The 40,493-nt window shown below is 63.1% G+C and carries 42 protein-coding genes; 20 read left to right on the forward strand and 22 right to left on the reverse strand.

From position 1 onward, the window contains the following. Positions 1 to 117: 117 nt before the first annotated feature. The 3 genes from O7A61_RS13760 (at position 118) to O7A61_RS13770 (ending at position 1,486) form a co-directional block, all read left to right on the forward strand. Positions 118 to 783, forward strand: a complete 666-nt coding sequence (locus O7A61_RS13760) for a class I SAM-dependent methyltransferase (protein WP_337130266.1) — start codon at positions 118 to 120, stop codon at positions 781 to 783. An 89-nt stretch (positions 784 to 872) separates the two neighbouring features. Continuing rightward, complete coding sequence (locus O7A61_RS13765) at positions 873 to 1,169, forward strand: type II toxin-antitoxin system RelE/ParE family toxin (protein ID WP_337104985.1); 297 nt, start codon at positions 873 to 875, stop codon at positions 1,167 to 1,169. Between the two features lie 8 nt (positions 1,170 to 1,177). Continuing rightward, entirely contained in the window at positions 1,178 to 1,486 is a 309-nt protein-coding gene (locus O7A61_RS13770) for a HigA family addiction module antitoxin (protein ID WP_337130267.1), read from the forward strand. Between the two features lie 28 nt (positions 1,487 to 1,514). On the opposite strand, the gene O7A61_RS13775 is transcribed toward O7A61_RS13770, so the two are convergent. Beyond that, complete coding sequence (locus O7A61_RS13775; RefSeq protein WP_337130268.1) at positions 1,515 to 2,894, reverse strand: serine hydrolase domain-containing protein; 1,380 nt, start codon at positions 2,892 to 2,894, stop codon at positions 1,515 to 1,517. A 287-nt stretch (positions 2,895 to 3,181) separates the two neighbouring features. Between O7A61_RS13775 and O7A61_RS13780 the strand changes: the two genes are divergently transcribed. Continuing rightward, on the forward strand, positions 3,182 to 3,982 hold the full coding sequence (locus tag O7A61_RS13780; protein ID WP_337130269.1) for a glycoside hydrolase family 25 protein: 801 nt from the start codon (positions 3,182 to 3,184) through the stop codon (positions 3,980 to 3,982). A gap of 341 nt (positions 3,983 to 4,323) precedes the next feature. Continuing rightward, positions 4,324 to 5,502 carry a lytic murein transglycosylase gene (locus O7A61_RS13785; RefSeq protein WP_337130270.1) on the forward strand — a complete coding sequence of 393 codons (1,179 nt, stop codon included), beginning with the start codon at positions 4,324 to 4,326 and terminating at the stop codon, positions 5,500 to 5,502. Positions 5,503 to 5,553: 51 nt separating this feature from the next. Here O7A61_RS13785 and O7A61_RS13790 read toward each other — a convergent pair whose 3' ends face one another. Further along, positions 5,554 to 6,468, reverse strand: coding sequence for a LysR family transcriptional regulator (locus tag O7A61_RS13790; RefSeq protein WP_337130271.1), 915 nt, complete (start codon positions 6,466 to 6,468; stop codon positions 5,554 to 5,556). Between the two features lie 121 nt (positions 6,469 to 6,589). Between O7A61_RS13790 and O7A61_RS13795 the strand changes: the two genes are divergently transcribed. Then, on the forward strand, positions 6,590 to 7,321 hold the full coding sequence (locus tag O7A61_RS13795; protein WP_337130272.1) for an SDR family oxidoreductase: 732 nt from the start codon (positions 6,590 to 6,592) through the stop codon (positions 7,319 to 7,321). On the opposite strand, the gene O7A61_RS13800 is transcribed toward O7A61_RS13795, so the two are convergent. Then, positions 7,318 to 8,538, reverse strand: coding sequence for an alanine racemase (locus O7A61_RS13800; RefSeq protein WP_337130273.1), 1,221 nt, complete (start codon positions 8,536 to 8,538; stop codon positions 7,318 to 7,320). The genes O7A61_RS13795 and O7A61_RS13800 overlap by 4 nt on opposite strands. A 312-nt stretch (positions 8,539 to 8,850) precedes the next feature. On the opposite strand from O7A61_RS13800, the gene O7A61_RS13805 reads away from it, so the two are divergent. Beyond that, positions 8,851 to 9,768, forward strand: coding sequence for a DMT family transporter (locus O7A61_RS13805; protein WP_337130274.1), 918 nt, complete (start codon positions 8,851 to 8,853; stop codon positions 9,766 to 9,768). Positions 9,769 to 10,208: 440 nt separating this feature from the next. Here the strand turns inward: O7A61_RS13805 and metF are convergent, their stop codons facing one another. Together metF and O7A61_RS13815 are read right to left on the reverse strand one after the other, a co-directional pair. Continuing rightward, on the reverse strand, positions 10,209 to 11,126 hold the full coding sequence (gene metF / locus O7A61_RS13810) for a methylenetetrahydrofolate reductase [NAD(P)H] (protein WP_337130275.1): 918 nt from the start codon (positions 11,124 to 11,126) through the stop codon (positions 10,209 to 10,211). After that, complete coding sequence (locus O7A61_RS13815) at positions 11,126 to 12,148, reverse strand: ArsR/SmtB family transcription factor (protein ID WP_337130276.1); 1,023 nt, start codon at positions 12,146 to 12,148, stop codon at positions 11,126 to 11,128. Before O7A61_RS13815 ends, metF begins: the two co-directional genes overlap by 1 nt. 188 nt (positions 12,149 to 12,336) lie before the next feature. Between O7A61_RS13815 and tsaA the strand changes: the two genes are divergently transcribed. The 4 genes from tsaA to O7A61_RS13835 all read left to right on the forward strand — a co-directional run bounded on the left by tsaA (position 12,337) and on the right by O7A61_RS13835 (position 15,260). Continuing rightward, positions 12,337 to 12,861 carry a tRNA (N6-threonylcarbamoyladenosine(37)-N6)-methyltransferase TrmO gene (gene tsaA, locus O7A61_RS13820; RefSeq protein ID WP_337130277.1) on the forward strand — a complete coding sequence of 175 codons (525 nt, stop codon included), beginning with the start codon at positions 12,337 to 12,339 and terminating at the stop codon, positions 12,859 to 12,861. Beyond that, a complete protein-coding gene (locus O7A61_RS13825; RefSeq protein ID WP_337130278.1) occupies positions 12,858 to 13,172 on the forward strand; it encodes a DUF2293 domain-containing protein in 315 nt (104 codons plus the stop codon). The genes tsaA and O7A61_RS13825 overlap by 4 nt, the downstream gene beginning before the upstream one ends. A 137-nt stretch (positions 13,173 to 13,309) precedes the next feature. Next, the gene (locus O7A61_RS13830) at positions 13,310 to 14,266 is read left to right on the forward strand and encodes a D-amino acid aminotransferase (RefSeq protein WP_337130279.1); all 957 of its coding nucleotides are present in this window, start codon (positions 13,310 to 13,312) and stop codon (positions 14,264 to 14,266) included. Positions 14,267 to 14,420: 154 nt separating this feature from the next. Beyond that, positions 14,421 to 15,260: an SDR family oxidoreductase gene (locus O7A61_RS13835; protein ID WP_337130280.1), complete on the forward strand. Its 840-nt coding sequence runs from the start codon at positions 14,421 to 14,423 to the stop codon at positions 15,258 to 15,260. Between the two features lie 73 nt (positions 15,261 to 15,333). Here the strand turns inward: O7A61_RS13835 and O7A61_RS13840 are convergent, their stop codons facing one another. Together O7A61_RS13840 and O7A61_RS13845 are read right to left on the reverse strand one after the other, a co-directional pair. Next, positions 15,334 to 15,951: an MOSC domain-containing protein gene (locus tag O7A61_RS13840; RefSeq protein ID WP_337130281.1), complete on the reverse strand. Its 618-nt coding sequence runs from the start codon at positions 15,949 to 15,951 to the stop codon at positions 15,334 to 15,336. 4 nt (positions 15,952 to 15,955) lie between these two features. Continuing rightward, positions 15,956 to 16,618, reverse strand: a complete 663-nt coding sequence (locus O7A61_RS13845) for a TetR/AcrR family transcriptional regulator (protein WP_337130282.1) — start codon at positions 16,616 to 16,618, stop codon at positions 15,956 to 15,958. A gap of 97 nt (positions 16,619 to 16,715) precedes the next feature. Here O7A61_RS13845 and O7A61_RS13850 point away from each other — a divergent pair, with 97 nt between their 5' ends. The 3 genes from O7A61_RS13850 (at position 16,716) to O7A61_RS13860 (ending at position 18,249) form a co-directional block, all read left to right on the forward strand. Then, complete coding sequence (locus O7A61_RS13850) at positions 16,716 to 17,138, forward strand: hypothetical protein (protein WP_337130283.1); 423 nt, start codon at positions 16,716 to 16,718, stop codon at positions 17,136 to 17,138. 11 nt (positions 17,139 to 17,149) lie between these two features. Then, positions 17,150 to 17,566, forward strand: coding sequence for a glyoxalase/bleomycin resistance/extradiol dioxygenase family protein (locus tag O7A61_RS13855; RefSeq protein ID WP_337130299.1), 417 nt, complete (start codon positions 17,150 to 17,152; stop codon positions 17,564 to 17,566). A 116-nt stretch (positions 17,567 to 17,682) separates the two neighbouring features. Beyond that, on the forward strand, positions 17,683 to 18,249 hold the full coding sequence (locus O7A61_RS13860) for a methyltransferase family protein (protein ID WP_337130284.1): 567 nt from the start codon (positions 17,683 to 17,685) through the stop codon (positions 18,247 to 18,249). Between the two features lie 11 nt (positions 18,250 to 18,260). Here O7A61_RS13860 and O7A61_RS13865 read toward each other — a convergent pair whose 3' ends face one another. From O7A61_RS13865 to ettA, 3 genes are all read right to left on the reverse strand, one after another. Continuing rightward, a complete protein-coding gene (locus O7A61_RS13865) occupies positions 18,261 to 19,382 on the reverse strand; it encodes a beta-ketoacyl-ACP synthase III (protein WP_337130285.1) in 1,122 nt (373 codons plus the stop codon). A 118-nt stretch (positions 19,383 to 19,500) separates the two neighbouring features. Next, on the reverse strand, positions 19,501 to 20,271 hold the full coding sequence (tam, locus tag O7A61_RS13870) for a trans-aconitate 2-methyltransferase (protein ID WP_337130286.1): 771 nt from the start codon (positions 20,269 to 20,271) through the stop codon (positions 19,501 to 19,503). Positions 20,272 to 20,316: 45 nt separating this feature from the next. After that, the gene (gene ettA, locus O7A61_RS13875; protein ID WP_027141609.1) at positions 20,317 to 21,966 is read right to left on the reverse strand and encodes an energy-dependent translational throttle protein EttA; all 1,650 of its coding nucleotides are present in this window, start codon (positions 21,964 to 21,966) and stop codon (positions 20,317 to 20,319) included. A 252-nt stretch (positions 21,967 to 22,218) separates the two neighbouring features. On the opposite strand from ettA, the gene O7A61_RS13880 reads away from it, so the two are divergent. Then, positions 22,219 to 23,505 carry a GGDEF domain-containing protein gene (locus O7A61_RS13880; protein WP_337130300.1) on the forward strand — a complete coding sequence of 429 codons (1,287 nt, stop codon included), beginning with the start codon at positions 22,219 to 22,221 and terminating at the stop codon, positions 23,503 to 23,505. Between the two features lie 49 nt (positions 23,506 to 23,554). Here the strand turns inward: O7A61_RS13880 and O7A61_RS13885 are convergent, their stop codons facing one another. Further along, a complete protein-coding gene (locus tag O7A61_RS13885; protein ID WP_337130287.1) occupies positions 23,555 to 24,550 on the reverse strand; it encodes a ribonuclease T2 family protein in 996 nt (331 codons plus the stop codon). Positions 24,551 to 24,737: 187 nt separating this feature from the next. Here O7A61_RS13885 and O7A61_RS13890 point away from each other — a divergent pair, with 187 nt between their 5' ends. The 3 genes from O7A61_RS13890 (at position 24,738) to O7A61_RS13900 (ending at position 28,588) form a co-directional block, all read left to right on the forward strand. Next, on the forward strand, positions 24,738 to 25,670 hold the full coding sequence (locus O7A61_RS13890) for an alpha/beta hydrolase (RefSeq protein ID WP_337130288.1): 933 nt from the start codon (positions 24,738 to 24,740) through the stop codon (positions 25,668 to 25,670). 99 nt (positions 25,671 to 25,769) lie between these two features. Next, on the forward strand, positions 25,770 to 26,942 hold the full coding sequence (locus tag O7A61_RS13895) for a CaiB/BaiF CoA transferase family protein (RefSeq protein ID WP_337130289.1): 1,173 nt from the start codon (positions 25,770 to 25,772) through the stop codon (positions 26,940 to 26,942). Next, positions 26,939 to 28,588: a thiamine pyrophosphate-binding protein gene (locus O7A61_RS13900; RefSeq protein WP_337130290.1), complete on the forward strand. Its 1,650-nt coding sequence runs from the start codon at positions 26,939 to 26,941 to the stop codon at positions 28,586 to 28,588. Before O7A61_RS13895 ends, O7A61_RS13900 begins: the two co-directional genes overlap by 4 nt. A 44-nt stretch (positions 28,589 to 28,632) precedes the next feature. On the opposite strand, the gene O7A61_RS13905 is transcribed toward O7A61_RS13900, so the two are convergent. The 6 genes from O7A61_RS13905 to O7A61_RS13930 form a co-directional block, all read right to left on the reverse strand. After that, positions 28,633 to 29,076: a CHRD domain-containing protein gene (locus tag O7A61_RS13905; RefSeq protein WP_140502367.1), complete on the reverse strand. Its 444-nt coding sequence runs from the start codon at positions 29,074 to 29,076 to the stop codon at positions 28,633 to 28,635. A gap of 192 nt (positions 29,077 to 29,268) precedes the next feature. Continuing rightward, complete coding sequence (locus O7A61_RS13910; RefSeq protein ID WP_140502365.1) at positions 29,269 to 30,240, reverse strand: ABC transporter substrate-binding protein; 972 nt, start codon at positions 30,238 to 30,240, stop codon at positions 29,269 to 29,271. Between the two features lie 40 nt (positions 30,241 to 30,280). Continuing rightward, the gene (locus O7A61_RS13915; RefSeq protein ID WP_337130291.1) at positions 30,281 to 31,435 is read right to left on the reverse strand and encodes an ABC transporter permease; all 1,155 of its coding nucleotides are present in this window, start codon (positions 31,433 to 31,435) and stop codon (positions 30,281 to 30,283) included. Beyond that, a complete protein-coding gene (locus O7A61_RS13920) occupies positions 31,432 to 32,310 on the reverse strand; it encodes an ABC transporter permease (protein WP_337130292.1) in 879 nt (292 codons plus the stop codon). Before O7A61_RS13920 ends, O7A61_RS13915 begins: the two co-directional genes overlap by 4 nt. Further along, positions 32,311 to 32,847: an endonuclease domain-containing protein gene (locus O7A61_RS13925; RefSeq protein WP_442921068.1), complete on the reverse strand. Its 537-nt coding sequence runs from the start codon at positions 32,845 to 32,847 to the stop codon at positions 32,311 to 32,313. Continuing rightward, the gene (locus O7A61_RS13930; RefSeq protein WP_337130293.1) at positions 32,837 to 33,628 is read right to left on the reverse strand and encodes an ABC transporter ATP-binding protein; all 792 of its coding nucleotides are present in this window, start codon (positions 33,626 to 33,628) and stop codon (positions 32,837 to 32,839) included. The genes O7A61_RS13925 and O7A61_RS13930 overlap by 11 nt, the downstream gene beginning before the upstream one ends. A 132-nt stretch (positions 33,629 to 33,760) precedes the next feature. Between O7A61_RS13930 and O7A61_RS13935 the strand changes: the two genes are divergently transcribed. Then, complete coding sequence (locus O7A61_RS13935; protein WP_015317160.1) at positions 33,761 to 34,165, forward strand: cupin domain-containing protein; 405 nt, start codon at positions 33,761 to 33,763, stop codon at positions 34,163 to 34,165. Positions 34,166 to 34,191: 26 nt separating this feature from the next. On the opposite strand, the gene O7A61_RS13940 is transcribed toward O7A61_RS13935, so the two are convergent. The 4 genes from O7A61_RS13940 to O7A61_RS13955 form a co-directional block, all read right to left on the reverse strand. After that, entirely contained in the window at positions 34,192 to 34,569 is a 378-nt protein-coding gene (locus tag O7A61_RS13940; protein ID WP_027141598.1) for a hypothetical protein, read from the reverse strand. 2 nt (positions 34,570 to 34,571) lie between these two features. Further along, the gene (gene hydA / locus O7A61_RS13945; protein ID WP_337130294.1) at positions 34,572 to 36,023 is read right to left on the reverse strand and encodes a dihydropyrimidinase; all 1,452 of its coding nucleotides are present in this window, start codon (positions 36,021 to 36,023) and stop codon (positions 34,572 to 34,574) included. Positions 36,024 to 36,086: 63 nt separating this feature from the next. Further along, the gene (locus O7A61_RS13950; RefSeq protein ID WP_337130295.1) at positions 36,087 to 37,337 is read right to left on the reverse strand and encodes a Zn-dependent hydrolase; all 1,251 of its coding nucleotides are present in this window, start codon (positions 37,335 to 37,337) and stop codon (positions 36,087 to 36,089) included. Between the two features lie 71 nt (positions 37,338 to 37,408). Next, entirely contained in the window at positions 37,409 to 38,737 is a 1,329-nt protein-coding gene (locus O7A61_RS13955; RefSeq protein ID WP_337130296.1) for an aspartate aminotransferase family protein, read from the reverse strand. A gap of 208 nt (positions 38,738 to 38,945) precedes the next feature. On the opposite strand from O7A61_RS13955, the gene O7A61_RS13960 reads away from it, so the two are divergent. Then, the gene (locus O7A61_RS13960; RefSeq protein WP_337130297.1) at positions 38,946 to 39,599 is read left to right on the forward strand and encodes a TetR family transcriptional regulator C-terminal domain-containing protein; all 654 of its coding nucleotides are present in this window, start codon (positions 38,946 to 38,948) and stop codon (positions 39,597 to 39,599) included. Between the two features lie 134 nt (positions 39,600 to 39,733). On the opposite strand, the gene O7A61_RS13965 is transcribed toward O7A61_RS13960, so the two are convergent. After that, positions 39,734 to 40,493: helix-turn-helix transcriptional regulator (locus O7A61_RS13965; RefSeq protein ID WP_337130298.1), on the reverse strand; the 760-nt coding region annotated here is incomplete at its 5' end.

Here is a 40,493-nt window from a genome sequence, read left to right on the forward strand (position 1 = left end):
GCCGCAGGTCTCATGCGGGCCCTCGAAGGGCGAGCACCACAGGCGGTCGTTACGGTGGCGCGGGACCAACGCCCAATCAGCTCTTAAACTGATTCAACGCAATCGTGAGGTTGCCTGATGAGCACGACGGAGCTGCCGGCCAGCCACGCCGAGCTGATGGACGGCGTCTACCGCTGGCAGCGCCATATCTACGACCTGACCCGCAAATACTACCTGCTCGGCCGCGACCGGATGATCGCGGGGCTGGACGTGCCGCAAGGCGGCACCGTTCTGGAGCTCGGCTGCGGCACCGGCCGCAACATCATCCTCGCCGCCCGCGCCTATCCCGATGCCCGTTTCTTCGGCCTCGATATTTCGGCCGAAATGCTGGAAACGGCCGGCACGGCAATCGACCGCGAAGGCCTCTCGGATCGCGTCACGCTGGCGAGGGGCGACGCCACCGATTTCGATGCAGAGGCCCTTTACGGCATCGAACGGTTCGACCGCATCTTCGTCTCCTATTCGCTGTCGATGATCCCGGGCTGGGAGAAGACGGTCTCGGCAGCACTTGCCACGCTGGCCCCGACGGGCTCGCTGCACATAGTCGATTTCGGCCAGCAGGAAGGTTTGCCGGGCTGGTTCCGCACCTTGCTGCGCGGCTGGCTGAAAAAATTCCACGTCACCCCGCGCGAATCCCTGCGCGACGTTCTGGAATCGGAAGCCGAGCGAACCGGCGTAACCTTCCGTTTTCGCACGCTTTATCGTGGCTATGCCTGGCTGGCGGTCATCGGGCTCGGCATGTGACATCGCAGACATTGCGGCCGTAAAACCATCCATGGCAGTTGCAGAATGACCCAAGGGGCGGTACACTATCTCCATGCTGGAGATAGAAAGTGATCGTCGGGTTTCGGGACGGATGGCTACGGGCCTTCTTCGTGGAAGACATTCACTCCCGCAACATTCCGTCCGATCTTGAAAGCCGGTTGTTCCGCAAACTCCAGATGATCGATGACGCGATGACCGATCGGGATTTGCGTGTGCCGCCGAGCAATCATTTCGAAAAGTTGCGTGGCAATCTCGATGGCTTCCATTCGATCCGCGTCAATGGCCAATGGCGGCTGATCTTCCGGTGGGACGGCGGACGTGGTGAAGCGTCGGATACTTATCTCGACGACCACAGTTACAGATGAGGTGACACATGTTGATGACGACACGCAAGCCCGCAACGGTGGGCGAAATCCTCACGGAAGAATTCATGCAGCCGCTAGGCCTGACACAGGCTGCTTTGGCCGAAGCGATGGGGGTCCAGCGCAAGCATGTGAACGAATTGTGCAACGACCGCCGCAACGTGACGGCTGCCACTGCGCTCATTCTGGCGCGGGTCTTTGGCAACAGCCCGGATTTCTGGCTGAACGTGCAGCGCCGTGCCGATCTTTGGGCGGTCATGAATTCGCCCGACGAGCGCGCGCGTATCGATCGCGCCAAGCCTTTGGCGACTGCGGCATAGAAGAAAACTTGCAGCACTCGACTGCCGCTCAATGCAGCGCCTTCACCAGCGCCCCCACCAACGCCTGCGGCCGATAGTTGAGCTTGGCCGGCGTTAGCCCGAGCCGCACCACCACCAATTGCTCGGATGGAATGATGGCGACGGTCTGCCCATCATGGCCTTCCATCCAGTAAGTGTCCTTCGGCAGGCCGGCGGCGACGCCGGCACCGGGATTTTCCTCGTCGCCCGGCGCTTCGATCCACAACTGGCCCTTGCCGTAGATTTTCGAGGCGGATGCCGGCTCACGCATCCAATCGACGAAGCCGGCCGGCAGGACCTGGTTGCCGTTCCATACCCCGCCCTGCAGCAGGAACTGGCCGAACCGGGCCCAGTCATGCGCCGTGGCGTAGAGATAGGACGAGCCGACGAAAGTGCCCTGCTCGTCGGTTTCGAGCACCGCGCTGTGCATGCCGAGCGGCTCGAACAGCGCCATGCGCGGCCACGTCAATGCCTTCGCCTTGTCGCCGATCGCGTCCTGCCAGAGGCGCGACAGCATCACCGCCGTGCCGCTGGAATAGGAAAACACCTTGCCGACCTCGCCGGTGAGGGGTTTGGAGCCGGCAAAACCCGCCATGTCGGGTTCGAGGTAGAGCATGCGCGTCACATCGGCGACGTCGCCATAGTCTTCGTTGAACTCCAGACCGCTCGACATCGCCATCATGTCGGCAAGGCTGATCGCGGCGCGGCCATCCACCTTCCAGGGCGTGAACAGGCCCTTGTTGTCGACCGCCAGCTTGCCGTCCCTGATCAGTGTGCCGACGATGGCGGCGTTCACCGTCTTGGTCATCGACCAGCCGAGCAATGGCGTCTTGACCGAAAAGCCGTCGCCATAGCGTTCCGCGACGATCCGCCCGTTCTTTACCACGACGATCGCGCGCATGCCGGTGCCGGCCATCGCGTCGTCCGCGACGATCTTCAAGACGTCGGGATTCTGCGAGGCACTGACCCGTTCGCCCTCGGGCCATAGCGCATCCTGGCTTGTCGCCGCCGGTTCGGCATGGACCGTCGTGCGCCGCGCCTTGCCGACATCGCCGTCGGGAACCGAGGCGCAGCCCAGCCCGTCGCGCGCAACCGCCTCGCTCTTGCCGAGGAAACCGAGCAGGCCGGCCGACACCGTCCCCCGGTTCTTGTCGACGGAAACCCGCATCAAGCGCAGCAGCGGATGGCCGGGCGCCTGCACATCGACGGCCAGCACCTCGTTGGGGTCGCGCCCGGCGATGAAGACGTTGGAGCAGACGATCTTGGCCGAATAGCCCGAGCCGACGCGGATGAGTTCCGGCGGCGCGAAATAGAGCCAGGCAACCAGCGCGGCGATAGCCAGCACGATCAGGCCAAGCAGCCATTTGACGATCTTGACGATGATCCGCATCCTTTGCCTCCCAGGCACTCGCCTGACGTTTATGTCATCGAATTGCCGCCATTGCTTCCGCAAAATCGGGCTTCTTGTCGAGCGCCATAAACCAGATATCAACCATGATCGGCGATCACAGGGATGCATGTCGCCCAAAGTGCGCAGCGGTTTTGCGACAACGACATGCACGAAAAACGAATAGGCTGGGCGATGCGTGGGGCGATCGCCTGGAGGGGCCAGACCAACTTCGGCCATCAAGTGCACAGACCCATCAGCGACCGGCTGATTCCGGCTTGGAAGTTGCGATGCGCCGTCTTGCGGTCTTTTTCATGCTGACGCTGCTCGGCGCCTGCTCGACCGTGGACGATCTCTCGCCGCTGTCGCCGTCCGCGTCGAGCAGTCCGACGGTGGCCGTGCGCGCGCCGCGCTTTGCCGATTCCAAGCCGCATGAGTGGGACAGCGGCGCGCCGTGGAACTATGCCGTCCACGGCACCGACGTCTCCAAATACCAGACATCGATCGACTGGCCGACCGCCAAGGCCAGCGGTATCTCCTTCGCCTTCATCAAGGCGACCGAAGGCGGCGACCGATTCGATGAATATTTCAGCGAGCACTGGGCGCGCACGAAAGCCAACGGAATTCCACGCGCGGCCTATCATTTCTTCTATTTCTGCACGCCCGCCGCCGTGCAGGCGCGCTGGTTCATCCAGAATGTCCCCGTCGACCGCTCCGCATTGCCTCCGGTTCTCGACATGGAATGGAACCCGAACTCGCCGACCTGCCACCTGCGCCCCGACGCGGCCACGGTGCGCGCTGAGATGACCACCTTCCTTGATATCGTCGAGCGGCGTTACGGTAAGAAGCCGATCATCTACACCTCGGTCGATTTCTTCGAGGACAACGAACTGTCGAGCTTCCGCGGCTATCCCTACTGGCTGCGCTCCGTCGCCGGGCACCCGCGCGAGAAATATGGCAGCCACCCCTTCACCTTCTGGCAGTACACCGGAACCGGCATCGTCCCCGGCATGACCGGCAAGTCCGACATCAACGTCTTCAACGGCTCGGAAGCCGCCTGGAATAAATGGTTGCGGCAGAACACCCGCTGACCCCGTGGCAACGGCAGCGAAGGCGCTTGGAAGAAGGGCCGCGGCAGAAGACCCGTTGACCTCGTGGCAACGGCAGCGAAGCCCTCTGGAATAGCGGCTGCGGCAGAAGACCCGTTGACACCGTGGCAACGGCAGCAAGGGCGCCTCAAATAGGGCTGAAGCAGAACACCCGCTGACCCCGTGGCAACGGCAGCAAGGGCGCCTCAAATAGGGCTGAAGCAGAAGACCCGTTGACACCGGGCTTGCCGCCTGCTTTTCGACACTGCCAGCGGTAAAGAGTGCAACCGCAGGGCGTTGGGCTCTAGGCACGACAACGCCCTCTTCGTTTCGAAAGGAAGCTAATGCGACTGCGTTCCCAAGCCCTCGCGGCGCTATTCTTGTGCGCCACGGCCTTGCCGGCGATGGCGCAGGAATGCGGCGGCGATTTCGAAACCTGGAAACAGGGCGTGGCGGCGGAAGCCAAGGCTGCCGGTGTCGGCGCCGTCGGTCTCGATGCGCTGGAGGACGCCAGGATCGACGAGAAGGCTCTGGCGCGCGACCGCGCGCAGGGCGTCTTCACGCAAACCTTCGTCCAATTCTCCAACCGCATGATCTCTGCCTACCGGCTGAAGCAAGGTGCGGCGAACATGAAGAAATACGCCGATGTCTTCGCCCGCGCCGACCAGCAGTTCGGTGTCCAGGCGCCTGTCATCACCGCCTTCTGGGCGCTTGAAACGGATTTCGGCGCCGTGCAGGGCGATTTCCATACGCTGAGCGCACTGGTGACGCTGTCGCATGACTGCCGCCGCCCGCAGCTTTTCCGCCAGCAACTGGTGCCGCTGCTGGAACTGATCGATCGCGGCGTGCTGCCGGCCGATGTCACCGGCGCCTGGGCCGGCGAGATCGGCCAGACGCAGATCCTGCCGTCCGACTATCTTGCGCGCGGCGTCGATGGCGACGGCGACGGCGAGATCGACCTTAGAAACAGCGTGCCGGACGTGATCATGACCACGGGCAACAAGGTGCTGTCGCGCGGCTGGAAGCGCGACGAGCCCTGGATCCAGGAAGTGCGCGTGCCCGACGAGATGCCGTGGGACCAGACCGGCCGCACCAACAAATTGCCGCTGACACAGTGGGCGCAGTGGGGCGTCACCAACCCCGACGGTTCGCCGCTGATCGACAAGGGCCTGAAGGCCGGCCTGGCGCTGCCCATGGGCCGCAAGGGTCCGGCCTTCCTCACCTACGACAATTTCGACGTCTATCTCGAATGGAACCAGTCCTTCACCTACGCGCTGACCGCGGCAAACCTTGCCGCGCAGCTCGCCGGCACGCCGCCGCTCGATCCGCGCAATCCCGAGCCGGGTCTCGACAACGAGCAGATGAAGGCGTTGCAGACGAAGCTCGAGGCCAGGGGTTACGACGTCGGCACGGTCGACGGAATCCTGGGCACCAACACCCGCGAAGCCATCCGCAAGGAGCAGATGCGGCTAGGCCTGCCGGTGGATGGCTGGCCGACGCCGGTGCTGCTGGGAAAACTGTAAAAAAAAAAGTGAGTAGTGAGTAGTGAGGGTCTCAGGCGCCGCACGTCACTACTAACTACTAACTACTAACTGCCCACTACTCCCCCGCACAAAATCGATGAACGCCCGCAAGGCTGGCGGCACATGCCGCACGCTCGGATGGTACAGGTAGAAACCGGGGAAGCTGGGCGACCAGGCCTCCAGAAACCGGACCAGCTGACCGTTCTCGATCCAGGGACGGACCTGATAATCAATCATGTATGCAATACCGGCACCGCTCAGCACCGCGTTGAGCAGCAAGTCGGTGTCGTTGACAGTCAGCCTGCCTTCGACCGCGATTTCCAACGCCCTTTTGCCACGCGCGAACTCCCATCGGTAGATGTTGCCGCCGCCTGGCCATTGGAAGTTGATGCAGCGATGCTGGTGCAGATCGCCGGGATGACGAGGCGTGCTGCGTCCCGCGAGATAGGCGGGAGCGGCCACCGCGGCCATTTGCAGGTCCCCGCTCAGCTTCACCGCCACCATGTCTTTTTCCAGCCGCTCGCCGAGCCGAATGCCGGCATCGAAGCGTCCTTCGACAATGTCTGTCAGCATGTCGTCGACGATGACCGTCAGGCTGATATCGGGATAGACGCGCTGGAAATCGCCCAGGATCGGCGCGATGAACCGCATCGCGGCCACGCGCGGCACGTTGATGCGCAGCGAACCCGCCGGCTGATCGCGTGAGGCATGAATATCCGCGACCGCGCCTTCCAGTTCCCTGAAAACAGGGCCAAGCCGCGTGAACAGCGTGTCGCCGGCCGCCGTCGGCGATACGCTGCGTGTCGTGCGATTGAGCAGACGGACACCGAGACGTGCCTCCAACTGCCGGATTGTCTGGCTGAGGGCCGGCGGCGAAATCCTGAGCCTGGCGGAAGCGCGGATGAAACTGCCCTCCTCCACGATCGTCGCGAATGCCTTGAGTTCGGAAAATTCAGACCCGCGCATTGTGTATCCCAGGATTAACAGGCAAGTCATATAATAGCCCATTATATGATCAATAGCTTCGGCCTATTTTCGACCGTGGAAGCCGCATCGCGCGGTCACGAACGGTCGAAAGGAATTGATCATGTCTCATTCGCTTCAGGGCAAAACCGCGATCGTCACCGGCAGTTCGCGCGGCATCGGCCGCGCCATTGCCGAAGGGCTCGCCGCCAACGGCGCCACCGTCGCCGTCAACTATGTCGGCAATGCCAAGGCCGCTGACGATGTTGTGGCGGCCATCACGAGCAAGGGTGGCAAGGCGATCGCCATCCAGGCCGACATTTCAAATGTCTCCGACGTCCGCCGGTTGTTCGACGAAGCAGAAAGCCAATTGGGCGGTCTCGACATCGTCGTCGCCAATGTCGGCGTCGCCGTGATCAAACCGCTGGTCGAGGCCAGTGAAGCGGATTTCGACCTTGTTTTCGATACCAACGCCAAAGGCACGTTCTTCACGCTTCAGGAGGCCGCTCGCCGTGTGCGGGACGGCGGTCGCATCATCGCGGTCTCCACGGGCGGGACAAAAATGTTCTTCACCCACACTGCGCTCTATCTCGGCAGCAAGGGCGCGGTGGAACAATTTGTGCGCGTGCTGTCGCGCGAGGTTGGTCCACGCGGCGTCACCGTCAATAGTTTATCGCCAGGCTTCACCGACACGGACCTTCTGCCGGAGCGCGATCGCGCCGTGGCGGCCGGCATGTCGCCCTTCGGTAGGATTGGTGCGCCGCGCGATGTCGCCGACGTTGCCGTTTTCCTGGCCAGCGACGAGGCCCGCTGGTTGACTGGCGAGAACATCCAGGCCGGCGGTGGCGTGGCTTAATCCGCCATCGTCTCCAAGCTCGCAAACCCTTGCGGCGCGTCGCCCTCGTCGAAAGGCGTCGTCACCTCGACGAACGTGTCGGGATAAAAGCCGTTGAAGCGGGTCCTGAGCGACAGCGAGTAGGCGCCGATATGGCCGATCTCGATCCAGTCGCCGGTGTCGACGGTCTCCGGCAGCCAGAACGGCCGCGACAGGATGTCGACGGAATCGCAGGTCGCGCCGCACACCTTGAACGGCACGATTTTGTTCTCGTCGCCATTGCGCGCGCGGATCGCCGGATCGGGGATGAAGCGTGCCGGCAGCGTGATCTTGCCGGTCCATGAATCCGACAGCGACGCCCAGATGCCGTCATTGATGTAGAGCCGCTTACCCTTGCGCAGGAGCACGCGCACGATCAGCGACAGGCAGCGCGCCACGATGACCCTGCCCGGCTCCGCCACCAGCGGAATCTGGTCGAACTGATATTCCTTCAGGTCGCCGGAGAGCCGCGACATGATCTGGCCGAGCGACGGCATCTCGATCTGCTTGCGGTTGGGATCATGTCCGTATTCGGCCGGAAAGCCGCCGCCGACATCGAGCCCGGCGATGTCGAAGGTCAGCCGGTTACGCACCCAGTCGGCCGAGGCCAGTGCCCGCTCATAGGTGTCGGGATCCTCGATCTGGCTGCCGACATGGAAACAGAGGCCGACCCTATAGCCGGTGCGGTTCAGCCGCTCGGCGAGTTCGACCGCATAGGCCGGCCCGGCGCCGAATTTCTTCGACAGTTCGTAGGCGGCATGCCCCTTGGTCTGCACACGCACGAAGACGCTGACCGCGCCCGGGTCGATATCGAGCGCCCGCACCACCCGGGTCAGCTTGGTGATCTCGTCCTCATGGTCGAGCGAAATGACGCGGATGCCGTATTTTTCCAGCGCCAGCTTGATGTCCGACTGCGCCTTGACCGGGTGCATGTAGAGCATCTCGGCATCGGGCGAGACGGCGCGCACGGCGGCGAACTCGCCTGGTGAAGCGACGTCGAAGGCGGTGACGCCGGCCTCGACCAGCGTCTTCAGCACGATCTGCTCGCCATTGGTCTTCACCGCATAGGCGGTCTTGCCGGGGAACATGCCCATGAACTGCAAGGCGTCGGCCTTGAGCACCTGCGGGCGGAAGCAGTAGACCGGGTCGTCCGGGCGAAGCGCCAGTGCCGCCTCGCTTGCATTCTCGAATCGCTGCATGGACGAATCCCCGACTTCAGCTCGCACAATCAATCCAAGCTAGCGGCTAGCGCATGACCCCGAAAGTCAATTTCGACTTTCGGAAAGGATCATGCGCCAGGAATGAATCTCGCAGCGTCCTTTGCGCGTCTCTGGAGACGTGCGGCGCTGCAATGAAAACAATTCTGTGTCTCGCGCTGCTGACGGTGCGGCACTAGCCTTTTGCCGAGAAGCTTGGCTGTCGGTCAAGTTTCGGGTGGCCCTTGCCGCCGGACCCGATATGGCTTCTGCCTGGTTGGCCGGCATTCGAGCCGTCCGGGGAGGATAAATCACATGGCTATGGCAGCGGCATCTGCAGCACGCGGACCGATGACGCTCAGGGACTGGGGGCAGTTGCTGTTGCTCGGCGCGATCTGGGGCGGCTCGTTCTTCTTCGCCCGCATCGCGGTGGCGGAGCTTCACCCATTGGTGCTGGTTCTGTTTCGCGTCGCCATCGCCGCATTGGCGCTGCATCTCTATCTCGGCTTGCGCGGCCCCTCCTTCCGTCTCGCCCTGCCGCATGCCGGCCTGTTCTTCCTGCTGGCCTTCACCAACAATGTCGTCCCCTTCTCGCTGATCTTCGCCGGCCAGACCCAATTGGGTGCCGGCGTCGCCTCCGTGCTCAATGCCACGACGCCGTTCTGGACGCTGATCCTCGCCAATGCTCTGACATCAGATGAAAAGCTGTCCTGGAACAAGCTCGCCGGCATCGCCCTCGGTGTCGCCGGCACGGCTGTGATGATCGGTCCCGGCCTGCTCGCGGGGCTGGGCGGCCCGGTCTGGGCCAAATTCGCGCTGATCGGCGCCTCGCTCTCCTATGGCGTTGCGCTGATGGTCGCCCGCCGCTTCAAGGGCGTGCCCTCGCCGGTCGTCGCCACCGGACAATTGACGGCTTCGACCATCATCATGATCCCGATCGTGCTCTTCGCCCACGGCCCGGCCGGCTTGTTCTCGGCCTCGCCGCCGGTGTGGACGGCGGTGCTGGCGCTGGCGCTTCTGTCGACGGCCTTCGCCTACATCCTCTACTTCAATCTCGTCGCCTCGGCCGGGGCCACCAACGCCTCGCTGGTCACGCTGATCGTGCCGGCCAGCGCCATGCTGCTCGGTTTTCTGTTCCTTGGCGAACGGCTGGAAGCGTTCGAGATCGGCGGCGTGGTGCTGATCGGGCTCGGTCTTCTCGCAATCGACGGACGAGTGTTCGGTCGCCGTTAGGGCCGGGCAAGGGATGGTCGACGCGAAAGTCGAATGCGACTTTCGCGGCGGTAGCGCTGCCATGACACAGCGTCGACACGCCACCGCCATAATTTATTCACAGGCTTGAAGCGGGCTTTTGCCGAAGAGTTTCAACGGCTAACGGCAAAACCGAGGTCGCGAATCTCACAATCACGTCGCAATGCAGCACATTTTCCGCTTGCCTGTGGCACAAATGAACCTAGACTCCAGGGCATAGCTCTTTAAGAGGAGGCTATGTCATGGGACTTACGAGGCCAATCAACGCATTGATGATTTGTGCTGCGTTTGCCTTCATCGGCGCCCTCATTATGGGCGTCCTTCCCTGAACCCGCCAAGACAGGGAAGACCAGCACCAGATAGTCTAACCAATTCGAAAGGCCGGGGTTTTTTACCCGGCCTTTTGCTTTTCCAGCCGAGCCTTACGCAGCAGCGGAACCCGCCACCTCCGCCTCATGCGAGCGGATGCCGATCATGTGGCAGACGGCGAACACCAGATCGGCCCGGTTCATCGTATAGAAGTGAAAATCGCCAACGCCGCGCTCGACGAGGTCCAGCACCTGTTCGGCCGCCACGGCGGAAGCCACCAGAGCATGCGTCTGCGGATCGTTCTGCAGACCGTCGAAGCGCTCGGCCAGCCATGCCGGCACCAGTGCACCGCAGCGCGCCGAGAAATTGGCGACCTGGGTAAAATTGTGCACTGGCAGGATGCCGGGAACGATCGGGATGTAGATGCCGGCGCGGCGCGCGCGCTCGACGTAACGCTCGTAGAGATCGTTGTCGAAAAAGAACTGGGTGATCGCCCGTGTCGCGCCATTGTCGACCTTGCGCTTCAGCATGTCGATGTCGGTGGCGAAGTCAGGGCTTTCCGGATGCTTTTCCGGATAGGCCGAAACCGAGATGTCGAAATCGCCGGCGTCCTTCAGCGCCCCGACCAGCTCGGCACCATTGGCGTAGCCGTCCGGATGCGGCCGGTAGGCGGTTCCGACGCCCGCGGCCGGATCGCCGCGCAAGGCGACGAAGCGTTTGACGCCCATGTCGGTGAATTCCTGGATCACCGCATCGACCTGATGGCGGGCAGCATCGACGCAGGTCATGTGCGCGGCCGGCGTCAGGCTGGTCTCCTTCAGGATGCGGCCGATGGTGCGCGCCGTGCGCTCGCGTGTCGAGCCGCCGGCGCCATAGGTGACCGAGACGAATTTCGGCTTCAGCGGCTCCAGCCTTGTGACCGTGTCCCATAGCCTCGCTTCGATCTCGTCGTTCTTCGGCGGGAAGAACTCGAACGAAACCCTGACCTTGTCGCCGATATCGGGACGGCGGGAAAAACGAAACTGGTTCATCAGGCGATTTCCCCTATCGAGCTCACTCTGGTCTGCTGGCTGGCGTTGGCGGGATCGGCGATCAGCAGGCGCCGGTCGCGGCCAAGCCAAAGCTTGACGGTGAGCCTGGCCTCGTTACCGCCGCGCGGTTCGAATTCCTGGGCATCCTCGAGATCGAGGCCGGCTTCGGAGAACCAGTCCCCGATCTGCCGGTCGGAAAAGCCGAGACGCATATGCGCGTGCTCGTCACGCAGGAACTCCAGCGCGTGCGGCGCGAAATCGACGATGACCAGACGGCCTGCCGGGCGCAAAAGCCGCGCCGCCTCATGGATGGCGCGAGCCGGATCGTCGAGATAGTGCAGCACCTGATGGATGGTGACGAGATCGAAGGCATCGCGCTCGACAGGCGGCGAAAAAATATCGCCCTGCCGCACCTGCGCATTCGAAACGCCGGCCTTGTCGAGATTGGCGCGCGCCACCGTCAGCATCTCGCGCGACATGTCGATGCCGATGCCGCGCCGGTAGAGCGGCGAGAAGATTTCGAGCAGCCGCCCGGTGCCGGTGCCAAGGTCGAGCATGGACTGGAACGGCCGCTTGCCGACCAGCTTCAGCATCGCGGCCTCGACGGCGCGGTCGGGCACATGCAGCGAGCGGATATGATCCCAGCTTGCGGCGTTCTGCGAAAAATACGCGGTGGCGCGGTCCTGGCGCTTGCGCTTGACCGAGGTCAGCCGCTCCAGATCGCGCTCGACCTGCGGGTCGGCTCCGCGAATGCTGGAAACCAGCCCCATCACGAAGTCTCGTGCCGAATCTGCGTCCGACAGGCGGAAGAATGCCCACGACCCTTCCTGGTAGCGGCCGATCAGCCCCGCCTCGAGCAGCAGTTTCAGATGTCGCGAGACACGCGGCTGCGACTGGCCGAGAATTTCGGTAAGGTCGGAAACGGTGAGGTCGCCGCGCGACAACAATGCCAATATGCGCAGGCGGCTGGATTCGGCCGCCGCCTTCAGCGTATCCACCATGGTGTCGAGCGAGACATGCATCAGCGTATTCTCTTTGAAAAAGATATAAACATATGTTTATGTCGATTTTGGCGACCTTGCAAGCGCTATGTCGCTTCCGGACCAGAAAATGCCGCATGCGTGATTTCCCGGTCCAGGTCACCCGAAACGTCAATCGGTTTGAGATGGCATGCACCAGCACAGAGTCAGGCCCGGCACAGAGACAGGCAATGACCGGGCAGCGTGACATGTTCGAGGCACGTGAAGGCGAGCAGAGGCTGGACCAGGATCCGGCAACGATGCCACCCGATAGCGGCATCGTCTTCATCGGCCGTATCGCCTCGCCATGGACTACCCGGGAAAGCTGCCCGAAAAACATGCGCGCCGCGCGCGAAACGGGACAGCCGGCGGCGCTCACCATCGAAGCGCCCTATCGCGAAGGGCTGCGTGGGCTGGACCGCGCCAGCCACGTCGTCATCCTGTCCTGGCTGCATCATGCGCCGAGGAATCTGATCGTTCAAAAACCCCGCCATGCGGCTGAAGCAAAAGGCGTATTCGGGTTGCGCTCCCCGGCCCGGCCAAATCCGATCGGCCTGCATGTAGCCAAGCTCGTCGGTTTGGACATTGCCACCGGGCGCATCGATCTGGACGCCATCGACGTGCTCGACGGCACGCCGGTCGTCGACATCAAGCCCTATTTCGCCTCGACCGATGCCATTGCCGAGGCGACCGTTGAGGGGCGCGAGGAGCGATGAGCGCGCCGACCGGCCGCCGCCGCGCCATCGCCAAGGCGCTGACGGCACTTTTGCCGCTGGCGCCTTATGCCGACATGGAGAAGATCCGCATCGACGCCGGCTCCATGCATATGAAGACCTTGCCGCCGACGATCGCGGTCTGGCTGGCGACGATTGCCCATATCCGTCACATGCACACCGACTACGAAAAGCTGCTGGCCGAGGGCTATGATCGCGACTCGGCGCGTTTCTTCGTCATCGAGCAAACCAACATCGTGCTCACGCGCTGGCGCGCCACCCGCCTGCTCGACGCCGATGACGAGGAGGAATGACGCTATTGCCGGGCGGAATGGTGCTCACTCGCAAATGCTGGCCCGATCGTCATCTCGAGGATGACTGAAGTCCGACTACTGGCTCTATGCGCTCGGCCTGCCGCGATAGCTTGTGACGTAATGGCAAGGAGCTGCCGATGAGCCAAATCGCACAGGATACACCGCCGCTGCCTGTTGTGAGCGATCGCCATGTCGACCCGCACGCCTATCCCGAAGGCATTGCCTTCCTCGACGGCCAGTACTTGCCAATGTCGCAAGCCAAGGTCTCGGTGCTGGATTGGGGTTTTCTGCACTCTGACGCCACCTACGATACAGTGCATGTCTGGAACGGCCGCTTCTTCCGCCTCGATCTGCATCTCGACCGTTTCTTCGGCGGCTTGCAAAAGCTGCGCATGACGATCCCGTTCGATCACGATGGCGTGGCCGAGATCCTGCACAATTGCGTTGCGCTGTCAGGCCATCGCGCCGCCTATGTCGAGATGCTGTGCACGCGCGGCGCCTCGCCGACCTTCAGCCGCGACCCGCGCCAGGCGATCAACCGCTTCATGGCGTTCGCCGTGCCGTTCGGCTCGGTCGCCAATGCCGAGCAGTTGCAGCGCGGGCTGCGTGTCGCCGTCAGTGACAAGGTGCGCATTCAGCCGGCCTCGATCGATCCGACGATCAAGAACTATCACTGGCTCGACCTCGTGCGCGGCCTCTACGATGCCTATGATCGCGGCGCCGAGACGGCCCTCATTCTCGACTTCAACGGCAATGTCGCCGAGGGTCCTGGCTTCAACGTCTTCTGCGTCAAGGACGGCAGACTGTCGACACCGGCCATCGGCGTGCTGCCGGGCATCACCCGCCGCACCGTCTTCGATCTTTGCGCAGAGATCGGACTCTCGGCGACGGCCATGGATGTCAGCGTGGCCATGCTGCGCGGCGCCGACGAGGTCTTCATCACCTCGACCGCCGGCGGCATCATGCCGGTGACGGAGATTGACGGTGCCGACATCGCCGACGGCAAGGTCGGGCCGATCACCAGCCGACTGATGGCGCTCTATTGGCAAAAGCACGACGACCCAGCCTGGTCGAGTTTGGTGAACTACCCCTGATTCACACGATTTCTTGTTCCACTTGAAAGCCCCAAGTTCAAAAAGATTTCCGCCCGCCTCTGGAAAATCACGGGACAGCCCGTATATGCCCGGAAGCGGAGAAGCCTCCGCTTCCATCCAGAAATTGCGCCCGCAGGGGCAAGGATTCCACATCATGACATCAAAGGTTTGGTTCATCACCGGATCGTCGAAAGGCTTTGGCCGCGTCTGGGCGGAGGCCGCGTTGGCGCGCGGCGACCGCGTCGCCGCGACCGTCCGTGACGTCGGCACGCTCGCCGATCTGGTCGAGAAATACGGCGACAACATCGCCGCGCTAAAGCTCGACGTCACCGACAAGAAAGCCGTCGATGCCGCTGTCGCCGAGGCGCACAAGCGCTTTGGCCGGATCGACGTCGTCATCAACAATGCCGGCTACGGCCATTTCGGCGCAATCGAGGAAGTCAGCGAGCAGGAAGCCCGCGACCAGATCGAGACCAACGTGTTCGGCGCGCTGTGGGTCACCCAGGCCGCCCTGCCGATCATGCGAGCGCAGCGGTCCGGCCACATCATCCAGATATCGTCGATCGGCGGCGTCAACGCCTTTGCCTCGCTCGGCCTCTATCATGCCTCGAAATGGGCGCTGGAAGCCTTCAGCCAGTCGCTCAGCATCGAGGTCGCGGAATTCGGCATTCATGTCACGCTGGTCGAGCCGGGCGGCTTCGCCACCGACTGGTCGGGAGCATCGGCCAAGGTTTCCAAGCCGATCGAGGCCTATGCGCCTGCCCGTGCCAGGATGGCCGAGCGCCGCGCCAACTCGGTCGCCGGCGATCCCGAGGCGACCGGTCCGGCCATGCTGGCCATCGTCGATGCCGACGAGCCGCCGCTTCGGGTATTCTTCGGCGATGGCGGCCTGCCGATGATACGCCAGGAATACGCCAACCGCCTCGCCACCTGGGACAAGTGGGACCACGTCTCCGTCATGGCGCAAGGCGCCAACAAGAACCGCAAGGGCTGACATCAGGTGTTTTGCTGCGCCGCCGCCTCACAGGCGGCGTAGCTCTCACCTCAGCCACGATGCGAGCGTGCGGCTATGCCTGATAAATCCATTGTTCCGGCACCCGCACCGAAATCTCTTCGCCGGCCCTGACGACGCCGGGCCTTTCAACCCAGGCGACCACGCCGCGCAACCGCTTCGCTGCCTTCGGAAACAACAGCGCGCCGGCTTCGAGGTCCGTCATTCCAGCGTTTTCAGCGATCGATCGCCCGGCGATGCGGCATGGCCCGTTCTGGGCGTCGACCTTGAGGGTCACGCCGCCCTTGAAGAACAGTAGCGTGCCGGCCGGCAGCATCGACAGATGCGGCACGCCTTCGATCACCAGATTGGCGCCGATCCACTCGGGCTTGATTTCGGCGAGTTCCATCCGTTCGGCGACGATGCCCAATTCGTCCGCCGCCACGATCGATATCTGCCGCTCGTTGCGCATCTCGGTGCCGCGCGGATACCAGGGCTCGCGCCCGCCGGAGCGGCGCGTCGGTCCTGCATGGAAGTCGCCTGAAATGCCGTCGAAACCGAGCCGCAATTCGTCCACCGGACGCGTCTGGAAATCGTCCGCTGGCGCGACATACAGCGCCGCCGCACGGGCGGCAAGCTTCTTCGACGGAATGATTTCGACCGGCTTTTCAGCCTCGGGAAAGAGATCCAGCATGACTTCATTCCTTGGATGACGTGCCCTGGTTTTGCCCTTCACCCGGCAAGGCCGCAAGAGCGGTTCGGGCCATAATGCGCAATTCTTCCACCGATGCGCCGTCCCGTGCCTGGATCGACATGCCGTTCATGACGCCTGCAATATATTTGGCGAAGCCTTCGACGGAGAGGTTTTCCGGCACATCGCCTTCTGCCTTGCCTTTGGCCAGCCGCGCCGCGATCGCCGCCTCGCTCGCCTTGCGATAGGCCTTGAGTTCATCCGCAATGGCTTGCGCCTGCGGCGAGGCCGCCAGCGCGCCGCTGACGAAAAGGCATCCGCCCGGCTTGCCGGGCCTCGAATAGGCCTCCGCGGCCCCCAGCAGCAAGCGCCGCATCGCCTCCCCCGTCGACACCAACGCGCTCAGCGCTTCCAGCGCGAAACCTATCTCGGTCTCGTGGTAGCGCGTCAATGCCCTGCGAAACAAAGTCTCCTTGTCGGTGAAGGCGTTGTAGATCTGTGGCGGCGTTAGCCCCATCGCTTCGCGCAGCATGGCCAGCGACGTCGCTTCATAGCCGTGCTCCCAGAAAAGATGCATCGCGGCATCGAGCGCCCGGTCGGGGTCGAATGCGCGCGGCCGGCCGCCGCGTGGTTTGTCCGAGTTTTCCATAGCGATCGATACGAAACCCATTGACTCACCTTTCCCTCATACCATATCAATCGATACGCAACCAGGCAAACCGGAAGATGACCTCCCGGCGAGAACCGTGCAACCCAAGGAGAAAACAATGCCGATCACCGTGACCGCGCCGGAAGGCGTACTGATCCCCGCCGGAGAGCGCGAAATCCTGCCACGCCTGAGCGCCGCACTCATCGAAGCCTCCGGCGCCACCGGCAATTCATTCTTCACCGCGATCGTCGGCGGCACCGTCCATATCCTGCCGCCGCGCCACATTTATGCAGGTGGCGCCAACCGGCCGGTCGTCATGGTCGAGTTGAAGCTACCCAATATCGCCCTTGGCTCAATCGAAGCCCGCAAGATCTTCATTGCCGCCGCCGCCCGGATTGTCGGCGAACTCTGCGTACCCGGCCACAAGCCGGAAAATACCTGGATCAACATCGTCAACGCGCCCGACGGCGGCTGGGGCATCGGTGACAGGCAATATACCGGCGACGCGCTTATCGCCGCCGCCACCGCCGCCGCGCAGTGATGAACAGGATGATGCGGCTCTCCCCTTCGCTGTTCTTCACCACCAACTGCGAGCCCGCGCTGGCCTTTTACGAACAATGCGGTCTTGGCCGGGCAACGGTCCTGCTGCGCTGGGGCGACAACGACATGCCGGTGCGCACCGAGGCCATGCGCGGAAAAATCCTGCATGCCCGTTTCGAAGGTCCGGGTGTGCTGTTCCACGCCTCGGACAATGACGACGCGGAGCCGATGAAGGGCTCCGCCATGATGCTGGAATTCGATGGACCGACCGCGGCGCCAGCGGTTTTCGCCCGCGAGGAGCTTTTCGCACGCATGGGCGAGGGCGGCCGGATCACAGTGCCGTTTGCCCGGCAATATTGGGGGACCAGCTTCGGCATGCTGGTCGACGCCTTCGGCGTGCAGTGGATGTTCAGTTGCTCCAAAGAATAGACGCCGGTCGCAGACCGCTCGATCACAACCTTCTTACCGAAAAACGCCGCCGCGCCCAATTGTCGCCGCGCTGCGTCGGCTTCATGGTGAAGTCCGGACCGTCGACGGAGGTTCTCATGCGTCCCGGAGCGGCGATCGCAGCGCTTTGGTTGATCTGGGTGGTCACATGGATTGCGGCTGCCTTATGGGCCGATCCGGCGCAAAAGCGCGCCGCCTTAGAGGCGGAGGCTCGCTATCGCGTCTTCTGGCTGGCCGGCACCGTCCTGCTGTTCGTTCCAGCGCATGGCTATGAAGGCAGGCTGAGATTGTGGACGCCGACCCTTGCCGAAGCCTGGGCCTGCGTTGCCCTGATCGCGGTCGGCATCGGCTTCGCCTGGTGGGCGCGGATCCATCTCGGGCGGTTGTGGTCCGCCACGGTTACCGCCAAGGCGGATCATCGCGTGGTCGACACCGGCCCCTATCGCCTGGTCCGGCATCCGATCTACACCGGGCTGCTGCTGGCAGTGCTTGCCACCATGGTGGAGAAGGGCACGCTCTGGGGCATCGCAGGTACGGCCCTGCTCATCATCGGCGTCGTCATTAAGGCGAGGCTGGAGGAGCATTTCCTGCGCGACGAACTCGGCCCCGCCTACGACGACTACGCCAGGCGGGTGCCGATGCTGGTTCCGTTCACGCCGGCCTGACGCGACATTACTCAAAGCATTCTGATAAGCGCGCCGCCTATCGAATACCCGGCGCCGAAGGCGCAGATCAGACCGAAATCGCCGGGCTTCATATCGGCATGGTTCTCCGACAGCGCGATGATGGCACCGGCGCCCGCCGTGTTGCCGAGCCGCTCCAGCACCATGGGCGCGCGGTCATGGCCGACATCATGGCCGAAGGCCAGTTTCAGGATCATCGCATTCATGCGCGCATTGGCCTGGTGCAGCCAGAAGCGTCGGACCGCCTGTGGCGTCAGCCCATGTTCGGCCAGGAATTCGACGATGAATTTGTGCCCGGCGACGGTGACTTCCTTGAACACCTTGTTGCCGACCTGCTTGATGAGATTGCCCTCCAGGTTGATCATGTAGGGATCGTCCTGGGCGGTACGCGTGTGGTAGCCGAGATTGGTGCGGATGTTGTTCGACATCTGCGTCCAGATGCGCGTGTCCAGCACCTCGAAGCGACCCGGCCGCTTCTCGCCCTGGGCGAGCCCTTCCACCACCATCGACACCGAAGCGTCCCCGAAGATGAAATGCGTCTGCCGGTCGCGGAAATTGAGATGGCCGGTGATGATCTCGGGCGTTGTCACCAGGATGCGCTTGTGTGCGCCCGAGCGCACCAGATTGACCGCCATGTGCAGCGCAGCCGCCGCGGACGAACAGCCAAGTCCCATATCGAAGCCGGCGCCCCTCGTGCCCAGCGCCTCCTGCATTTCGATGGCGATGGCCGGATACGGCCTCTGCTGATGCGAGGACGAGCAGATCACCAGATCGATGTCCGACGCCTCGATGCCGGCGTGCTCGATCGCCTTCCTGGCCGAAGCGACACCGAATTCCGCCTGCAGCGAGAGCGCGTCGTCCGGGCGCGCCGGAATGCGCGGCGCCATGCGGGTCGGGTCGAGAATGCCTTCCCGCTCGATCACATGGCGGGCGCGCACGCCCGAGGCATGGACGATGAAGTCGGCATCGGATTTCTGCAGCAGCGTCTCGCCGGCAGCCTGGCGCCGCGCGTTCTCGGTGTCGACCCAGACATTGAAGCTGGCGACCAGTTCCTCATTCGTGATGACAGGCTTGGGTATTTCAGCGCCGATGCCGCTGATGATGACGCGATGCATGTTTCCAGTCCGTCCCGTCCGCGGGCATTGCGGCTTCATGTGGGCGCCGAAACGCTTCGGCGCAACACTTTTCTCACTCGGCCGGTTTACGTCGGCTTAAACCAAGGTTTACGCCAGCCTATCCCGCCCGCTTGGCGACGATGAAAATGCGGGGGAAAGGCAGCAGCACCTTGCCATCGGCGGTCTTCGGATACGCCTTGGCGACCTTGGCCGTGTAGTTGTCGAGGAACAGCTTGCGCTCGTCCGTGTCGAGCGGATCGAGGAACGGCTTCAGCCCGGTCGACTTCACCCATTCGACGATCGCCTCGGCGTCGGCCAGCGGATGGTTGTAGATGGTGTGCCAGATATCGAGCCGAGCGGAGAGCGGCGACAGCAGGTCGTAGTAGAACGACACCGGCGGCAGCGGCGCACGGGCCGCATCCCTGATCTTTGCCGCGAAAGGCACCTGCGCCGCGGTTTCCCGCATCAGCCGATGCGAATCCTCGGCCATATTGTCAGGCATCTGGACGGCCAGCGCGCCACCGGGCGCCAGAAAACCCATCAGACGCTGGAACACCGCCGGATGCTCCGGCAGCCACTGGAAGACCGCGTTGGCGAAGATCACGTTGACCGGCTCGGCCGGCTGCCATGTCGACGCATCGGCGAGGTCGAAGCTGACATTGGGCAGGCGCGCCCTTGCCTTTTCGATCATGTCGGGAGACGTATCGAAGCCGCTCACCTGCGCATCCGGCCAGCGCTCGACCAGAAGTTCGGTCGAATTGCCCGGCCCGCAGCCGATGTCGACGACGCGGCGCGGAAAATCCACCGGCACTTGGGCTGCGAGATCACGCGCCGGCCGTGTGCGTTCGTCCTCGAATTTCAGATATTGGGCGGCGGACCAATCAGCCATTCGAGCTCCTCATGCCTGCTTGAGAATTCGCCGCCCCGGTGCCCCTTACCGCGTCAGCCTTTTGTAGGTCATGCGGTGCGGGTTGACGGCTTCGGGCCCGAGCCGGCGGATCTTGTCCTGCTCGTAGTCCTCGAAATTGCCTTCGAACCATTCGACATGGCTGTCGCCCTCGAAGGCGAGGATGTGCGTTGCCAGACGGTCGAGGAACATACGATCGTGCGAGATGATGACGGCGCAGCCGCCAAAATTTTCCAGCGCGTCTTCGAGTGCGGCCAGCGTTTCGGTATCGAGATCGTTGGTCGGTTCGTCGAGCAGCAGCACATTGCCGCCGGTCTTCAGCATCTTGGCCAGGTGGACGCGGTTGCGCTGACCACCGGACAGATTGCCGACCTTCTGCTGCTGGTCGCCGCCACGGAAGTTGAACGAAGCGCAGTACGCGCGGGTGTTGGCCTCGAACTTGCCGAGCTTGACCACTTCGGCGCCACCCGAGATCTCTTCCCAGACGGTCTTCGACGGATCGAGCGCATCGCGGCTTTGGTCTACATAACCAAGCTTCACCGTCTCGCCGACGCGCACTGAGCCCGCATCCGGCTTTTCCTGGCCGGTGATCATGCGGAACAGCGTCGTCTTGCCGGCGCCGTTCGGGCCGATGACGCCGACAATGCCGCCCGGAGGCAGCTTGAATTCGAGGCCTTCGATCAACAGCGTGTCGCCGAAGCCTTTCGACAGGCCCTCGACCTCGATGACCACGTTGCCGAGCCGCTCACCATGCGGAATGACGATCTGCGTATCCGTCGGCCGCCGCTTGTCGGCTGCATCCAGCAGGTCCTGGAACGCCTGGATACGCGCCTTGGACTTGGTCTGTCGGGCCTTCGGGCTCGACTGGATCCACTCGCGCTCGCGGCCGATGGCGCGCTGGCGGGCGTCGTCTTCGCGGCCCTCCTGCTTGAGGCGCTTGGCCTTGGCTTCGAGATATTTAGTGTAGTTGCCCTCATACGGAATGCCGCGGCCGCGATCGAGTTCCAGGATCCAGCCGGTGACATTGTCGAGGAAGTAACGATCGTGGGTGATGATCATCACGGCGCCGGGATAGGCGCGCAGATGTTTTTCCAGCCACGCCGTCGTCTCGGCGTCGAGGTGGTTGGTCGGTTCGTCGAGCAGCAGAAGATCAGGCTGGCGCAGCAGCAGCTGGCAGAGCGCGACGCGGCGGCGCTCGCCGCCCGACAGCTTGGTGACGTTGGCATCCTTGGGCGGACAGCCCAGCGCTTCCATCGCCATCTCGACCTGCTGTTCGAGATCCCAAAGGTTCAGCCGGTCCATCTCGTCCTGGAGCTTGGCCGACTCGTCGGCCGTCTCGTCGGAATAGTTCATCATCAATTCGTTGTAACGCTCGATGATGGCGGTCTTGGCCGCGACACCTTCCATGATGTTCTCGAACACGGTCTTGTCGGGATCGAGCGCCGGTTCCTGCGCCAGGTAGCCGACCGTGGCGCCTTCGGCGAGCCACGCCTCACCACTCCACTCCTTGTCGATGCCGGCCATGATCTTGAGGATCGTCGACTTGCCGGCGCCGTTCGGGCCGAGGATGCCGATCTTGGCGTCGGGGTAGAAGGACAGATGAACGTTCTCGAGCACCTTCTTGGTGCCATAGGCCTTGTTGAGGCCGGCCATGTGATAGATGAACTGGCGTGCCACGCGCGCTTTCCCTGAAAAATGACTGGATTTGTCGAATTGAATGGAGGTTGGCCGCTATGTAGGCGATGCGACGCCGGACGGCAATCGCTTTTGCCATATCGAGCCAACCACACGGACAAGTGTGCACCGACAGCCAAGTTTTCAACCGGTCGATCGCGCACGGAAATCCCTGGTTAACCCTTCCGCGTCAAAACAGGATCGGGTGGAATCGCCGGCTTGCCGCGATTCCAGAGAGAGATCGGATCGACGGCATTGCTGAACAGTTTCCTGCTCCTTGCCGAAGCGGTCGTCTACTTCAGCGTCATGGTGACGCTTTTCCGCTTCCGCAAGCGCATCGGCCTTGGCGTCTTCGTCTGCGCGCTTGGCGTCATGCATTTCCTGGAGACCTATCTGGCCAGCGTCTTTTATGTCGCCCTGCCGTTCGGCATGGTGTCGCCGGGCTCCGCGGTGCTCTTTTCCGGCAAGCTGGTGATGCTCCTTCTGCTCTACATGAAGGAAGATGCCGCCACCGTGCGTCAGCCGATCTATGGCCTGCTGCTCGGCAATGCGTTGATGATCGGACTGGTTCTGCTCCTGCGCCTGCACGCCATCGCTCCGCTTCCCGATGGCCGGCTCCCCGACATCGGCTTCATCGACGAGATGGGCTGGCTGATGGTGTGGGGCACTACGCTGCTGGTCATCGACGCCATCCTGATCATCCTGCTCTATGAAAAGCTTGGGCGCACGCTGCGCAAGGCGCGGTTCTTGCGCATCCTGATTTCGGTTGCCTGCGTGCTCACCTTCGACCAGGCCGGCTTCTTCACCGCGCTGCATTTTGTTGCCGGCGCCCCGATTGCGGTCTTCTTCGGCGGCTGGTTCGCCAAGATGGCGGCTGCACTGACTTTCAGTGCCATGCTGGTCGCCTATCTCAAATGGTTCGAGGTCCGGGACGTCCAGATGCCGCGCGGCCTGACCGACATTTTCGAGACGTTGACCTATCGCGAACGCTACGAAGCGCTGGTCGAGCATGTCGGCCGCGACGGCTTGACCGGCCTGCTGCACAGGGGACGCTTCGATGCCGACGGTGAAGCCGCCGTCCAGGCCAGCCTGCGCACGGCGAGGCCGCTCAGCCTGCTCATCGTCGATGTCGACCACTTCAAGTCGATCAACGACCGTTTCGGCCATGCCGAGGGCGACAAGGTGCTGAAGGCGGTTGCAACCGTACTTTGCGAGGCGGCAGGCGCCGAGGACCAGGTGTTCCGGATCGGCGGCGAGGAATTCGCCATCCTCAGTTCGCGTCCGCATTCCGTCGCCAGGCTGTTTGGCGAAAGCGTCCGCACCGCGCTCAAGGCATCGGCCGCCACCAGCCGCTTCGAGCTGACCGTCAGCGCCGGCGTTTCCACCGTCAGCGAAACGACGCAGTGCCTGGCCGATCTGTTCGCGCTCGCCGACCAGCGCCTTTACAAGGCGAAATCGACCGGACGCGACCGCGTCGTCGGCGAACCCGGTGGGCATGAGGCCGACGCCGCCATTGCCTGGACCAGGTCAGCCCAGATCTAGCTCTCTCCGCGACGGCCGCGCCGGCTTACCGGAAGCGGCGATCCCGCACTTACTGGAAGCCGATCGGATCGACCGTCCCGGTCGGGCAACCGGCCTTGTTGGTCGGCACCGAGGCCAGCAGCAGGTCCTTGAGCGAACTGTGCGGGCCGATCGGACCGGCAAGGCCAAGCGTCAGTTCGCCGATCAGCCGCCGGCCACTCGACGGATCGATAAGGCAGGACACCCGCACCCTGTCCCCCGCCCCTGCACCGAAGGCCTGGTCGAAGGCACTGCGGATCTGGTCCGCGGTCAGCTTGCCGCCGATATTTTTGGCGAAGAGGTCGCGCACCGGCGAGCTGTTGACCTCACGCATCAAATGAAGGGCGTCGGAAAAATACTCCTGCTGGCTTTTGCCGTAGCAGGTGCCGTGCTTGATCCATTCATGCCGTTCCAGCTTCGAGGCGGTGCCGGGCATCACCTTGTCGAGCTCGGTGCGGGTGTCGGCATCGAGGTTGACCGGCGGCAGGTCCTGCCAGTGAGCCGGATTGTCATTGGCCTTGTCGCTGGCCGAAGCCTGGCAATAAAAATTGCCGTTCGGCTGCGGCCACAGACCGTGCAGCGTGAAATTGGTAGCATCGAACTCACTAGGGTTTTGCGCCTTGCATTCGGCCTTGTTCGACTTGGTCTCGCAGAAGGCCGGCTGCCAGCTCAACGCGAAGACATATTCGGGCTTTCCCGAGGGCGCGGGCTTGCCTTGCCCGCCCGGTGCCGCCGGCACGGTCGCGGCACTGCTGCCCGAGAGATGGCCGCAGCTCACCTTCACCCAGCGGCGCTCGGGATCGGCGCCCGGCACCAGGATGAGGTAGTGGGTCGGGGCGTCCTTGTTGCCGGCCAGCAATTGGTAGGTCTTGCCCGCATCCGTCGAGACATTGCCGGGGTTCTTGCCGTTCTTGATCGCCTGCGTCGCCGGACAAGCAGCGTCGGCCACGAAGGTGCCGCTCATCTTGACGTCGGCATGCGCCGCACCCGCCAGCAAGGCCAATCCGAAAACAACAGCAATGCGCATGGAGAATCCCCTGCTGGAAAGTGGGCGACAGACTGAAGCTGTCTCCATGTCAGAATTGCGATATTTTGCGGGCTCGTGGCAAGAAAGATCGTCGCCGAAAAACCGGCAGGCCGGATTGACGCAAATCTGGCTCCGGCGCACACAGTTTGGACATCACGAGGGCGGAACCAGGGAGAGACCGGCCGGCATGCCATACAGCCAGCAGCGCGTGGTTCGCTCGCCGACCGGCGCCGACCTCAATCTGTTCGTCCGGCAGGCCGACACCCCTCCGCGTGCGGTGATCCAGATCAATCATGGCTTGGCCGAACATGCCGCGCGCTACGACCGCTTCGCCGGTTTCCTCGCCGCCCGGGGCTTCCATGTCTATGTCCATGACCACCGTGGCCATGGAGCGACCAAGGCGCCCGACGCGCCGCTCGGCAGATTCGCCGACAAGGACGGCCCGGCCAAGGTGATCGCCGATGTCGACGCCATCCACGATCTCATCGCCCGCGAGCGGCCTGACCTGCCGGTGATCCTCTTCGGCCACTCGATGGGCGCCGCCGTGGCGTTGAGCTACCTGTTACACCACTCGCAACGCATCCATGCCGCCGCGATCTGGAACGGCAATTTCTCGCAAGGCCTGCTCGGCCAGGTGGCGCTCGGTATCCTTGCCTGGGAACGGATGCGGCTGGGCTCCGATGTCCCGTCGCGCCTGCTGCCGAAACTTACCTTCCAGGCCTGGGGCAAGGCGGTGCCCAACCATCGCACCTTGTTTGACTGGCTGTCGCGCGACGACGCGGAGGTGGCGAAATATATCGCCGATCCGCTCTGCGGCTGGGATGCCTCCATCTCGATGTGGCGCGATGTGGTCGCCTTGGCGCTGAACGGCGGCAAGGATGCAGGCTTTGCCACTGTGCGCCGCGACATCCCCGTCGCCATCGTCGGCGGCGAAAAAGACCCTGCCTCGGACTACGGCAAGGGCATCACCGATCTCGCCAGTCGCATGCGCAGGATGGGCTTTTCGAATCTGGTTTCAAAGGTTTACGCCGAAACCCGCCACGAAAGCCTGAACGAGGTGAATCGCGACATCATCATGGAGGATTTCGCCAACTGGGCGGACACTGTCTTGAAGGCGTGACGGGTTGGCCCATTGCAAGGACCGTGACAGCCGCTGCCGGGCTTGATAGAGGCTCTGCTTTCGCGGCAATCAGGATGATTGCGGCAAACACGGTGATTTATGGCCGAACCCCCGCTGAAAAGCGTCCGCGTCGTCGAGCTCGCCCGCATTCTTGCCGGGCCCTGGGCCGGGCAGTTGCTTGCCGATCTCGGCGCCGATGTCATCAAGGTCGAGAGTCCCGATGGCGACGACACCCGCAAATGGGGTCCGCCCTTCGTCATGAGCCATGACGGCGAGAACCTGTCGGCCGCCTACTACCATTCCTGCAATCGCGGCAAGCGCTCCATCGCCATCGACTTCTCGACGCCGGAAGGCGCCGAGACGGTGCGCCGGCTGGTCGCGACGGCGGATGTGCTGATCGAGAACTTCAAACTCGGCGGCCTGAAGAAATACGGGCTCGACCATGAGAGCCTGAAGAAGATCAACCCTCGCCTGGTCTACTGCTCCATCACCGGCTTTGGTCAGGATGGGCCTTATGCGCCCCGCGCCGGTTATGACTTCATCATTCAGGCCATGGCCGGCATGATGTCGATCACCGGCGAGGCCGGCCGCGAGCCGCAGAAGGCCGGCGTCGCCATCTCGGATATCTTCACCGGCCTCTATTCGGTCATCGCCATCCAGGCCGCGCTTCGCCATGCGGAACAGACCGGCGAAGGCCAGCACATCGACATGGCTCTGTTCGACACTCAGATCTCGGCGCTGGGCAACCAGAACCTCAACTATCTCGTTTCCGGCAAGTCGCCGGTGCAGATGGGCAATGCGCATATGAACATTGCCCCGTACGAAGTGCTTCCGGTCAGGGACGGCCACATCATCCTGGCTGTCGGCAATGACGGCCAGTTCGCTAAATTCTGCGCCGCGGTCGGGCTGGACGATTTGCCGGCCAATCCCGATTTCACCACCAATCCGGCCCGCGTCGCCAACCGCGTAGACCTTCGCGCACGCATCATCGAGGCGCTGAAGATTTTTGATCGCGATCCGCTGCTGGCGAAGCTCGAAGCCGCCAGCGTGCCGGCAAGTCCGATCAACACGATCGGCCAGATGTTCGCCGATCCGCAGACCATTGCCCGCGGCATGCGGCTCGACCTCGACGACGGCCATGGCAACCGCCTGCCGTCGGTGCGCGCGCCGATGGTGATGTCGGGCACACCGCTGACCTATGAGCGCCCCTCGCCGCGCCTTGGCGAGCACACTGACGAAATCCTTGCCGAACTGGAGAAGTCTGGGAAATGAAGACCGGTGGACAACTGATCGTCGACGCCCTCGAAGCCAACGGCACCGACCGTATCTTCTGCGTGCCGGGCGAATCCTACCTTGCGGTGCTTGACGCGCTGCATGATTCCTCGATCCGCACCATCGTCTGCCGCCAGGAAGGCGGTGCTACCATGATGGCCGATTGTCAGGGCCGGCTGACCGGCAAGCCCGGAATCTGCTTTGTCACCCGCGGCCCCGGTGCCACCAACGCTTCGGCCGGCATCCACATCGCCATGCAGGATTCGGTTCCCCTCATCCTGTTCATCGGCCAGGTCGCCAGCCACGCCAAGGAGCGCGAGGCGTTCCAGGAGGTTGATTATGTCAGGTTCTTCGGCGACATCGCCAAATGGGTAGTCGAGATCGACGACGCCACGCGCATCCCTGAATTCGTCACCCGCGCCTTCGCCGTGGCGACGTCGGGCCGCCCCGGCCCGGTCGTCATCTCGCTGCCGGAGGATATGCTGACCAGCATGGTAGAAGCGCCGGAAGCACTTCCGCACACGCCCGTCGAGACCTATCCCGGGGAGGCCGAACTCGACGCACTGGAAATGCTGCTTGCCGGCGCGAAGCGTCCCTTCGTCATCCTTGGCGGCACGCGCTGGAACGCGGATGCCGTGGCGCGGATACATGGGATCGCCGAGGCCTGGTCGCTTCCTGTCGGCTGTTCCTTCCGCCGCCAGATGCTGTTCGACCATCTTCATCCAAACTATGCCGGCGATGTCGGCATCGGCATCAATCCGAAGCTGGCGGCGGCCATCAAGCAGGCCGACGTCGTTCTCTTGATCGGCGGCCGCATGGGCGAGATGCCATCTTCGGACTACACGCTGCTGAAGAGCCCCTATCCCGACCAGGCACTGGTGCATGTCCATGCCGATGCCGGCGAACTCGGCCGGGTCTACCGCCCGACGCTGGCGATCAACGCCTCGCCAGCGGCTTTCGTCGAGGCTTTCGCCAAGCGCAAGCCCGCCGGAACGCCATCATGGGCGACCGAGACGCCCAGGCATCACGCGGCCTATCTCGAATGGTCGACGCCACCACAGACCGGCCCCGGCACGGTCCAGATGGGTCCGATCATGGACTATCTGGAAAAAGTGTTGCCCGACGATACCATCCTGACCAATGGCGCCGGCAATTATGCGACCTGGGTTCATCGGTTCCACCGCTCCCGCCGCTTCGGCACACAGGCGGCGCCGACGTCGGGCTCGATGGGTTACGGCACGCCGGCGGCGGTCGCGGCCAAGGCGCTTTATCCGGAGCGCACCGTGGTCGCCTTCGCCGGCGACGGCTGCTTCCTGATGAACGGGCAGGAATTCGCCACTGCCGTGCAGTACGATCTGCCGATCGTGGTGATCGTCGTCAACAACGGCATTTACGGCACCATCCGCATGCATCAGGAGCGCGAATATCCCGGTCGTGTCGTCGGCACCGATCTGAAGAACCCCGATTTTGCAGCACTTGCCCGCGCCTATGGCGGCCATGGCGAGACGGTGGAGAAGACAGCTGATTTCGCGCCTGCCTTCGAGCGCGCGCGAACCAGCGGCCAGCCGGCGATCGTCGAGATCAGGCTCGATCCCGAAGCGATAACGCCGACCCGGACGATGACGCAGATACGCGACAAGGCTTAGGGGTAGCCAGGCCGAGTTCTCTGGCGCCCGCAGGCCTTCGGCCGCTACATTGCCTTTTCGATCTGACCGCGGATCTCGCCGTCCTTGTGGGCCGCCGTGTGCACGTTGACGTAATATTTGCCGGCCTCCAGGTCAGCGGCCTGCGCATCCGTCAGCGTCGCCGACCCCTTGATCGGGCTCTTGAGCTTGCCTTTGAACGGGATCACGGGATCCGCGTTTTCACCCATTGCCGCCGGGCCGTGGATATGCGCGGCCGACGCCGGGCCGCTGAGGCCGGAATACTTCACGTTCCAGCTGAGCTTCTTCTTCGTGGTGTCGAAGGTGAGAGTGGCCGTCCCCTTGCCCTTGGTGGTGACAGCTGGGCTCTGCTGGCCGCCATCGAGGGTCGCCTTGTATTTTACCATCTCGGCCATGGCCGGTGATGCAAACAGGAAAGCGGTGGAAATGGCGAGCGCCGATAGCGCCGGCAGGAAGGAGTGTGCGCGCATGAAGAACCTCCGATTGAAGCTATGCGTCGCGGCTCCCCGCCGCGCGCATGCTTCAATGCAACGGCTGGTTGGCACAATGTATCCCCGCACACGGTTTTGTGATCGGAGCGAATGGAAAAGGGGCGGTCGCCCGCCCCTTTTGGTGTCAGCCGTCAAACCGGTCGCAGGCGCTGTTGATCGCGCCCGCCAGGTTTATTTGACCGCCTTGTCCGTGATGGCGGTGGTGTAGGCGCCTTTCGGCTCCTTGGTGATGATCTTCTGGTCGAGCAGCGCTTTGGCGGTGCGCTCGTAGGTTGCCGGGTCGAGCTTGCCGTCGGCATTGTCGATCAGCTTGGCGACTTCGCTCATCATCCGCTTCTGGTGGTTTTCGTCCTGGCCGCCGCCGTCCATGACGATGCCTGCCGCCTCGTCATTGTTGTCGATCGCGTATTTCCAGCCTTTCATCGAAGCGCGCACGAAACGCACCATCTTGTCCTCGAAGGCCGGATCCTTGAGCTTGTCTTCCGAGGCATAGAGGCCGTCCTCGAGCAGGTCGTTGCCCATGGCCGAGTAGTTGAAGACGGTGAGTTGTTCGGGCTTGTAGCCGGCGTCGATCAGCTGCCAGTACTCATTGTAGGTCATGACCGAGATGCAGTCGGCCTGCTTCTGGATCAGCGGCTGCACATCGAAACTCTGCTTGAGAACGGTGACGCCATCAGGACCGCCATCGGTCTTGAGGCCTAGCTTGTTCATCCAGGCGTAGAACGGATATTCATTGCCGAAGAACCAGACGCCCAGCGTATGACCCTTGAAATCGGCTTCGCTCTTGATCGGGCCGTCCTTCGGGCAGACCAGCTCCATGCCGGCCTTCTTGAACGGCTGGGCAATGTTGACCAGCGGCACGCCCTTTTCGCGCGCGGCGAGCGCGCCGCCCATCCAGTCGACGATGACATCGGCACCGCCGCCGGCGATCACCTGCTCGGGAGCGATGTCGGGGCCGCCCGGCTTGATCTCGACGTCGAGGCCTTCAGCGTCATAGAAACCCTTCGCCTTGGCGACATAGTAGCCGGCAAATTGCGCCTGCGTGACCCATTTCAGCTGCAAGGTCACCTTGTCGGCGGCCATTGCCTGGAACGCGGCCAGCGACATCGCGCCGGCCAGAACTGGAATAATAAGTCTTTTCATTTTTTTACCCTCTGAAGTTAGTGCCCTAAACCCACCGCCCCTATCCACCACGGACAGAGGGATGCCAAAACGTGACGGCCCTTTCGACAAGGGCGACCACGCCATAAAAGACCGAACCCGCAAGTGCTGCAACTGCGATTTCGGCCCAGACCATGTCGATGTTCATCCGCCCGACCTCGGTCGAAATGCGGAAGCCCATACCGACGACCGGCGTGCCGAAGAACTCGGCGACGATGGCGCCGATCAGCGCCAGCGTCGAGTTGATCTTCAGCGCGTTGAAGATGAAAGGCGCTGCCGCCGGCAGCCGCAGCTTGATGAGCGTCGGCCAATAGCCAGACGCATAGGTGCGCATCAGGTCGCGCTCCATATGGCCGGACGCGGCGAGCCCGGCGACCGTGTTCACCAGCATCGGGAAGAAGGTCATGATGATGACGACAGCCGCCTTGGACTGCCAGTCGAAACCGAACCACATGACCATGATCGGCGCGACGCCGATGATCGGCAGCGCCGAGACCATGTTGCCGATCGGCAAGAGCCCGCGCCGCAGGAACGCCACGCGGTCGGCGAGAACAGCGGTGATGAAGCCCGCGCCGCTGCCGACGACATAGCCGAAGAGCACCGCCTTGAAGATGGTCTGCCGGACATCGGCGCCGAGGACCGGCAGCGAACCGGCGATGCGCGTGCCGATGGCGCTCGGCGGCGGCAGGAGGATGAAAGGAATGCCGGCGCCACGCGTTACCGCCTCCCAGATGATCAGGATCCAGGCACCGAAGATGGCGGGGATGATCAGGCGCAAAGCGGTCCGCACCGAGCCGTCCGCCGGGCGCAGTCCAGACAAGACCGCGACACAACGCCAGCCAAGCAGCCAGGCGGCCGCGAGCAGCAGGAAATATGGCGCCCGCGCCAGACCTTCGAAGCCGGCAATGCCCCCGATGAGCAGCCAGGCCGCCAGATGCGCACCGATGAAAAGCACGACAGCTTCGGCCATGGGCGGCACTTTGGCCATCGGGATCAAAGCGGCGAGAAGCAGCGCGCCGAAGATCAGCCAGGTCGTCGCTGCATAGGGATAGATCGACGGCCCCGCAGGCTGCGCCAGCAGATCAACTTTTGGCGCTGCGATCGCTCCGAGCGCAACGGCGATCAGGCACAGCAGGATCGCCAACGCCGCTTGCCAGGAAGGTTTCAGCCGGTTCATGCCGGCCTCCCGCCCATGGCGCGGTCGACGAGGCGGCCGGCGATGCCAACCACCATCACAAGCAGCGCCGCCACGATCGAACCGGCGACCAGGGCCGACCAAATATCGATCGACTGGCTGTAATAGGCGCCGGCCAACAGCTTGGCGCCGATGCCGGCGACAGCACCCGTCGGCAGTTCGCCGACGATGGCGCCGACCAGGCTTGCCGCCACCGCAACCTTCATCGAGGTGAACAGGAACGGCACCGAGGCCGGCACGCGCAGCTTCCAGAAGGTCTGGGCCTGGCTGGCATTGTAGGTGTGCATCAGGTCGAGATGCATGATCTCGGGCGAGCGCAGCCCCTTCACCATGCCGACCGTTACCGGGAAGAACGACAGGTAGGTCGAGATCATCGCCTTCGGGACCAAGCCGGTGATGCCGACCGCCGCCAGCACGACGATGATCATCGGCGCCACCGCCAGGATTGGAATGGTCTGCGAGGCGATGATCCACGGCATCAGGCTGCGGTCGAGCGTCGCCACATGGACGATGCCCACCGCAATGACGATGCCGAGCGCGGTGCCGAAGGCAAAGCCGAGCAGCGTCGAGGACAGCGTCACCCAGGCGTTGTAGACAAGACTGCGGTTCGAGGTGATGGGCCGCAGAAACGTGTTCTCGAAGAAATTCACCGCCACCTGATGCGGCGCCGGCAGCGTCGGCTTCGGCTGCGACAACGTCTTGCCGATGAGTTCGCTGAACGTCGAGGTTTCGTTGGCCCGCCGGTCGAGATCGCGCTGGAAGGGCGCGTTGAGGATGACGGCGAAAACGTACCAGAGCATGACGACACCAACGAGGATCGAGGTGACCGGGATAAGCTTGTCGCGGAAGGTGTCCATCTAGCGATCCTCGCCGGGCTGGCGCCCTCCTCTCCCCAACGGGGAGAGGGTGGCCGGAGCGAAGCGGAGGTCGGGTGAGGGGGTAGAAATCTTTCCGTCAAGGCAAGCCAAGATCGTATCAAGGACCGCTCGGCGCTCGGCCAACACTTCGTGGTTCCAGAATCTCAGAACGGAATACCCTTGGCCGTTCAGCCAAGCGGTTCTCACGGCATCGGCTGGAGAATCTGCGTGCTGGCTGCCATCAAGTTCGACAATCAGGCCGTTCTCGCGGCAAACGAAATCGGCGATGAAGGGTCCGAGAGGCACTTGCCTCACAAATTTGTAACCGTTGAGATGACGGCCTCTCAGTTCGCCCCAAAGTCTGTATTCAGCCTCGGTCTCTTCAACCCGTAGCCTTCGGGCGCGTTCGGTTGCCCCGATCTTCCTCTTGGTCGGATCTGTCGGCGCCGCCCCCTCACCCGACCTCCGCTTCGCTCCGGCCACCCTCTCCCCGTGGGGGAGAGGAGGAAACTCATCCTGCCCCCACTCAATCATCATAGCTATGCCCTGCCCTCAACCCGTCCCGCACCCGTGCGGCGATCGCCAGGAACTCCGGCGTCTCGCGGATGTCGAGCGGCCGCTCTTTTGGCAGCGTCGATTCGATGACGTCGCTGACCCGGCCCGGACGTGGCGACATGACGACGATACGTGTCGAAAGATAGACCGCCTCCGGTATGGAGTGTGTGACGAAGCAGATGGTCTTGTTCGTCCGTCCCCACAGCTCCAGCAATTGCTCGTTGAGGTGGTCGCGCACAATCTCGTCCAGCGCGCCGAACGGCTCGTCCATCAACAGGAGGTCGGCGTCGAAGGCGAGCGCACGGGCGATCGAGGCGCGCTGCTGCATGCCCCCGGAAAGCTGCCAGGGATATTTCTTCTCGAAGCCGCTGAGATTGACGAGGTCGAGCGTGTGCTTGATGCGCTCCGCCTGCTCGGCCCTGGACAGGCCCATGATCTCCAGCGGCAGCGCGACATTGCGCTCGATGGTGCGCCAGGGAAACAGGGCGGCGGCCTGGAAGACATAGCCGTAGGCGCGTTTCTCGCGCGCCTGTTCAGCTGTCATGCCGTTGATCGAAATAGCCCCCGAGGTCGGCTTCTCCAGATCGGCGATGACGCGCAGCAAAGTGGTCTTGCCGCAGCCCGACGGCCCGATGAAGGAGACGAACTCCCCCTTGCCGATGGTCAGGTCGACATTGGACAGCGCCTGCACCGGCCCGTCATTGGTCTGGAAGGTGAGTCCAAGTTTGCTTGCCGAAACGACGGCTGGCGAAGTTCCCGTCATCGGTTGCGGCCTGCCTGTTCCCGTGGCGCCGTCCCGATTCCGATTGCTTTTATCGCGATGTTGTTTTCCATTCGACCCATCCCATTGCCCTGCTGAGCTTGTCCCACTCAATCGACGCCCGGAGTTTCCCCGATGTCGCCAAAACCCACTTGTCATCTTATCCGCCCTGAAAGCACTTATGAAGGCAAGCAGGGTCTAACCTATTTCGCAGGCATCGCCACCGAGTCGGTCGGCTCTTCCGGCATCTGCATGCATGTGCTGACCATGCCGCCGGGCGCCCGCGCCAAGGCGCACCTGCATGAGAACCATGAAACGGCGATCTACGTGCTCTCCGGCGAGGTCCATACCTGGTATGGCGACCGGCTGGAGCATCACATCGTCGTCAAGGCCGGTGACCTCTTCTACATTCCGGCCGGCGTGCCGCATTTGCCGGCCAATCTGAGCAACGCCCCCTCGTCGGCCGTCATCGCCCGCACCGACCCCAACGAACAGGAAAGCGTCGTCCTGTTGCCGGAACTGGATGCGCTGGTCGCTTGATATCCTCGAACGAGGGACGCTGGCCGTCATCGGCACCGTGACACTTCCCCGTAGATGGTACCGTCCTCGTCGGCAATCACCAGCTTCTTGGCGTTCTTGGCGTTGCGCTTGATGGTGAACTGGATCGTCGACTGGCCTTCCTCGCCTTCCGCCTGGCATTGCGCCTTCGCCACCAGCGAACCGTCGGCCTGCACCTGCTTTTCAGTGAAGGTACAGGCGCTGGCGATGGTGATGAAGTCGGTGTCGGTCAGCAGCAGCATGTCCTCGGCATAGACCTTCTGACCATTCTTATTGATGCAGCCGGTCTTGTTGCCATAGGGCTTGGACAAATCGATGCCGGCCGCCGAGGCGGAGCCGGCAGCCAGAACAAGAACGGCGGTGAGATAGAATCCCGCGCGCCTCACCGTCAAACCCCGGTCGCCGGAATGCCGGTCCGCTCGACCTTGCGCGGCGCGGTGATCTCTTTCCAGGTCGACAGCGCCCGGTTTACCGCGGCGTTCGGCTCGCGGCCGACGAACTCACCATGACCGGGCTTTGCCTTCACCTCGGCTTCCTCGATCGACAACTCGCCTCGCGAGAAGACGAAGCGCGGCAAGCCCGTCACCTCGACCCCTTCGAACACGTTGTAGTCGATGACAGACTGCTGCTTCTTCGAAGAAATCGTTTTCTTGCGCTTCGGATCCCAGACGATGATGTCGGCATCGGCACCTTCGACGATAGCGCCCTTTTTTGGATACATATTGAGGATCTTGGCGATGTTGGTCGATGTCACGGCGACGAACTCGTTCATCGTCAGCCGCCCGGTGTTGACGCCCTTGGTCCACAGCACCGGTAGCCGGTCCTCGAGGCCCCCCGTGCCGTTGGGAATCTTGGTGAAATTGCCGACGCCGAAACGCTTCTGCTCGGTGGTGAAGGCGCAATGATCGGTCGCCACCACCTGCAGCGATCCGGCCTGCAGGCCCGCCCATAGCGAATCCTGGTGCAGCTTGTTGCGGAAGGGTGGGCTCATCACGCGGCGCGCCGCATGGTCCCAGTCCTTGTCGAAATACTCGCTCTCGTCCAGCGTCAGGTGCTGGATCAGCGGCTCGCCGAACACCCGCATGCCTTTCTGGCGCGCCCGGCGGATCGCCTCGTGGCTCTGCTCGCAGGAGACGTGCACGACATAGAGCGGCACGCCGGCCATGTCGGCGATCATGATGGCGCGGTTGGTCGCTTCGCCCTCCACTTCCGGTGGGCGCGAATAGGCATGCCCTTCGGGGCCATTGTTGCCGGCGGCGAGCAGCTTCTGCGACAGGGCGGCAACCACGTCGCCATTCTCGGCATGCACCAGCGGCAGTGCGCCGAGATCGGCGCAGCGCTGGAACGACGCGTACATCTCGTCGTCGTCCACCATCAGCGCGCCCTTGTAGGCCATGAAGTGCTTGAACGAGGTGATGCCCTTGTCGACGACGGTGGCCATCTCGTCGAACACCTGCTTGCCCCACCAGGTGATCGCCATGTGAAAGGAATAGTCGCAGGCAGCTTTCGAGGTCTTGTTGTCCCACATCTGCAGGGCTTCGAGCAGCGATTGCTGAGGCGACGGCAGGCAGAAATCGACCACCATCGTCGTGCCGCCGGCCAGGGCCGCACGCGTACCGGATTCGAAATCATCGGCCGAATAGGTGCCCATGAAGGGCATTTCAAGATGGGTATGCGGATCGATGCCGCCCGGCATGACATAGCAACCGGTGGCGTCGTACTCATGGTCGCCAGGCAGGTCCGAGCCGATGGCAACGATCTTGCCGTGCTGCATCAGCACGTCGGCCTTCCAGGTGCGGTCGGCGGTGACGACGGTGCCGTTTCGGATGACTTTGGACATTTTCTTGTTCCCTTGTCTTTTCGCGCTTCTTGGTGAGCGGCGTTTGGAGGTAAATCTCTAAATTCACTCCACGATGACGGCCGTCTCCACCACCGCGTGGAACAGAACGTCGGCGCCGGCCGCGGCCCATTCCTTGGTGATCTCTTCCGCCTCGTTGTGGCTTAACCCATCCACGCATGGGCACATCACCATCGCGGTCGGCGCGACGCGGTTGATCCAGCAGGCGTCGTGGCCTGCGCCCGAGACGATGTTGCGATGCGTATAACCGAGCCGCTCTGCGGCGTCGCGGATCGCCTTGACGCAGCCCTTGTCGAAGGTGACCGGATCGAAATGACCGACCTGCTCGATCTCGTATCGGATGTCGAGCGCGTCGCAGATCGTGTCGATGCCTTCGCGGATGCGGCCATCCATGGCGTCGAGCACTTCCTTCTCCGGTGAGCGGATGTCTATGGTGAAGACGGTGCGGCCGGCGATGATGTTGCGCGAATTGGGATAGACTTCCATGTGGCCGACCGCGCCGACGGCGTCGGGCTGGTAGTCCATGGCGATCTCGTGCACCAGTTCGATCACCCGGGCCATGCCGAGGCCGGCGTTGCGGCGCTTCGGCATCGGCGTCGAGCCGGTATGCGCCTCCTTGCCGGTCAGCGTCACCTGCAGCCATTTCAGGCCCTGGCCGTGGGTGACGACACCGATGTCGATATCTTCGTCCTCGAGGATCGGGCCCTGCTCGATATGCAGTTCGAAGAAGGCGTGAATCTTGCGGTCGCCGACCTTCTCGGTGCCCTTCCAGCCGATGCGCTCCAGTTCCTCGCCGAACTTTTTGCCGTTCTTGTCCGTGTGCTCATAGACGTCCGCCTGGTCGAGCACGCCAGCGAACACGCCGGAGGCCATCATCGCCGGGGCGAAGCGTGCGCCTTCCTCGTTGGTCCAGTTGGTGACGACGATCGGGTGTTTGGTCTTGATGTCGAGTTCGTTGAGCGAGCGCACGATCTCCAGACCGCCGAGGACGCCGAGAACGCCGTCATACTTGCCGCCGGTCGGCTGCGTATCGAGATGGCTGCCGACATAGACCGGCGGCAGGCTGGGATCGGTGCCTTCGCGGCGGGCAAACATGGTGCCCATCTCGTCGACGCCCATTTCGAGCCCGGCCGCATCGCACCAGCGCTTGAACAGGTGCCGGCCCTCGCCGTCCTCGTCGGTCACGGTCTGGCGATTGTTGCCGCCGGCAATGCCGGGGCCGATCTTCGCCATCTCCATGATGGAATCCCACAAGCGGTCTGAATTGATTCGCAGATTCTCGCCGGGTGCGGCCATTCAAAGTCCTTCCATTTCATGTTCTGGGCGGGTGGCGGTTCCCATCGCCACCCGCCTAGGTAAAGGAAAGTCTAGTCGATCGACCGCAGCACTTCCCGCACATGGTCGATCAATTCGTTGATCTGGCCCTTGGTGATGATCAGCGGCGGCGACAGTGCGATGATGTCGCCGGTGGTGCGGATCAGCGCGCCGCGCTCGAAGGCTTTGACGAAGGCCGAGAACGCACGCTTGGTCGGGCTGCCGGCGATCGGCGCCAGTTCGATCGCGCCGATCAGGCCGATGTTCCTGATGTCGATGACATGCGGCTCGCCCTTGAGCGAATGCAGCGCATCCTCCCAATAAGGCGCCAGTTCCTCGCCACGGGTGAGCAGACCTTCTTCCTTGTAGGTGTCGAGCGTGCCGAGTGCGGCCGCACAAGCGATCGGATTGCCCGAATAGGTGTAGCCGTGGAAGAACTCGATCATGTGCTCGGGGCCGGTCATGAAGGCGTCGTGGATTTCCTTCTTCACGAACACGGCGCCCATCGGGATGACACCGTTGGAGACGCCCTTGGCGGTGGTCATGATGTCGGGCGTGACGCCGAAATAGTCGGCGGCGAACGGCGCGCCAAGGCGGCCGAAACCGGTGATGACCTCGTCGAAGATCAGCAGGATGCCGTGCTTGGTGCAGATTTCGCGCAGCTTCTCGAGATAGCCCTTCGGCGGCAGGATAACGCCAGTGGAGCCGGCGACCGGCTCAACGATGACGGCCGCGATGGTCGAGGCGTCATGCAGGGCGACGACCCGCTCCAGCTCGTTGGCGAGTTCCGCACCATACTCCGGCACGCCTTTCGAAAAGGCGTTCTTCTCCGGCAGATGCGTGTGCGGCATGTGGTCGACGCCGCCCAGCAACGTGCCGAACATCTTGCGGTTGGTGACGATGCCGCCGACCGAGATGCCGCCGAAATTGACGCCGTGATAGCCGCGCTCGCGGCCGATGAGCCGGGTGCGTGAGCCCTCTCCCTTCACGCGGTGATAGGCGATCGCCATCTTCAACGCCGTCTCGACCGATTCCGAACCGGAATTGGTGAAGAACACATGGTCCATGCCCTTGGGCGCGAGGTCGACAAGGCGGTTGGCCAGCTCGAACACGATCGGATGGCCCATCTGGAAGGCGGGGGCGTAGTCGAGTTCGGCGGCCTGGTGCTGGATCGCCTCGGTGATCTTCGGCCGGCAATGGCCGGCGTTGACGCACCACAGGCCGGCGGTGCCGTCCAGCACCTTGCGGCCGTCGCTGGTCGTGTAATGCATGTCCTTGGCGGACACGAACATGCGCGGCGCCTGCTTGAACTGCCGGTTTGCCGTGAACGGCATCCAGAATGCGCTGAGATCGTTCGGCGTGACTTTCAGCCGGTTGGACATGACCAAGACTTCCCCTTGTAACCTGTTTCGCTGCGCCCAACGCTTGGTCTTTGCCGCGCTTTCATGCTACGCAAATTTTGACCGATTGGACAAACGTTAGCACCGCCATGTCGGCGGTCAATGGATTACTAGCGGAAATGCGGCTCCTGAAGTGCGTTCCACAGGTTGGAGAAAAACTGGTCCAGAGAATTGGTCCAGATGACCGTCGATGCGAGAGTCCGCAACGGTGACCACGAGCACGCAAGTCCCTCGCCGCACCCGCATCCAGGTGGAAAAGCGCGAACTGATCCTGGAGGCCGCGCTCGAAGTGTTTTCCACCAACGGCTTCCGAGGTTCGACCATCGACCAGATCGCCGAAGCCGCCGGCATGTCGAAGCCGAACCTGCTCTACTATTTCCGCCGCAAGGAGGACATTCACGAGACATTGATGGAGCGGCTGCTCGAAACCTGGCTGGCGCCGCTCAGGGAACTCGACGACATCGGCGATCCGATGACCGAACTCAGGAGCTACATCAGGCGCAAGCTGGAAATGGCCCGCGACTTTCCGCGCGAGAGCCGGCTGTTCGCCAACGAGATCCTGCAGGGAGCGCCGCGCATCATGCCGCTGCTGGCGGGCGAGTTGAAGACGTTGGTCGACGAGAAGGCCGCCGTCATCAAGGGCTGGATGCGCGCCGGCAAGATCGCCCGGACCGATCCCTGGCACCTGATCTTCGCGATCTGGGCAACGACGCAGCACTATGCCGATTTCGACGTCCAGGTCCGCGCCGTTCTGGGGCCGAACCGCGGCGGCGACGGCCGCTTCGAGGACGCTGCCCGCTTCCTGGAGCAATTGTTCCTCGATGGGCTGAAGCCAAACGGCTAGCGGCCGACCCACCGGTTGCTTGGTTCTTGCTGACCGTGGAGGTTAGCGAAGGCGCTCATCATTTCGTCATCCACGGGTGGAGCAAGGAGCGTAGCGACGCAGCGCAGACCCGAGGATGACGAAGCTGAGGGGTCTCACGCGCTGCGCCGTTCGGCCGGCATCGCGTCGAGCAATTGCTGCAACTTGGCGATCGAGTTCTGCTCGGCGAGCGGCGTATAGACGATCAGCCGCATGTCCGAGCCGTCGTCGATCGACAGGCTCATATGCTCGAAAGCCATCAAGCCAGCCTTGGGATGCCGGACGTGCTTCACGCCGGTCAGTTTTCGCGCCACGTCACGCCGGGGCCACCAGTCGCGGAACTCGGGACTTGAGTTCATCATCAGCGTGATCAGCCGTTCGAAATCCGGATCGCCGACATATTTGGCGCTTTCGGCACGAAACGAGGCGAGCACCACGCGGGCGAGTTCTTCCCAGTCGACCAGCAGGCGGCGGTGGTGCGGGTTGGTGAACACCATGTGGACGATATTTCTGCTATCGCCCTCCAGCAGGCCATAGTCGCCGAACACCGCCACGGCCGCTTCGTTCCAGGCAAGAACGTCCCAGCGCCGGCCGACGACATAGGCGGGCTGCAGCACCAGGCTTTGCAGCATATGCAACAGCGTGGCGTCGACCTTTTCCGGCGCCGCCACACGACGCTCCGGCTGCTGGCGGCCGGCCAGGATGAACAGATGCCGTTTCTCGACGGCGTCCAGGCGAAGCGCCTCGCAGAGCGCCGTCAGCACTTCCACCGAGGGCCGCACGTCCCTGCCCTGTTCGAGCCAGGTGTACCAGGTGGTGCCAACACCGGCGATCATCGCCACTTCCTCGCGCCGCAGACCCGGCGTGCGCCGTCGC

It is taken from the genome of Mesorhizobium sp. Cs1321R2N1 (assembly GCF_037179725.1).
Taxonomy (GTDB): domain Bacteria; phylum Pseudomonadota; class Alphaproteobacteria; order Rhizobiales; family Rhizobiaceae; genus Mesorhizobium; species Mesorhizobium salmacidum.

What these genes read in the sequence shown, in the direction of transcription:
- O7A61_RS13760 (WP_337130266.1), top strand. Translation starts at nt 118, where the DNA reads ATGAGCACGACGGAGCTGCCGGCCAGCCACGCCGAGCTGATGGACGGC.
- O7A61_RS13770 (WP_337130267.1), top strand. Translation starts at nt 1,178, where the DNA reads ATGTTGATGACGACACGCAAGCCCGCAACGGTGGGCGAAATCCTCACG.
- O7A61_RS13775 (WP_337130268.1), bottom strand. Translation starts at nt 2,894, where the DNA reads ATGCGGATCATCGTCAAGATCGTCAAATGGCTGCTTGGCCTGATCGTG.
- O7A61_RS13780 (WP_337130269.1), top strand. Translation starts at nt 3,182, where the DNA reads ATGCGCCGTCTTGCGGTCTTTTTCATGCTGACGCTGCTCGGCGCCTGC.
- O7A61_RS13785 (WP_337130270.1), top strand. Translation starts at nt 4,324, where the DNA reads ATGCGACTGCGTTCCCAAGCCCTCGCGGCGCTATTCTTGTGCGCCACG.
- O7A61_RS13790 (WP_337130271.1), bottom strand. Translation starts at nt 6,468, where the DNA reads ATGCGCGGGTCTGAATTTTCCGAACTCAAGGCATTCGCGACGATCGTG.
- O7A61_RS13795 (WP_337130272.1), top strand. Translation starts at nt 6,590, where the DNA reads ATGTCTCATTCGCTTCAGGGCAAAACCGCGATCGTCACCGGCAGTTCG.
- O7A61_RS13800 (WP_337130273.1), bottom strand. Translation starts at nt 8,538, where the DNA reads ATGCAGCGATTCGAGAATGCAAGCGAGGCGGCACTGGCGCTTCGCCCG.
- O7A61_RS13805 (WP_337130274.1), top strand. Translation starts at nt 8,851, where the DNA reads ATGGCTATGGCAGCGGCATCTGCAGCACGCGGACCGATGACGCTCAGG.
- metF (WP_337130275.1), bottom strand. Translation starts at nt 11,126, where the DNA reads ATGAACCAGTTTCGTTTTTCCCGCCGTCCCGATATCGGCGACAAGGTC.
- O7A61_RS13815 (WP_337130276.1), bottom strand. Translation starts at nt 12,148, where the DNA reads ATGCATGTCTCGCTCGACACCATGGTGGATACGCTGAAGGCGGCGGCC.
- tsaA (WP_337130277.1), top strand. Translation starts at nt 12,337, where the DNA reads ATGACCGGGCAGCGTGACATGTTCGAGGCACGTGAAGGCGAGCAGAGG.
- O7A61_RS13825 (WP_337130278.1), top strand. Translation starts at nt 12,858, where the DNA reads ATGAGCGCGCCGACCGGCCGCCGCCGCGCCATCGCCAAGGCGCTGACG.
- O7A61_RS13830 (WP_337130279.1), top strand. Translation starts at nt 13,310, where the DNA reads ATGAGCCAAATCGCACAGGATACACCGCCGCTGCCTGTTGTGAGCGAT.
- O7A61_RS13835 (WP_337130280.1), top strand. Translation starts at nt 14,421, where the DNA reads ATGACATCAAAGGTTTGGTTCATCACCGGATCGTCGAAAGGCTTTGGC.
- O7A61_RS13840 (WP_337130281.1), bottom strand. Translation starts at nt 15,951, where the DNA reads ATGCTGGATCTCTTTCCCGAGGCTGAAAAGCCGGTCGAAATCATTCCG.
- O7A61_RS13845 (WP_337130282.1), bottom strand. Translation starts at nt 16,618, where the DNA reads ATGGGTTTCGTATCGATCGCTATGGAAAACTCGGACAAACCACGCGGC.
- O7A61_RS13850 (WP_337130283.1), top strand. Translation starts at nt 16,716, where the DNA reads ATGCCGATCACCGTGACCGCGCCGGAAGGCGTACTGATCCCCGCCGGA.
- O7A61_RS13855 (WP_337130299.1), top strand. Translation starts at nt 17,150, where the DNA reads ATGCGGCTCTCCCCTTCGCTGTTCTTCACCACCAACTGCGAGCCCGCG.
- O7A61_RS13860 (WP_337130284.1), top strand. Translation starts at nt 17,683, where the DNA reads ATGCGTCCCGGAGCGGCGATCGCAGCGCTTTGGTTGATCTGGGTGGTC.
- O7A61_RS13865 (WP_337130285.1), bottom strand. Translation starts at nt 19,382, where the DNA reads ATGCATCGCGTCATCATCAGCGGCATCGGCGCTGAAATACCCAAGCCT.
- tam (WP_337130286.1), bottom strand. Translation starts at nt 20,271, where the DNA reads ATGGCTGATTGGTCCGCCGCCCAATATCTGAAATTCGAGGACGAACGC.
- O7A61_RS13885 (WP_337130287.1), bottom strand. Translation starts at nt 24,550, where the DNA reads ATGCGCATTGCTGTTGTTTTCGGATTGGCCTTGCTGGCGGGTGCGGCG.
- O7A61_RS13890 (WP_337130288.1), top strand. Translation starts at nt 24,738, where the DNA reads ATGCCATACAGCCAGCAGCGCGTGGTTCGCTCGCCGACCGGCGCCGAC.
- O7A61_RS13895 (WP_337130289.1), top strand. Translation starts at nt 25,770, where the DNA reads ATGGCCGAACCCCCGCTGAAAAGCGTCCGCGTCGTCGAGCTCGCCCGC.
- O7A61_RS13900 (WP_337130290.1), top strand. Translation starts at nt 26,939, where the DNA reads ATGAAGACCGGTGGACAACTGATCGTCGACGCCCTCGAAGCCAACGGC.
- O7A61_RS13905 (WP_140502367.1), bottom strand. Translation starts at nt 29,076, where the DNA reads ATGCGCGCACACTCCTTCCTGCCGGCGCTATCGGCGCTCGCCATTTCC.
- O7A61_RS13910 (WP_140502365.1), bottom strand. Translation starts at nt 30,240, where the DNA reads ATGAAAAGACTTATTATTCCAGTTCTGGCCGGCGCGATGTCGCTGGCC.
- O7A61_RS13915 (WP_337130291.1), bottom strand. Translation starts at nt 31,435, where the DNA reads ATGAACCGGCTGAAACCTTCCTGGCAAGCGGCGTTGGCGATCCTGCTG.
- O7A61_RS13920 (WP_337130292.1), bottom strand. Translation starts at nt 32,310, where the DNA reads ATGGACACCTTCCGCGACAAGCTTATCCCGGTCACCTCGATCCTCGTT.
- O7A61_RS13925 (WP_442921068.1), bottom strand. Translation starts at nt 32,847, where the DNA reads ATGATGATTGAGTGGGGGCAGGATGAGTTTCCTCCTCTCCCCCACGGG.
- O7A61_RS13930 (WP_337130293.1), bottom strand. Translation starts at nt 33,628, where the DNA reads ATGACGGGAACTTCGCCAGCCGTCGTTTCGGCAAGCAAACTTGGACTC.
- O7A61_RS13935 (WP_015317160.1), top strand. Translation starts at nt 33,761, where the DNA reads ATGTCGCCAAAACCCACTTGTCATCTTATCCGCCCTGAAAGCACTTAT.
- hydA (WP_337130294.1), bottom strand. Translation starts at nt 36,023, where the DNA reads ATGTCCAAAGTCATCCGAAACGGCACCGTCGTCACCGCCGACCGCACC.
- O7A61_RS13950 (WP_337130295.1), bottom strand. Translation starts at nt 37,337, where the DNA reads ATGGCCGCACCCGGCGAGAATCTGCGAATCAATTCAGACCGCTTGTGG.
- O7A61_RS13955 (WP_337130296.1), bottom strand. Translation starts at nt 38,737, where the DNA reads ATGTCCAACCGGCTGAAAGTCACGCCGAACGATCTCAGCGCATTCTGG.
- O7A61_RS13960 (WP_337130297.1), top strand. Translation starts at nt 38,946, where the DNA reads ATGCGAGAGTCCGCAACGGTGACCACGAGCACGCAAGTCCCTCGCCGC.